Annotated in this window: 56 protein-coding genes, 4 tRNA genes and 1 other RNA gene (1 of these 61 running past the window's edge); 43 read left to right on the top strand and 18 right to left on the bottom strand. The window is 40.7% G+C overall.

Going from position 1 to position 57,671, the window contains the following annotated elements; all coding sequences use genetic code 11:
* The 6 genes from AACZ11_RS08705 to AACZ11_RS08680 form a co-directional block, all read left to right on the top strand.
* Positions 1–855, top strand: partial view of a phage integrase SAM-like domain-containing protein gene (locus AACZ11_RS08705; protein ID WP_290626878.1) — the 3' portion only. The gene continues 462 nt to the left of window position 1, outside the view; only the last 855 of its 1,317 coding nucleotides appear in the window; its start codon lies beyond the left edge, outside the window; the stop codon is at positions 853–855.
* Entirely contained in the window at positions 848–1,186 is a 339-nt protein-coding gene (locus AACZ11_RS08700) for a hypothetical protein (protein WP_290626877.1), read from the top strand. The genes AACZ11_RS08705 and AACZ11_RS08700 overlap by 8 nt, the downstream gene beginning before the upstream one ends.
* A 17-nt stretch (positions 1,187–1,203) precedes the next feature.
* Complete coding sequence (locus AACZ11_RS08695; RefSeq protein WP_290626876.1) at positions 1,204–1,830, top strand: hypothetical protein; 627 nt, start codon at positions 1,204–1,206, stop codon at positions 1,828–1,830.
* Positions 1,831–1,907: 77 nt separating this feature from the next.
* Positions 1,908–2,189 (top strand): helix-turn-helix domain-containing protein, encoded by a 282-nt coding sequence (locus AACZ11_RS08690; protein ID WP_290626875.1) that lies wholly within the window; start codon positions 1,908–1,910, stop codon positions 2,187–2,189.
* Between the two features lie 4 nt (positions 2,190–2,193).
* A complete protein-coding gene (locus tag AACZ11_RS08685) occupies positions 2,194–2,676 on the top strand; it encodes a hypothetical protein (protein WP_290626874.1) in 483 nt (160 codons plus the stop codon).
* A gap of 72 nt (positions 2,677–2,748) precedes the next feature.
* Positions 2,749–3,411, top strand: a complete 663-nt coding sequence (locus AACZ11_RS08680; RefSeq protein ID WP_290626873.1) for a helix-turn-helix domain-containing protein — start codon at positions 2,749–2,751, stop codon at positions 3,409–3,411.
* Positions 3,412–3,510: 99 nt separating this feature from the next.
* Here AACZ11_RS08680 and AACZ11_RS08675 read toward each other — a convergent pair whose 3' ends face one another.
* On the bottom strand, positions 3,511–4,623 hold the full coding sequence (locus AACZ11_RS08675; protein WP_290626872.1) for an AbiH family protein: 1,113 nt from the start codon (positions 4,621–4,623) through the stop codon (positions 3,511–3,513).
* A gap of 87 nt (positions 4,624–4,710) precedes the next feature.
* Positions 4,711–5,110, bottom strand: a transfer-messenger RNA (tmRNA) gene (gene ssrA, locus AACZ11_RS08670).
* Positions 5,111–5,308: 198 nt separating this feature from the next.
* On the opposite strand from ssrA, the gene AACZ11_RS08665 reads away from it, so the two are divergent.
* Positions 5,309–6,517, top strand: coding sequence for an NAD(P)-dependent oxidoreductase (locus AACZ11_RS08665; protein ID WP_290626879.1), 1,209 nt, complete (start codon positions 5,309–5,311; stop codon positions 6,515–6,517).
* On the opposite strand, the gene AACZ11_RS08660 is transcribed toward AACZ11_RS08665, so the two are convergent.
* The 6 genes from AACZ11_RS08660 to AACZ11_RS08635 form a co-directional block, all read right to left on the bottom strand.
* Positions 6,514–8,487: a transglutaminase domain-containing protein gene (locus tag AACZ11_RS08660; RefSeq protein WP_290626871.1), complete on the bottom strand. Its 1,974-nt coding sequence runs from the start codon at positions 8,485–8,487 to the stop codon at positions 6,514–6,516. The two genes, AACZ11_RS08665 and AACZ11_RS08660, sit on opposite strands and share 4 nt — an antisense overlap.
* Before the next feature lie 42 nt (positions 8,488–8,529).
* Positions 8,530–8,901, bottom strand: coding sequence for a DUF2809 domain-containing protein (locus AACZ11_RS08655; protein ID WP_290626870.1), 372 nt, complete (start codon positions 8,899–8,901; stop codon positions 8,530–8,532).
* A gap of 88 nt (positions 8,902–8,989) precedes the next feature.
* Positions 8,990–10,336 (bottom strand): cell envelope integrity protein CreD, encoded by a 1,347-nt coding sequence (creD, locus tag AACZ11_RS08650; RefSeq protein WP_290626869.1) that lies wholly within the window; start codon positions 10,334–10,336, stop codon positions 8,990–8,992.
* Positions 10,337–10,338: 2 nt separating this feature from the next.
* Complete coding sequence (locus AACZ11_RS08645) at positions 10,339–10,866, bottom strand: hypothetical protein (RefSeq protein WP_290626868.1); 528 nt, start codon at positions 10,864–10,866, stop codon at positions 10,339–10,341.
* A 42-nt stretch (positions 10,867–10,908) separates the two neighbouring features.
* Positions 10,909–11,199, bottom strand: a complete 291-nt coding sequence (locus AACZ11_RS08640; protein WP_290626867.1) for a transcriptional regulator — start codon at positions 11,197–11,199, stop codon at positions 10,909–10,911.
* 1 nt (position 11,200) lies between these two features.
* Complete coding sequence (locus AACZ11_RS08635) at positions 11,201–11,809, bottom strand: hypothetical protein (RefSeq protein ID WP_290626866.1); 609 nt, start codon at positions 11,807–11,809, stop codon at positions 11,201–11,203.
* A gap of 716 nt (positions 11,810–12,525) precedes the next feature.
* On the opposite strand from AACZ11_RS08635, the gene AACZ11_RS08630 reads away from it, so the two are divergent.
* The gene (locus AACZ11_RS08630) at positions 12,526–12,888 is read left to right on the top strand and encodes a DUF1801 domain-containing protein (RefSeq protein WP_290626865.1); all 363 of its coding nucleotides are present in this window, start codon (positions 12,526–12,528) and stop codon (positions 12,886–12,888) included.
* Here the strand turns inward: AACZ11_RS08630 and kdsA are convergent.
* Complete coding sequence (kdsA, locus tag AACZ11_RS08625) at positions 12,879–13,697, bottom strand: 3-deoxy-8-phosphooctulonate synthase (RefSeq protein WP_290626864.1); 819 nt, start codon at positions 13,695–13,697, stop codon at positions 12,879–12,881. The genes AACZ11_RS08630 and kdsA overlap by 10 nt on opposite strands.
* Positions 13,698–14,005: 308 nt before the next feature.
* Between kdsA and typA the strand changes: the two genes are divergently transcribed.
* The 9 genes from typA (at position 14,006) to AACZ11_RS08580 (ending at position 24,595) form a co-directional block, all read left to right on the top strand.
* A complete protein-coding gene (gene typA / locus AACZ11_RS08620; RefSeq protein WP_290626863.1) occupies positions 14,006–15,799 on the top strand; it encodes a translational GTPase TypA in 1,794 nt (597 codons plus the stop codon).
* Positions 15,800–15,892: 93 nt separating this feature from the next.
* Positions 15,893–16,096 (top strand): hypothetical protein, encoded by a 204-nt coding sequence (locus tag AACZ11_RS08615; RefSeq protein WP_290626862.1) that lies wholly within the window; start codon positions 15,893–15,895, stop codon positions 16,094–16,096.
* The gene (locus AACZ11_RS08610) at positions 16,080–17,465 is read left to right on the top strand and encodes a class I SAM-dependent methyltransferase (protein WP_290626861.1); all 1,386 of its coding nucleotides are present in this window, start codon (positions 16,080–16,082) and stop codon (positions 17,463–17,465) included. The genes AACZ11_RS08615 and AACZ11_RS08610 overlap by 17 nt, the downstream gene beginning before the upstream one ends.
* Positions 17,466–18,953: a hypothetical protein gene (locus AACZ11_RS08605; protein WP_290626860.1), complete on the top strand. Its 1,488-nt coding sequence runs from the start codon at positions 17,466–17,468 to the stop codon at positions 18,951–18,953. It abuts the gene before it with no gap.
* A gap of 102 nt (positions 18,954–19,055) precedes the next feature.
* Positions 19,056–19,928 carry a GNAT family N-acetyltransferase gene (locus AACZ11_RS08600; RefSeq protein ID WP_290626859.1) on the top strand — a complete coding sequence of 291 codons (873 nt, stop codon included), beginning with the start codon at positions 19,056–19,058 and terminating at the stop codon, positions 19,926–19,928.
* Positions 19,925–21,025 carry a DegT/DnrJ/EryC1/StrS family aminotransferase gene (locus AACZ11_RS08595; protein WP_290626858.1) on the top strand — a complete coding sequence of 367 codons (1,101 nt, stop codon included), beginning with the start codon at positions 19,925–19,927 and terminating at the stop codon, positions 21,023–21,025. The genes AACZ11_RS08600 and AACZ11_RS08595 overlap by 4 nt, the downstream gene beginning before the upstream one ends.
* 51 nt (positions 21,026–21,076) lie before the next feature.
* Positions 21,077–22,330, top strand: a complete 1,254-nt coding sequence (locus AACZ11_RS08590; RefSeq protein WP_290626857.1) for an O-antigen translocase — start codon at positions 21,077–21,079, stop codon at positions 22,328–22,330.
* Positions 22,323–23,807, top strand: coding sequence for an O-antigen translocase (locus AACZ11_RS08585; RefSeq protein WP_290626856.1), 1,485 nt, complete (start codon positions 22,323–22,325; stop codon positions 23,805–23,807). Before AACZ11_RS08590 ends, AACZ11_RS08585 begins: the two co-directional genes overlap by 8 nt.
* Before the next feature lie 89 nt (positions 23,808–23,896).
* Positions 23,897–24,595: a transferase gene (locus AACZ11_RS08580; RefSeq protein ID WP_290626855.1), complete on the top strand. Its 699-nt coding sequence runs from the start codon at positions 23,897–23,899 to the stop codon at positions 24,593–24,595.
* Here AACZ11_RS08580 and AACZ11_RS08575 read toward each other — a convergent pair.
* Together AACZ11_RS08575 and AACZ11_RS08570 are read right to left on the bottom strand one after the other, a co-directional pair.
* Positions 24,579–25,115, bottom strand: coding sequence for a DapH/DapD/GlmU-related protein (locus AACZ11_RS08575; protein ID WP_290626854.1), 537 nt, complete (start codon positions 25,113–25,115; stop codon positions 24,579–24,581). The genes AACZ11_RS08580 and AACZ11_RS08575 overlap by 17 nt on opposite strands.
* Before the next feature lie 152 nt (positions 25,116–25,267).
* On the bottom strand, positions 25,268–26,422 hold the full coding sequence (locus AACZ11_RS08570; RefSeq protein ID WP_290626853.1) for a glycosyltransferase: 1,155 nt from the start codon (positions 26,420–26,422) through the stop codon (positions 25,268–25,270).
* Between the two features lie 49 nt (positions 26,423–26,471).
* Between AACZ11_RS08570 and AACZ11_RS08565 the strand changes: the two genes are divergently transcribed.
* Complete coding sequence (locus AACZ11_RS08565) at positions 26,472–27,587, top strand: glycosyltransferase (RefSeq protein ID WP_290626852.1); 1,116 nt, start codon at positions 26,472–26,474, stop codon at positions 27,585–27,587.
* On the top strand, positions 27,577–28,008 hold the full coding sequence (locus tag AACZ11_RS08560; protein WP_290626851.1) for an FdtA/QdtA family cupin domain-containing protein: 432 nt from the start codon (positions 27,577–27,579) through the stop codon (positions 28,006–28,008). Before AACZ11_RS08565 ends, AACZ11_RS08560 begins: the two co-directional genes overlap by 11 nt.
* Here the strand turns inward: AACZ11_RS08560 and AACZ11_RS08555 are convergent.
* Positions 27,979–28,926, bottom strand: a complete 948-nt coding sequence (locus AACZ11_RS08555; protein WP_290626850.1) for a glycosyltransferase family A protein — start codon at positions 28,924–28,926, stop codon at positions 27,979–27,981. The two genes, AACZ11_RS08560 and AACZ11_RS08555, sit on opposite strands and share 30 nt — an antisense overlap.
* On the bottom strand, positions 28,919–29,809 hold the full coding sequence (locus tag AACZ11_RS08550; RefSeq protein WP_290626849.1) for a glycosyltransferase: 891 nt from the start codon (positions 29,807–29,809) through the stop codon (positions 28,919–28,921). Before AACZ11_RS08550 ends, AACZ11_RS08555 begins: the two co-directional genes overlap by 8 nt.
* A gap of 150 nt (positions 29,810–29,959) precedes the next feature.
* Here AACZ11_RS08550 and AACZ11_RS08545 point away from each other — a divergent pair, with 150 nt between their 5' ends.
* A complete protein-coding gene (locus AACZ11_RS08545; RefSeq protein ID WP_290626848.1) occupies positions 29,960–31,531 on the top strand; it encodes a S8/S53 family peptidase in 1,572 nt (523 codons plus the stop codon).
* 1 nt (position 31,532) lies between these two features.
* Here AACZ11_RS08545 and AACZ11_RS08540 read toward each other — a convergent pair whose 3' ends face one another.
* Both AACZ11_RS08540 and AACZ11_RS08535 read right to left on the bottom strand, forming a co-directional pair.
* Positions 31,533–32,216: an ATP-binding cassette domain-containing protein gene (locus tag AACZ11_RS08540; RefSeq protein WP_290626847.1), complete on the bottom strand. Its 684-nt coding sequence runs from the start codon at positions 32,214–32,216 to the stop codon at positions 31,533–31,535.
* A 34-nt stretch (positions 32,217–32,250) separates the two neighbouring features.
* Positions 32,251–32,715, bottom strand: coding sequence for a tail fiber protein (locus AACZ11_RS08535; RefSeq protein WP_290626846.1), 465 nt, complete (start codon positions 32,713–32,715; stop codon positions 32,251–32,253).
* A gap of 277 nt (positions 32,716–32,992) precedes the next feature.
* On the opposite strand from AACZ11_RS08535, the gene AACZ11_RS08530 reads away from it, so the two are divergent.
* From AACZ11_RS08530 to AACZ11_RS08520, 3 genes are all read left to right on the top strand, one after another.
* Entirely contained in the window at positions 32,993–36,013 is a 3,021-nt protein-coding gene (locus AACZ11_RS08530) for a tetratricopeptide repeat protein (protein WP_290626845.1), read from the top strand.
* 30 nt (positions 36,014–36,043) lie between these two features.
* Positions 36,044–37,777 carry a TonB-dependent receptor gene (locus AACZ11_RS08525; RefSeq protein ID WP_290626844.1) on the top strand — a complete coding sequence of 578 codons (1,734 nt, stop codon included), beginning with the start codon at positions 36,044–36,046 and terminating at the stop codon, positions 37,775–37,777.
* Positions 37,778–37,859: 82 nt separating this feature from the next.
* The gene (locus AACZ11_RS08520) at positions 37,860–39,494 is read left to right on the top strand and encodes an amidohydrolase (RefSeq protein WP_290626843.1); all 1,635 of its coding nucleotides are present in this window, start codon (positions 37,860–37,862) and stop codon (positions 39,492–39,494) included.
* 68 nt (positions 39,495–39,562) lie between these two features.
* On the opposite strand, the gene AACZ11_RS08515 is transcribed toward AACZ11_RS08520, so the two are convergent.
* Positions 39,563–40,345, bottom strand: a complete 783-nt coding sequence (locus AACZ11_RS08515) for a membrane metalloprotease (RefSeq protein ID WP_290626842.1) — start codon at positions 40,343–40,345, stop codon at positions 39,563–39,565.
* A 47-nt stretch (positions 40,346–40,392) separates the two neighbouring features.
* On the opposite strand from AACZ11_RS08515, the gene AACZ11_RS08510 reads away from it, so the two are divergent.
* Positions 40,393–40,929 (top strand): DUF2059 domain-containing protein, encoded by a 537-nt coding sequence (locus tag AACZ11_RS08510; RefSeq protein ID WP_290626841.1) that lies wholly within the window; start codon positions 40,393–40,395, stop codon positions 40,927–40,929.
* On the opposite strand, the gene AACZ11_RS08505 is transcribed toward AACZ11_RS08510, so the two are convergent.
* Complete coding sequence (locus AACZ11_RS08505) at positions 40,904–41,623, bottom strand: class I SAM-dependent methyltransferase (RefSeq protein WP_290626840.1); 720 nt, start codon at positions 41,621–41,623, stop codon at positions 40,904–40,906. The two genes, AACZ11_RS08510 and AACZ11_RS08505, sit on opposite strands and share 26 nt — an antisense overlap.
* 27 nt (positions 41,624–41,650) lie before the next feature.
* Between AACZ11_RS08505 and AACZ11_RS08500 the strand changes: the two genes are divergently transcribed.
* Positions 41,651–42,142 carry a YkgJ family cysteine cluster protein gene (locus tag AACZ11_RS08500; RefSeq protein ID WP_290626839.1) on the top strand — a complete coding sequence of 164 codons (492 nt, stop codon included), beginning with the start codon at positions 41,651–41,653 and terminating at the stop codon, positions 42,140–42,142.
* A 3-nt stretch (positions 42,143–42,145) separates the two neighbouring features.
* Here the strand turns inward: AACZ11_RS08500 and AACZ11_RS08495 are convergent, their stop codons facing one another.
* Positions 42,146–43,444, bottom strand: a complete 1,299-nt coding sequence (locus AACZ11_RS08495; RefSeq protein WP_290626838.1) for a DUF1343 domain-containing protein — start codon at positions 43,442–43,444, stop codon at positions 42,146–42,148.
* Positions 43,445–43,453: 9 nt separating this feature from the next.
* On the opposite strand from AACZ11_RS08495, the gene AACZ11_RS08490 reads away from it, so the two are divergent.
* From AACZ11_RS08490 to tuf, 18 genes are all read left to right on the top strand, one after another.
* Positions 43,454–44,689 carry an FtsX-like permease family protein gene (locus tag AACZ11_RS08490; protein WP_290626837.1) on the top strand — a complete coding sequence of 412 codons (1,236 nt, stop codon included), beginning with the start codon at positions 43,454–43,456 and terminating at the stop codon, positions 44,687–44,689.
* A 209-nt stretch (positions 44,690–44,898) separates the two neighbouring features.
* Positions 44,899–45,879 (top strand): cysteine synthase family protein, encoded by a 981-nt coding sequence (locus AACZ11_RS08485; RefSeq protein ID WP_290626836.1) that lies wholly within the window; start codon positions 44,899–44,901, stop codon positions 45,877–45,879.
* Positions 45,880–45,943: 64 nt separating this feature from the next.
* Entirely contained in the window at positions 45,944–46,303 is a 360-nt protein-coding gene (locus AACZ11_RS08480) for a DUF202 domain-containing protein (protein WP_290626834.1), read from the top strand.
* A gap of 39 nt (positions 46,304–46,342) precedes the next feature.
* The gene (locus AACZ11_RS08475) at positions 46,343–47,617 is read left to right on the top strand and encodes a DUF2851 family protein (protein ID WP_290626832.1); all 1,275 of its coding nucleotides are present in this window, start codon (positions 46,343–46,345) and stop codon (positions 47,615–47,617) included.
* Between the two features lie 31 nt (positions 47,618–47,648).
* Entirely contained in the window at positions 47,649–47,879 is a 231-nt protein-coding gene (locus AACZ11_RS08470) for a PspC domain-containing protein (RefSeq protein WP_290626830.1), read from the top strand.
* Positions 47,876–48,886 (top strand): potassium channel protein, encoded by a 1,011-nt coding sequence (locus tag AACZ11_RS08465; RefSeq protein ID WP_290626828.1) that lies wholly within the window; start codon positions 47,876–47,878, stop codon positions 48,884–48,886. The genes AACZ11_RS08470 and AACZ11_RS08465 overlap by 4 nt, the downstream gene beginning before the upstream one ends.
* Before the next feature lie 94 nt (positions 48,887–48,980).
* Positions 48,981–50,606, top strand: coding sequence for an alanine/glycine:cation symporter family protein (locus AACZ11_RS08460; RefSeq protein WP_290626826.1), 1,626 nt, complete (start codon positions 48,981–48,983; stop codon positions 50,604–50,606).
* Between the two features lie 14 nt (positions 50,607–50,620).
* Complete coding sequence (locus AACZ11_RS08455; protein ID WP_290626824.1) at positions 50,621–51,493, top strand: helix-hairpin-helix domain-containing protein; 873 nt, start codon at positions 50,621–50,623, stop codon at positions 51,491–51,493.
* Positions 51,494–51,536: 43 nt separating this feature from the next.
* Complete coding sequence (locus AACZ11_RS08450) at positions 51,537–52,703, top strand: acyl-CoA dehydrogenase family protein (protein WP_290626822.1); 1,167 nt, start codon at positions 51,537–51,539, stop codon at positions 52,701–52,703.
* Positions 52,704–52,838: 135 nt separating this feature from the next.
* Positions 52,839–54,203 (top strand): carboxypeptidase-like regulatory domain-containing protein, encoded by a 1,365-nt coding sequence (locus AACZ11_RS08445; RefSeq protein ID WP_290626820.1) that lies wholly within the window; start codon positions 52,839–52,841, stop codon positions 54,201–54,203.
* Between the two features lie 87 nt (positions 54,204–54,290).
* Positions 54,291–54,485, top strand: a complete 195-nt coding sequence (rpsU, locus tag AACZ11_RS08440; protein WP_034259098.1) for a 30S ribosomal protein S21 — start codon at positions 54,291–54,293, stop codon at positions 54,483–54,485.
* A 135-nt stretch (positions 54,486–54,620) separates the two neighbouring features.
* Positions 54,621–55,511: a tyrosine-type recombinase/integrase gene (locus AACZ11_RS08435; protein ID WP_290626818.1), complete on the top strand. Its 891-nt coding sequence runs from the start codon at positions 54,621–54,623 to the stop codon at positions 55,509–55,511.
* Positions 55,512–55,535: 24 nt separating this feature from the next.
* Entirely contained in the window at positions 55,536–55,838 is a 303-nt protein-coding gene (gene raiA, locus AACZ11_RS08430; protein WP_290626816.1) for a ribosome-associated translation inhibitor RaiA, read from the top strand.
* Between the two features lie 100 nt (positions 55,839–55,938).
* A tRNA-Thr gene (locus tag AACZ11_RS08425) sits at positions 55,939–56,015 on the top strand.
* A gap of 67 nt (positions 56,016–56,082) precedes the next feature.
* Positions 56,083–56,164, top strand: a tRNA-Tyr gene (locus AACZ11_RS08420).
* A 178-nt stretch (positions 56,165–56,342) separates the two neighbouring features.
* A tRNA-Gly gene (locus AACZ11_RS08415) sits at positions 56,343–56,415 on the top strand.
* Between the two features lie 91 nt (positions 56,416–56,506).
* Positions 56,507–56,578, top strand: a tRNA-Thr gene (locus AACZ11_RS08410).
* A gap of 54 nt (positions 56,579–56,632) precedes the next feature.
* Positions 56,633–57,671, top strand: a 1,039-nt coding sequence (gene tuf, locus AACZ11_RS08405) for an elongation factor Tu (protein WP_339832133.1), incomplete at its 3' end; no start/stop codon positions are given.

The raw sequence follows: 57,671 nt of genomic DNA, 5'->3' as shown, positions 1-57,671 counted from the left end.
AAGAAAAAACGATTAAAGGTTACAGATATTAATTTGGCTTTCCACAAAGATTTTATTTATTTCCTCCACGATAAACAGTTACTCAGTTACAATACAACCGGTCGTTATTTGAAATTTGTAAAAACAATAGTAAAAAGTGCCAAAGGTTACGGACTGAAAATTAGTGAGGATATAGATAAAAAGGAATTTAGGCAACCAAAGGAACCCACGACCTTTATAACACTTTCTGAAGGTGAAATTGAAATTATTTTTAAACACGACTTTAGTAAAACGCCCTATTTAGAAAACGCTCGGAATTGGCTAATTATTGGCGTATGGACTGGAGCGAGGGTAAGTGATCTATTGAAATTTACAGTTGAAAATATACACAATGGCTTTATAGAATACACCGCCAAGAAAACCGGACAAAAAATTGTACTCCCTTTGCACTCTCAAGTAATTGAGATTTTGAACAACCTCAACGGCCAATTTCCCCGGCCAATTTCAGACCAACGGTTTAACGATTATATAAAATTAGTCTGTAAAGAAGTTGAATTAAAAGAGCTTGTTGAAGGTGCTAAAAAGAAAAAACTGAAACCGAAAGTTTACCGGAAAGTTAAGGGGGAATATGAAAAATGGGAATTGGTAAGTAGTCATATTTGCCGGAGATCTTTTGCAACTAACCATTACGGCAAATTACCCACTCCGGTATTAATGGCTATTACAGGCCACACCACAGAAAAAATGTTTTTACAGTACATTGGCAAAACCGCAATGGATAACGCTGAGGTATTGAATAGCTATTGGCAAGACCAGGAACGTAAAAAGACCAAAACCGCAAAACTGGAATTAATTAAAACAGGAACCAATGAATGATTTAACCACTATTTTTGGCTTTACTTATACCTATTTTCTTTTATTACCTCAGTACGGAACCAAAAAGGAATGTTTTGAATACCTCAACAACGAGGTTAAAAAAATCAATGACAAAAAAATGTTTTTAAACTATTTTGATTTTAAAATAAGAACTTTTGGAAACGAACTGGACAACGTTAACAGTTTTACAAGTTCCTATTTCAATTTATTAGGCTATTTCCCCACTCAAAAAGAATGTTTTGAGTATATGCTCGGAATCACAAAAGAAACCGGTAAGAAACCGTTATTTATAAGTTATAAGGATTTTAGAAAACGGACTACGAAAGGTTAAAATTAATATTGTTCAAAATGAGTACTGGCTATACTAAACCACAATGGCACGAATTGCGAGAAGATTTAAAATTGATTGCCGAATTGCCCGAAAGGATAAATGAATATAAACGCACACGTTTATTAGAAATTCTTGTCTATATAGATCAAGAAAGAGAAAACCGTTTAATTCATATTTATCATTTATTAGACGTTCAACCGGGTAGTACTTTTGAACATTGGGCTGAAAATGTTAGTAGTGTATTTAATTTAAACCAGTTAAACGCCCTAAAGGATTTTATTATTAATCATTTGAATATTAAAAGGGCTCAACGATCTAAAGACCAAGAACACCCCGAAATTATAACACAAGTATTTAAAACTGGAGGATTTGAGGTATTTAATTATTTAGACGAACATTTTACAGCACTCAATAATATTCCTACTATTAAGTACACCGTGTTATATTTCTTTTTAGAGGGTAAACATGTTTATCCTAATAAATCTAAATTCATTGTCTTTGTTCAATCATATTGTAAGAATAGTTTAAAGGATAGAACGTTTTCTAAAATCGAATCAGATTATAATACACACCCCAATTTTAAAAATCATAAACCAAAATTAACTAGTCTTTATTATGAGTATTTAGAAACCTCCAAAAGTTAGAGTTTTATTAGAGTTAACTGGAGGTTAAAAAAGTAATTACCGGGAATACATTTGTTCAAACATTAAAATATTTTGTTATGGACAATACCACCTTAGTAACCGGAACAACCCCAGAAAAATTAACTGAAAATATACTACAAGGGGTAAGGAAAGAGATTGAAGATTTAAAACAATACTTTCAACTAAAAGAGCCGGACGACCTATTAACACGTAAAGAAACAAGTGAGCTATTAAAAATATCCTTTGTTTGTTTACACGATTGGTGTAATAAGGGAATTTTGAAACATCGAAAAATAGGTAACCGGACGTACTTCAGCCGGAAAGAGATCAACGAGGTATTGTATAATTCAAATAAATAGAGTTATGCAAACTGGCAAAAGAAGATATTTTAGAGGGATATACGCCCTAAAAAACGGAAGTTCAGAAAACCCGAAAAAGGAATTTGAGTTAATCAATACCGATATACTGAAAGACTGCAAACTCTTTACAAAGATATTGCGTATTGAAAAGGATAATGGTTACCACGACCGGAGCCGTTATTTTGAATACTGGCTATACCTAAGAAACGATACCAACTGGAAACGGTGCTATAAGTCCGGCCTTGCCAAAACTCAAAATGCTTTTGTATTTGAGGGTAATTTACCACTACCGGTAAGACTGGATCAAAAGACGGCCAAAGGCAAAGATTTTGAAAATCCTCAGCATTTTATTATTGCTCAGTCAATAAACACTTGGAATACATTTGTACTGGATATATTCCCGAACTTTTACCCAGTGCAAAAGAAACTGCAAACCGCAATACTAAAAGAACATACTTACTTATTAAGAATGAAAAAGGGAGCCTAAATAGCTCCCTAATTTGTTCAAAATGATTGTACAAACTGGCAAGTTTGATACAGTTGTAAAAATAGCTATTCAATGGATAACAGCAAAGATTATAATAAGGAATTTAAAGGTATATGGATACCAAAGGAATATTTGAATTATAAATTGAAGGATTCGGAAATATTGGTACTAAGTGTAATATGTGGACTGGATAATGAAAACGGATGCTATGCAAAAAATAAGAAAATAGCTGAAATGGTTAACAAGTCTGAGGGGCGTATATCTAAAATAATAGCATCACTTGAAACAAAGAAATTAATTACTTGTGAATATGATTATAGGAATAACAATCCTAGAACAATTTTTATCAATAGCCATAGTCATAAACGACCAACACCCATAGTCAAAAACGACAATAGCCATAGTCATAAACGACCAACACCCATAGTCATAGACGACCAATATAAAAATAGTAAAGAATATAATAAAGGAAATAATAAAAGTGAGAGAGCACTCACTCACTTCGATTTTCTAAATAGAAATTATCCTAGTCAAGTCGTAGAATTAAAACAGAAATATAAATTACCACAAGATCAATGGCGTTTTTTTATTGACTATTTCAATCAAAAAAAATTAAACAAGTCTAATATGACAATAACTACCTTTGAAAAGGTTTTAAGTAATTGGAAAAGTAATTTAAAAAAAGATATTGAGGGTGATAATTTACCTCAGCCGTACCTAAGAAAAATCTCTTAAGGTGGATACCCCCATAAAAGTTAGAAAGTTCAATAATTGATACATCGCCTGTTAATCAGTATTTTAGTATAGACAATTTTTTATAGGGGGGGTATCCTATTAAATAAATTGTGGCATTTTAAATGATTTATCTCTGGGAATTATGCGATATCTGAATTTCTGTTTATCAGAAAAATGCCTTGAGATGTTTAGAGATTTAGAAAAGTGATCATCATTGCCGGGCTCCTTCTCATGAAACAGTATTTCAATATCCATACAATTATCATTTTCAAAAATTGAATTTAATAGAGTGCGATCAGAAAGGCCACATGAATGACCCATAATAAGAACGTGGTATGGTTGAGAATTAATAAAATTGATTAATTCATGATATCGGGAAGTTTTTGAATACCATGATGTTTTCATATTGACTAATAAACTTTCAATATTCGCATTTTCTAATTTTTTGTATTCTTCACTAAAATCATCACCATATCCAAATATTGCATCCTGTAAACTCAGTTTACCATGAATATTAGTGGAGCGAATGTTTAATGAATTGACGTTTTCTAGTGCATCTTGATAAAATTGAGGTGTTGTAGTATAATTGAAGTTCACTAGCATTATATTCTCAATTTCATTCGCTGTACGAACATTTTTTGCAATATTTATATTAAAATGTTTGGAAAAGGAATTATTGTTAAGAGGTTGTTCTATAAACTGGCATATTTCTAAGAAAGGTCTTGAGTGATTATCCACGTTCAACTGTAATGAACTAAGATATTCTATCAATGCCTTTTTAATTGTCAATAAGGCTTGATTCAGTTTAGTTAGTTGTTTCGATTGCTCATCTTCATTTAATATTAGAGAAATTTTTAATAGTTCTCGATAATAAATTTCTTCTATATCAACCCACTGTCTGGAACATGCCCCTAGTAGAGAATTGGCAAAATCAATTTCCCCATAAATAGATATATTTGCTCGCTTGAGGTTTGTTAACAGGGTTTGGAGATTGTGATAGTTATCCAAGTCCTTTTGCGCAACATCACTGAATTTTTTTTCGAAATGGAACTTGAATATATCCTCTTCATTATTACCTCGCTGGGTGCCCCAATTAGCAATTAAACGTTTCTTCAAATAATCTAACATGAATTGATTATAGGAAGTTGGGAAACCATGTGCCAAATCAAAACCGTTACCAATAAGAACAACTTTATTAATACCTACATCCATAAATTAAAGAATTGTCGGGAATATGTCGGGATAAATTAAAACACCCTATTTGCAAACAGCTGTAAACAGGGCATTTTAAAGAATTAATTGTGGAGCCGGAGGGAGTCGAACCCTCGTCCAAACGTGCAATACTACTACTTTCTACATGCTTAGTTTTCATTTAGATTTTCGTGGGCTTGCCGGTCGAAAACTACCAACGCACCCCTTAGCTTCATTTTAGTTTCGCAAGCGCATCAAAGCCCTGCGCGAGCTAGGTCTACTTTTACGAAGCCACTAGATCGAACGCCGTAAACCAAGGCCTTCGAGTGACTTCCTGCTTGTCCGCCTTGCGGACCGAGGCATTATCCTACTATAATTCGGATTATGCAGCTAGGGCGTAGTTATTCTCGCCGTTTAAAAAGTGTGAAAAATGAGATTTACGAGCTATTTCCCAGCGCTCGACATGCTTATAGTACCATTAGACCCGCTGTCAAAACCAGTCGGCCCCATTTTTTTCAAAGATCATTTGGCGGGTTCCCGTTGCTGTTGCAACGCGACCGGGCTTTCGGTGTTACACGCCTGCCCGCCGAAGCGAGCTAAGGCGGGGTAACTTACCTCAATCCCTACCCGAAATGGAAGGCAAAGATACACTAAAATCACTATCTTTGCGACCCTATTTAACATGCAAAAAGTATTCCAAATGCCTATAACCTTTGCTATCATCAAAGAACGAAAGAATCCGCCTGACAGGCGTGTCGTTTTTTCACCCCAAAAGAGTCAGGAAGTCATACAGGAATTTCCAGACGCTAAACTCATTGTTGAAGCTTCAGAGGTTCGCATTTTTCCTGACGAAGCCTATCGTAAAGCCGGTTTCGAGGTCAAGGAAGATATTTCCGAAGCAGATGTCATGTTGGGCGTTAAGGAAGTCCCTGTCGATGCGCTTATTCCCAATAAAAAATACTTCTTCTTCAGCCATACCATAAAAAAACAACCCTATAATCGAAAGCTTTTAAAAGCGATACTGGATAAGAGAATTGAACTTTATGATCATGAGACCATTGTAAGAAAGACAGGTGCTCGGCTAATAGGGTTTGGGCGTTATGCCGGGCTGGTAGGAGCCTATAACGGTTTTCGGGCACTCGGATTACGGGACGGCTTGTTCTCACTTCCCAAAGTAGAAACCCTGCCCGACTTGGAAGCGGTAAAGGCGGCACTGGATACCATCCAACTTCCTAATCTAAAAATCATTCTGTCGGGAACGGGAAAGGTTGCTAAAGGAGCGAAAGAGATCTTGGATCATCTCAAAATACGTGAAGTAAGCGATGCAAAATATCTTTCAAAGTCCTTTGACGAACCCGTCTACTGCCTCATTGATGTCATGGAATATAACAAGCGATCCGACGGAACAAAAGGATCTAAAAGTGAATTCTATAAGGATCCTTCAGGTTATGAAAGTGATTTTATGCGGTATGCCAAGGTAAGTGACATGTTCATTGCCGGACATTTTTACGGCAATGGAGCTCCATATCTGTTTACACGTGAAGACGCAAGACATCCTGACTTTAAGATACGGCTCATAGCCGATATCTCCTGTGATATTGATGGTCCTGTAGCAAGTACCATTCGCGCTTCTACCATCGCAGAGCCATTCTACGGTTACGATCCACAAACCGAGAAAGAAACAACATTTAATGCAGCTGATGCGATCACCGTGATGGCGGTGGATAATTTGCCCTGTGAGCTTCCGAAAGATGCCAGTGAGGGATTTGGAGATATGTTCTTGGAACATGTCATTCCGGCTTTCTTTAATGGGGATGCTCGAGGTATTTTAGAGCGTGCTCGTATGACCACCCCGCAAGGAACACTAACCGAACGATTCGCCTACTTACAGGATTATGTAGATGCTGTGAGTTAGCGTTTGCTAAGCACGATAAAACTATTTGTTTGGAGGTTTACGACGTTCCCAAAAAACTCCTTTAAAATGGGGTATGCTTCAGTGATGAAACTTTGGTGATTAACGGCAAATGTAAAACGAAGGTACACTGTATTATCGTTTTGAGAAAAAAGCATTGTACCGTTCCCTATGTCTTCAGGGAGTTTGAAACTTTTATTCTCCGGAAGTCGTTCTATTTTAAAACCCTTTTCTATTGTGATCGCCAAGGCATAATGAATGCTTCTAGGATAGCCAAAATCAATAGGAAAGCTACGATTTTCTGCTAAAAAAGGGTTTATTTTAAACTCAGGCTGAAGAAAGAATGGGTCTATGTAAATTTGATCACCAACTATTTCGGGTTCATAGGTCACGGCATATTCTAAAGTAAGATCTTTAGTAGGATTCTTTTCGTTATTTATAGAGAGATTTCGAATTTCAATGCTTCCTAGTTGTGATTCTTTTTCGGTCACATAGTTCGCTTGTGAGCCTTTATGTAACTTTTGTTTTTCAAAGATTTCAGAGTAACCTGTATGGGTTTCGGTTACGGTGGCAACCACTTCATTTTCGGCAGAGACCAAAACCTGTGCTTTAATATACAGTAAGTTTTTTGGCTCAGGGTCGATAGATTTCCAAAAACTTCCATTCTCAAAATCCATCACCCTTCCTTTGTCATTAAGAGCTCTAAAAGGAACGATTCCAAACTTCAAGTCTTTGTCGGTGGCATCTAATATGTATTCCACTTCTCCAATTTTCACATACGCCATTACATAATTAAAATCTGTAAGTACCGGATATAAAGGATTTGGAGCCTTGGTATCCCGGGTAGCACTTAGTAGGATCTTTGCATTTAGCTGAGCCGCATTTAGCGCGTTGATTAAGGCAAGGTTAATCTCGCTATTGTTTCCTTTTTGTTCTTCGTATGCTTCTTTAACCCGAACATCGGAGTACATCCTGTATTTGTTATTCCAAGTAAAGTGATCTTGAATGTGATAATAAATAGCCTTTGCTCTTTCAAACGCATCGGGGATTCCCAATAATTGTTGGGGGAGAGCTTGCTGAAAATAATTTTCATATCGCAACTGTCTACCCATATCTTTCTCTGTCTTAAACTCATTGTCTACATCGTCCCAGGTCTTGGTGTAATAGGAAGTATCACCGTAGAAATCCGTTATTTCCTGTAATTCATATTCTAAGCGAGACCTGTAATTGTCTGAGGACAACATATAAGACTCCTCTATAAGAGCGGGGATATCCTTCATGGCATAGACAGATACTTCACAAGCAGCCGCTTGTTCTGTGCCGCGAACGTCTAGGCAATTTTTTTTAACTTTTACATCGTTCAAGGAGAGTTCTTGTGTTCCGAATAAGGAACGCTTGTAAACCAAATTTCCGGGTATTGAAGACTCAAATTCACTATAGATCTTTGGAAGGTCCTCTTGAAAATCCCATCCACCAAAACCCCAAAAAAATGGAGATTCAATTCTATAGGAATACTCAAGGATGCTACCGTCTTTTACATCGGGGAAGGTGAATTTTGTCACATTCCAATTTTCATTAAGGTCAGATTCGAATATTTTATCCTCACTTACAAAACGCTGTAGTCCTCCATTGTGAGTCATTACCTTTAACTTTCGAACCCGCTCCTTAGAGGATTTATTGGCATACCATGGTATTTCTATGGTTGCGCCATCAAACTTTTGTGCATTTAACACCTTTATTTTTCGGTACACTTCCTTGATAAGGGTGAGTCTATTGTCCACCATTTCAAATGAGTTCTTTCCACTTTCAAATAAGATAACTGCTGTTGCTTCGGGATCTTTGTCATAGGTAAGCATGGCATGCTCTTGAGCTGTGGGTTGGCCGAAAAATCCTTTTTTTCGCTCTTGTGCGGTTATAGAAAAAGTTATAATAAGTACGAAGGATAGAACAAAAGAATTTTTAAGAGGCATCATAGGATTTATCAATAATCAAACAGGGGAGACTGCAAAATACTGTTATTTCGTAAATTTCAAAAAACTTTTTTCAGAAATAACAACGATAAAAAAACCCAGTAGATAAGCCAGTATATCCCATGGATCGAAGACCGATCCAAGCATCGTTTTAAATACCGGAGATGTTATGTTTAATTTTTCTGTGAAATCGATCCATTGCAATAGTTCCACACCTATTGCGAATACAAGCGTAGTCAAAGCAATCTTGAAAGCAGAACCTTTGAGAAAGATCCGTACAAAACAATAGATAAGTAGGATCACCAAAACATCACCTAGAAAACCACGTATAAACCAATGAAAAGTGAATACAGCGATGCAGATCTCAACAGCTAAAAGGGATAAGAAAAGCACCAGATATTTTTTACTGAAGGTCATGGATCCATTAAAAGTTCAAGGTAACATTGAAAATCAAAAAATAGAAGCACGAAACTACGTTGAAAATTTCGTGCTTCCAATTTCTAGCTTAGTCGTTTCCCCAATCAATTTTTCGGGAGGCGAACATGATTATGGCTAAGATCACAAACAAGCCAATACTTCCTACCAACAACGCATAGCTTTCCAACTGTATGATCACATAAATAAACCCATACAGCGATGCCAGAGAGACGCAAATTAGCAATGGAAATTTAAAACCGCTTAGAATCGCCCGGGAATACAGGGTAATGAGTCCCAATACCGAAGCACCTGCAATGGCGTATGCCTTTAAAAAACTACTGTGTTCCGAAATGGAAATAAGCAAGGTGTAGAACATCACCAAGGCCAGCCCGATCATCACATATTGAAACGGATGAATGTAGATCTTACTTACAATTTGGATCAACAAAAAGACAAGCAGGGTGAGTCCAATAACCATAAACCCATACTTTGCGGTTCGTTCACTTTTTTGATATTCATCAACAGGAATGATAAAGTTGGTGCCAAACCCAAATTCTGAAAGGTCCGGCATACCGTTATAGAATTCCTGTTCGAATTGGCGATTGATCTGAAACACCTGCCAATCGGCATAAAACCCTGATTTCGAAATTTCTTTAGTGCCATCATCCGGCAAGTACTTACCGTCAAAACTAGGAGAATGCCAATCGGAATCCATCCTTACAGTGGTTTTTTTTCCCACGGGAATGAACTTGAGACTTTCACTTCCATTGATCTTCAGGTCGAAAGAAAAAGACACCGGTTCTGCACTTTCTACTGTAAGTGTTTTTAAAGGATCACTTTGTATAGTGTTGAGGTAGTGTTGGTCGTATCGCGGACTCATTGCTACAGTTTCTGCTCCCAGTTGTACCTCCAAACCGCTTCTAATACCGTTAAGGTTTGAACTGCGAAGGATTACTGTGATCTTCTCCCAGAGAATATCCTCCTTAGCGATATCCTGAGCCGACAGGTCAATGGCCGGGAAAGTACCGTTGGCTGAAATATTGGCTGTGTACACCACCGATTCATAGATGCCTCTCTTAAGTGGTTTAGAATCTACCGTAGAGCGTATATGTAAGAGATCGGGAAGTAGATAAGCATTTTTTACAATGACCTCGGTCTTGGTTTCGTATGTCTTTGTTTTCTCGATAAAGATTTTCTCTTCCTTATAGGTGTTGTAAGGGATTTTTAGTACCGGTCCGGAGAGCAGTACCTCATTACCCCATTTGCTATTGATCTCCCTAACTACCTCGGATTGTCTAAAGGATCGTTCGGTGATGAGCGACTTTACAAACTCCAGAGGAATAAGGAGAATAAGCAGTAAAAAACCCACAATAAGCATGCGTGCTGTGATGGAGTTTCGCAGCCAATTCCCAAATTTATTTCTTTTTTGTTCCATAATTAATGAGTGTTAGATAAATGAATGTATGTGTGCCTTTTTTGTAATAGTTCTAATTTTTGACGTTGTTCTTCTGAAAAAATCGAATTTTTAAAGTCGGTAAAGGATTGCTTCAGAAGCAATTTGTAGTCGTAGTGATGAAAAGGGTTAAGCTGTTTACCTATTCTGAAGGAGTCACGATAATAGCCGGCATATTCGGGAAGTAGGAGCGAGCCTACTATGAGAACACCAAGTAAGTAGGGCGTTCGTTTCCCGTTTCCGAAGCAAAGAAATTGCAACGCGATCTCATCTTCTACACGCGTACTATAGCCCGTAAGTACGTGATAGGCATCATGACGTTCTACTTTAGGGAGCAATTCAAAACCATTTTTAAATAAAAAGCTGCCTAAATGGTGCCCAAATGTTGTTGTGGGCAGTTGTAACAACTGTAGGGTTGTAATATTCCATGGTGCTTTCTTTTTAAAGCGGCAATAGAGCAGCTGGGTCTTTTTAAACAACCAATGGATTAATTTTTTTCTTTGTTTTTTCATAAAGTACTTTGTAATTCAAAGTAAATAAATAAATTTTTTTGATTATTTCTTGATCAATTTTTCAAGCGCTTCAATATGCTTTTTAAATTCAGCTTTTCCCAAGGGAGTTGCACGATAACGAGTATTTGGTTTTCTACCTACGAATTGTTTCTCGACCAAGATATATGCGGCTTGTTCCAACGCCTTAATATGACTTGCCAGATTCCCGTCGGTGAGATCCAATAGTTCCTTCAATCTATTAAAATCGGCATCTTCATTTACCATAAGGATGGACATGATCCCGAGACGGATTCTATGATCAAACAGTTTATTGATGTTATCGATAATTCCCACCTTATCTCTTTTTTTCTTGCAGATACATTATGCTTCCGTAGATAATGTGAAATACACCAAATCCCAATAGCCAGAACCAAAAGCCATAGCCCGGAAGTGCCGCACAAATTAGCCCAAGCACGATTTGGGCATATCCTAAATACTTTACATTTCCAATGGTGTATTTTGACGCATTCACCAAGGCGAGTCCGTAGAAGATGAGCATGAGCGCGGCAGTAAGTCCATAGTGCTGACTGTTCAATTTTATCAATATGTATATACCCCCGGTGACCAATGGTATTAGAAAGTTGAGCAAGAGTCTGCGTGTAGTGGCATCCCAAACCTTAACCTTTTCTCTTTTGGCCTTTCGCGAAGTAAGCAGGTAAGCCGTAACGATACTCAAAATAGCTACAGATGCCAGTAGTACTAGTAGTAGTTTAAAATCGATACTATGAAGATACAAGTGTTCTCCGGGTTCAGGAAAGATAAACACATAGGCGATAATGGCACCCGTAATGGCATACAGGCCGGCGAAGATACCCGATAGACCGCTAAGTGAAATAAATCGGGACGAACGGTTCATGAGATCCTTGATCTCGGAGATGTCTTTTAGATAATCCTGCTCACTCATAATAAAGTACTTTGAAAAACAAAGTAAAGTATATTGTTTGATTTGGCAAAATAAAGTTATGTTAATTTTTAGATGAGGATGTTTTTAGAAATTATTAGTGGAAAACCTGTTGAAAAATGGGGGGTTTTCCTCTTGTGTTGTCCGTGGTCAATTTGCATCTTTGTAAAGCTTAATTAATTGAGGAGTTAATAATAGCAACTATGAAAGAGGGCTGTGCTGTTAAGGCAGCCTTTTTTTATTTCACTTGCTCGTAAAAAGGAAAAATCCTTAGTAGAAAACAGGAAAAACCCTGTTGCCTCATATCTCATTTTCGTTGCATCTTTGATTTTCATTAGAGACCAATCTATCTAACCATAGTATTTGCGTAAAGAATCGTTATTGCATTAATTGGGGAGTTAATAAAATACGATTGTAAAAAGTTGCTCGTCTGAGCAACTTTTTTTTTACGATACATACTGAATAAAGGGGAAAAACCCTGTTTAAAAAGGGTCTTAACCCTCTTGTGTGCCCTTCATCTAATTCCCATCTTTGTATAGCTTAATTAATTGGGGAGTTAAAAAAAGCGATTGTAAAAAGGGCTACTCTATCTTGAGTAGCCCTTTTTTACGATGTTATTTGAATGTAGCCAAATTCAAAACATTTGAAAAGCCTGTTCATGACATTGATGGGCTTTTCATTTATTTGTATTTTAGGAGTATGAATATTTGAATTTGAGAATGAATCCAGCCGAAGCCTATATACTTTCCAAAGAAGAACCGTATCGTGCTATCATGCTTCATCTACAATTGGTAATAGAAACCACCATCCCTGAAGCAGATTTAAAATTCAAGTGGCACCTACCGTTCTACTACTTGTCCGGCAAGAATATGTTTTGCTATCTGAATCAGTCGAAAAAGTATGTGGATCTTTGTTTTACCCGGGGTGCTCATCTCACAAAACACCTCGATGTGCTCGTTTCAGAAAATCGGAAACACATGAAGTCGCTACGTTATTTCGCTTTGGAAGATATAGATGATGGAGTTTTGGTCGATCTGCTTCAAGAAGCCTACGCCTTGCGGGCGCTTCCTATCTATAAATGATTGATCGTTTTACGGATCGCAACAAGATCGGTAAGTAGCTTTTGCAGTTTGTTGAGGTCCAACATATTGGCGCCGTCACTTTTTGCATTGGCGGGATCGAAGTGTGTTTCAATGAACAGCCCGTCGACTCCGGTAGCAATACCTGCTCTGGCAATGGTGCTGATCATTTCAGGGCGTCCTCCTGTTACTCCTACGCTCTGGTTGGGCTGTTGCAAGCTGTGGGTGACATCCAATACCACAGGTGCATAGGCTTTCATAGTGGGAATTCCTCGAAAATCCACGATCATATCTTGATATCCGAACATGGTCCCACGATCGGTGATCATTACCTGTGAATTGTTGCAGTCTGTCACTTTAGTCACCGCATGCTTCATACTTTCAGGACTCATGAACTGTCCTTTCTTTAAATTTACCACCTTTCCTGTTTCGGCAGCTGCTACAACAAGATCGGTTTGACGCACCAAAAAAGCAGGGATCTGCAATACATCTACATACTGGGCGGCCATTGCAGCATCGGACACTTCATGGATATCGGTCACGGTAGGGATATCAAATTCTTTAGAGACTTTTTCCAAGATTTTAAGCGCTTTCTCATCACCAATCCCCGTAAAACTATCGATTCTGCTGCGGTTCGCTTTCTTAAAGCTCCCTTTGAACACATACGGAATTTCCAATTTGGAGGTAATGTTAACGATGGTTTCGGCGATACGCATGGCCATATCCTCTCCTTCAATGGCGCAGGGACCTGCGAGTAAGAAAAAATTATTGGATTGGGTGTGTTTTATTTTTGGGATGTGGTCAAGATTCATTTGCTGTGTATTAAGGATGCAAAGATAGTAAAATAACTTCGTGGTGAGTTGCGTTAGGGACCCGCCAAAGGCGGGCTTGTTGAGGCGGCATCCCCCCAACCGGCTTGGGGGATACAGCCGAAAGCCCGACCCTTCTTCGCCTTAGCGATGGAGGGAACGCCCAAAAAAGAATTAACGCTTTCTTACATTGTAATCGATTAAGAAACACTACTTTTGCACCGCCTTACCGAGAGGGGGTAAAAAAGCGGTTGCTTTTTTTGATAAAACACTGTATCTAAAACCATTACCCGCAACAGCGGGCACCTGCTATGAATATTAAAAATATCGCCATTATTGCACACGTTGACCATGGAAAAACGACCTTGGTAGATAAGATCATGCACCATTGTAGCCTGTTTCGTGAGAACGAAAATACCGGCGAACTTATTTTGGACAATAACGATCTGGAGCGAGAGCGCGGGATCACGATCACTTCCAAGAACGTTTCGGTCGTGTATAAGGATACCAAGATAAATATTATCGATACGCCCGGTCACGCCGACTTTGGAGGTGAGGTAGAGCGTGTATTGAACATGGCCGATGGCGTACTGTTGTTGGTGGATGCGTTCGAAGGACCTATGCCACAAACACGATTTGTACTTCAAAAAGCGATCGATCTTGGTTTGAAACCCTGTGTGGTGATCAATAAAGTGGACAAAGAGAATTGTACTCCAGATGAGGTACATGAGTCTGTGTTTGACCTCATGTTCGAATTGGGTGCTGAAGAATGGCAGCTGGATTTCCCAACGGTGTATGGTTCTGCCAAGCAGAACTGGATGAGTGACGACTGGAAGCACCAAACAGATTCTATAGAGCCTTTATTGGATATGGTTTTGGAACACATTCCTTCGCCTAAGGTCGAAGAGGGCAGTGTACAGATGCTTATTACCTCTTTAGATTATTCATCGTTTACCGGACGAATTGCGATTGGTCGGTTACAGCGCGGTGTGTTAAAAGAAAATATGCAGGTAACTCTCGTAAAACGCGATGGGTCTACTACCAAATCGAAAATTAAAGAACTTCATACGTTCGAAGGTTTGGGACGAAAGAAAGTTTCGGAAGTTCAAGCCGGTGACATTTGCGCGCTGGTAGGATTGGAAGGATTTGAAATTGGGGATACTGTGGCCGATATTGAGAATCCGGAGGCATTGAAGACCATCGCCATCGATGAGCCTACCATGAGTATGTTATTTACCATTAACGATTCTCCTTTCTTCGGAAAGGATGGAAAATTTGTGACCTCTCGTCATATTAAAGAGCGTTTGGAACGTGAACTCGAGAAGAATTTAGCCTTGCGTATGCAACCTACGGACAGTGCCGATAAATTCATGGTATTTGGTCGGGGGGTATTGCATTTGTCGGTATTGATCGAGACCATGCGTCGTGAGGGATATGAACTGCAAATTGGGCAGCCACAAGTAATTATTAAAGAGATCGACGGAGTGAAATGTGAGCCGGTGGAAGAGATGACCATTGACCTTCCGGAAACCGTTAGTGGACGTGCTATCGACATGGTAACCTTGAGAAAAGGAGAAATGTTGAGTATGGAAGCAAAAGGCGATCGTATGATATGTAAATTCACCATACCTTCACGAGGTATCATTGGATTGCGAAATCAGTTATTGACCGCCACAGCAGGGGAAGCCATCATGACTCACCGTTTTCTTGAATATCAGCCGCTTAAAGGAGGCATTCCCGAGCGTCAGAACGGAAGTTTGGTCTCTATGGAAAATGGTTCGGCGATTCCTTATTCTATTGATAAGTTACAGGACAGAGGCCGTTTCTTTGTACATCCTAACGAAGATATTTATGAAGGACAGGTAATCGGTGAGAATACACGTCAGGATGATATGACAGTGAACATCACCAAGACCAAAAAACTTTCGAACGTTCGTTCTTCGGGAGCCGATGATAAGGCGCGAATCGTTCCTGCAATCAAGTTCTCTTTGGAAGAGGCATTGGAGTACATCCAAAAAGATGAATACGTAGAGGTGACACCAAATCACTTGCGTTTGCGAAAGATCTATTTAAAGGAGACCGACAGAAAGCGAAACAAGCTGTAAATAATGTAGGGTTTTGTTCCAATAAACTGACCGTTTTTTAGTTTATTTGTAACCTCAAGGTGAGAAACCGAGCAAATTTAAGTACGAATTGATATGAATTTTCTGTATTTCGATCCGGGATTAGGAGCGATGATCGTTCAAGCCATTGTTGCTGTAGCGGCCGGAGTGATTTTATTTTCGAAGAATGTGATGTATAAGGTGAAGGCTTTTTTTGGATTGCTGAAAGAGGAAGACGATACGTACGACTCCATCGATGTTGATGAAAAAGACACCGATCTACATGACAAAAAACACTAACAATCTACATCAGGCTTCCTTTAGAGATCCTTCCGGTTATATGTTCCATGATGGAGAGCAGCTGAGAAGACATATCAACCCTATTTATTTTCCGCAGTACCGGGCATTAACCGACAGTGGGTTTTTCAATGCACTTTTCAAGAAAGCGTTGCTAATTCCGCATACCGAAACCCATGTATCTGAAGACGGAATTGTTATCACTCCGGAAACCATCCCTTTCATCACGAACCCGTATGAGTGGAGTTTCAGTATGTACAAACATGCAGCGTTGCATACACTGAAGCTTCAGAAGTATGCACTCTCTAAAGGATTTATTCTGAAGGATGCTTCAGCATATAACGTTACTTTTCACAAAGGGAAACCCATTTTTATAGACACGCTTTCGTTTGATTTTTATGAAGAGAACACGCCTTGGCGTGCCTATAAGCAATTCATAACTCATTTTTTTGGACCCTTGGTGTTGGCAAAATACTACGGCACCGAGGTTTTTAAAATGATGCAGACCCATATAGATGGTATCCCTGTGTCCCTTATCGCTTCTTTGCTTCCCGGGAAGAGTAAATTGAGCTCTACTGTTTTCACCAACATCCACCTTTTAGCAAAGATGGAACGTAAGCACAGTGAAGACTACAAAGCAGAGACCAAGATAGCTTCCCTATCCAAGAAGTCGCAGGAGAATATTTTGGAGAGTCTTTTTGACTACATCAAGAAACTGGAAGTGAAAGAAGCTTCCGAATGGGGCGATTATTATACGAAGACAAATTACGATGCCATTGCCTTCGAGGCCAAGAAACAATTGATACGGGAATGGGTACTGCCGTTACAACCACAACGCCTAATTGACGTTGGAGGGAATGACGGCACTTTTGCAAGAACCATTACAGACACGGTGCCTCAGGTGATCGTGACCGATATTGACAGCAATGCCGTGGACCACAATTACAAGCAAGTACAGCGAAACAAAGAAGAGAACATGCTGCCTTTTGTTTGTGATGTATTGCAGCCGGCACCCGGTATTGGATTCAACAATACGGAGCGCGGTTCACTGTTAGAGCGGTTGAAGGATTTTCGGCCGGATGTGACCATGGCCCTGGCACTGATACACCATATCACCCTTTCCGGGAATGTCCCTTTTGAGAAATCGGCTGAATTCTTTGCCAAGTTCTCTACACACCTTATCGTAGAATTCCCCACTCGGGAAGATTCTTGGGTGGAGTCATTGCTGGTACGGAAGCGGGAATTTATCAATCATTTCGATTTCTATAACGAAAGCAATTTTGAAGCCGGATATGCGCGATACTTTCAGCTTGAGAAAAAAGAAGCCGTAGCCGGAACAAAGCGTATCTTGTATTTGTTTAAAGCAACGTAAATGGCGACAAGAAAGAAGCAGAACTTCTTACAAAAGTTTTTGACCGACTCCAGGGAATTCCCGGTACTGGCAGCCCTTGCTGCCGGTCTATATCCCGTCTTTTTCTACTTCACCAATAACTATACGCTTATTAATACCTGGGGACATGTTGGGTATTTTACACTTTTCTTTTTATTGGTACCTATTATTGGTTTTTGGTTAGCTCATAAGCTATCGAAGCGTTTTGTGCCGCTAAAATGGCAAAAATACCTCCTTCCTTTTTTGAATGTTTTTGTTTTTCTGTTTTTACTGAAAGTTTGCATCTATGCAGGATTACAAAAAAAAATGACACTAGGCATCTTTGTGATAGCTGCCTTGTTCTCATATTTTCTGTATAGGCATCTTAAAAAAGTTATGGTATTACAGTTGCTACTTGCTATCGTTGCTACATTTACCTTGGTCCCAACAGTTATCTCGCAGCTAAACTATTCGAAAGAATGGATGGAACAACCGGATGCCATCGAAGAGGCTATATTTACCAAGCGACCTAATGTGTATTTCATTCAACCGGATGGATATGCGAATTTTTCAGAGATTGATAAGGGATATTACAACATCGACAACAGCGAATTTGAATTGTATCTCCTTTCAAACGGTTTTAAGAACTATCCAAATTTCCGAAGCAATTATCCTTCTACCTTATCTTCAAATAGTGCCACGTTTGTCATGAAGCATCACTATTTTAACAGAGGCGTGAGTTTTAGTGAAGCGGTCAATGCCCGAAATGTGATCATTTCGAACAATGCCGTGCTCAATATTTTTAAGCAAAATGAGTATAAAACGCACTTTATAGCAGAAATGCCTTATTTGCTTTTAAATAGACCCGAGATAGGATATGATTACACAAACTTCAATTATAAGGATATTTCCTATATAGGCACAGGATTAGGCGTTCGACAGGATATTCACGAGCCGTTAACTAAAGCTTTACAGACGGATCAGGAAAAGCCGAAGTTCTTTTTTATTGAGATCTTTAATCCGGGTCATATTCATGGTCGTAAAGCCGATTCTAAAGGGGTGGAAGGCGAACGCGATTTATGGGAGGAAAGCTTGAAGAACGCAAACGGGATGCTTACGAAAACCATCGATATTATTTTGGACAAGGACCCGGAGGCATTGGTGATGATCATGGCAGATCACGGAGGATTTGTAGGTATGGAATATACCAACCAGATCTATTCAAAAACACAGGACAGAGACCTTATTTATTCTATTTTTACGAGTCAGTTATCCATTCATTGGCCAAACAATGATGTGCCTAAGTTCGATTCTCAATTGAAAACTCCTGTGAACCTTTTTAGATATTTGTTTTCCTATTTAACAGACAATGAGAATTACTTGAACTATTTACAGGAGGATGAAAGCTTTGTGATTATTAACGAAGGTGCACCAAAAGGGGTATATTCGTATATTGATTCAGAAGGAACAATTGTTTTTAAAAAAATATAACCTATTTACACGGTAGAGAAATATTCGGAACAAAAGAAACAAAACTGGGACGAATTTATTCGGTCGGCTAAAAATGCCACGTTCTTGTTTGAACGCGATTTTATGGACTACCACAAAGATCGGTTCACGGATTTTTCGTTGATGGTCTATAAGAATGACTCCCTGTTTGCCGTTCTGCCGGCCAATATCGTCGGGGATGTCGTTTATTCTCATCAGGGCCTAACGTACGGTAGCTTTGTCCTTCAGGAGAATGCAAAATTATTGGATGCCTTTGAAGCATTCAAAGTGCTCTTAGGCTTTCTTTATTCTGAAGGCGTGCACTATCTGGATATGCGTGTCATCCCATCCTTCTATAATTCGATGCCTTCAGACGAACTTACGTATTTTATGTTTCGGTTGAATGCGACACTGTTAAAAAGAGATGCACTAATGGTGATCGATTACCGAAATAAAGTAAAATTTCAGAAAAACAGAAGGGAAGGGATCAATAAGGCGGTGAGAAACGGGCTTACGGTTTCGGTAGACACTAATTTTGAAGGATTCTGGAATGAGATTCTCATTCCTAACTTACATGACAAATACAACGTGACTCCTGTTCACACACTCGAAGAGATGCAATTATTGGCCAAGAGCTTTCCTCAACACATTCAGCAGGTAAATGTGTATAAAGGAGCAAAGATCGTTGCAGGAACTACGGTATTTTTAACGAAAACTACCATCCATCCCCAATACGTTTCAGCAAATACAGATAAAAATGCTTTCGGAAGTTTAGACCTCTTGTATGATTTCATAGTGAATACATTTAGGGATGATAAATGGTATTTTGATTTTAATACCTCGAGTGAAGAAAATGGAGCGCTCTTAAACAGCGGCTTGTTGTTTTGGAAAGAAAGCTGTGGAGCACGTACATTTACGGCCGATAATTACGTTTTGGATGTCACAAGCGCAAAAGATCTAACACTTCCCATACTATGATCCCATTTTTAGACCTCCATAAGATCAATGCTCGGTTTCACAAGGACTTCAACCAAAAGTTTCACGATTTCTTGGCATCGGGACACTATATTCTCGGCAAGGAACTCGAAGCTTTTGAAAAGGAATTTGCTGCATACTGCGGCGCTCAGTATTGTATTGGTGTAGGCAATGGTCTGGAAGCGCTTCGATTAATTTTGGAAGGATACAAGCAGTTGGGTGCACTAAAGAAGGGAGATGAGATATTAGTGGCTTCCAATACATACATTGCTACCATTTTGGCGATCTATCAGGCGGAATTAAAGCCGGTGTTGGTAGAAGCCGAACCACAACTGTTCAATTTTAACATGGAGCGATTGCAAGCATCTGTTTCTAACAAGACGCGAGGAATTATGCCTGTACACCTCTATGGACAGTTGGCCCCTATGCGCGAAATAAATAGTCTGGCTAAACAATACGACCTGTTGGTCATAGAAGATGCGGCGCAGGCTCATGGAGCAAAAAACAAGGAGGGAATTCTCGCCGGAAATTTGGGAGATGCCGCGGGTTTTAGCTTTTATCCTACCAAGAATTTAGGGGCACTTGGGGACGGAGGTGCCGTAACAACCAATGATGAAGCATTGGCAGTCGTACTAAAAAAGCTTCGGAATTACGGGGCGTCTTCTAAATATGTCAACGAGGTGAAGGGTTTTAATTCGCGATTGGACGAAATGCAGGCCGTGTTCCTAGGCTGCAAACTTCCTGATTTGCAACAGGATAATGAACGAAGACGCGGTATTGCGAACCGGTATCTTTCCGAAGTGAAAAATAAAAAGATTCATTTGCCGTACTATAGTGGAACAGAAGATCATATATTTCACCTTTTTGTTGTGAGGGTAGCGAATAGGGAAGATTTTATGCAGTATATGAAAGCGCAGCAGATCGGGACACTTATACATTATCCGATTCCTCCGCATCATCAAAAAGCCCTCCAAGAATTTTCGAACTGTTCCTTCCCCGTGACCGAACAGATTCATCGCGAAGTGGTAAGTATTCCTATGAGTCCTGTTTTGACTCACGACGAAGTAACCAAAGTAATTTCGGCTTTAAACTCCTATTAATTGAGAATTCCCGCCTTTATACGTGATAACCTGCTTTTGAAGATCACATCTTTGAATTCCCTGGTTATTGGAATTCGACTGGTCGTCTCTTTTTTTATCCAACGCCTCTTGGCAATTTTGGTAGGGGAGGAAGGTATCTCGAAAATAGGACAACTACGAAATTTGACGCAACTGCTAACCTCCCTTGCCTCTTTCGGTATTTTTAGCGGGGTAGTAAAATATGTGGCAGAATATAAAGAAGATAGTGAGCAGTTGCAAAAATTGTTTTCTACCTCATTATTGTTTGTCCTGATTGGGACCGTTGTGACCGCACTGCTCCTCTTTTTCGGTGCAAATCCCATAAGTGAGCGCCTTTTTACTTCAACAGACTATGCCTACCTTATTAAAATACTGGCGGTGTTAGTACCTGTAATAAGCATTCACAGGATATTTACAGGGGTTGTGAACGGATTGTCCATGTATAAGAAGTATGCTAAGATCGATCTTTTTGGCTACTTAGCTAGCGCGGTCTTAATGATCTTTTTTTTGTATGAATACAATATCGATGGTGCCCTTCTTGCCATCGCCCTTACGCCGTTAATTCAGCTAACGGTATTGCTTGTAATCTTTACAAAAACCTTAAAAGAGTACATTCAATTCTCGAAGCTTCGCATCATGACCTCCTTTGGGAAAGGCTTATTGGCATTTTCGCTCATGTCTTTCTTTTCTTCTGTTCTGTTGAATTATGTGGAGTTGGACATTCGTACTATGATTATGACAAGGATCACGGAGGCCGATGCCGGTATTTGGACCGCCATGACCTTCATTTCAAAGAACTATATGGTATTCTCAGGGGGTCTGTTTACCTTGTATGTGCTTCCCAAATTTGCCAGCATCACAACCGAAAAAGCTTTTAAGCACGAATTGATAACTATCTATAAAACACTTTTGCCGCTTTTTGGGATAGGAATGGTCGTTATCTACCTGCTTCGGGATTACATTATTCTGTTGATCTACCCGGATTTTACCGAAATGGCACCGCTATTCAAATGGCAATTACTAGGGGATTTCTTACGATTGGCATCCTTGGTGCTCCTGCATCAATTCTTAGCAAAGAAATTGGTGAGGAGCTTTATTTTTTCTGAATTGATTTCCTTGGGGCTTTTTTATGGATTATCCTACTATCTTGTGGATATTTATGGTGTGGAAGGCGTTGTTATGGCACACTTTCTTCGGTATATTGTCTACCTTATGGTAGTGTTGTTCTTAGTATTGCGCTACTTTAAGAAACAGAAACGAAATACCACAAATCCTTCAGATGCTTGATCCTAAAACATCATACCGTCAAGTGTTAAAAGCCACCTCCTTGTTCGGAGGCGTACAGGTCTTTTCCATCGTGATCGCCGTTATTCGTTCTAAGGCTATCGCGTTGCTTATTGGACCTACCGGGATGGGAATTGCCAGTTTGTTGAATTCTACATTACACTTTGTAAACGGACTCACCAATGCCGGTTTGGGGCAAAGCGCCGTAAAGGATATTTCATTTGTGGACGGCGATAATGACCTTCAGAAGACATTTAGAACCATTAGAATACTGCGAAGACTGGTTTGGTTTACGGGTGTCATAGGCGCATTGCTTATGATTATAACAGCCCCATTCCTAAGTGAGTTTGCTTTTGGAAATAGTGGATATACCTATGCTTTTGTGTGGTTGTCTCTTGCTCTTTTGTTTAATCAACTTACCACCGCCGAACTAGCAGTATTACAAGGTCTGAGAAAACTGCAACGCTTGGCCAAAGCAAATCTCATCGGTAATTTCTTGGGGTTGGTTATCACGCTGCCGCTCTATTACTATTTCAGACTAGATGCCATTGTACCGGCGATCATCATAGCTGCTTTAATAAGTTTATTGTTTACCGTCTATTTTTCACGAAAGGAAGGTGTTAAAGAAGGAAAACTCACTTCTAAAGAAGCCTTTTTAGAAGGTAAGGAGATGATACGCTTAGGAGTTATGTTGAGCCTTAGCAATATGATCACGCTTGGGGTTGCGTATCTTGTACAGGTCTATATCAATAGCGAGGGAGGTATTGATGAAGTGGGTCTTTATAATGCCGGTTATGTGATCCTTAATTCGTATGTAGGATTAATATTTACAGCCATGGCAACCGATTATTATCCGCGTTTGGCTGCAATAAGCGACAAAATTGACGCGGTACAAAAGACGGTATTTGAACAGGCCTTTATTGCGATTTTGATCATAACCCCCATCATCGTTGTTTTTCTCACACTGGCACCCTACATAATAGTGTTGTTATACTCAAAGGCATTCACCCCCATTGTGGCTTTTGTGAGTTGGGGAATTTTAGGTATGATCTTTAAAGCAGTATCGTTTTCTATGGGTTATGTGATCATTGCCAAAGGTGACTCGAAACTATTTATCAAGACAAGCGTAGCTTTTAATACATTTTTACTCTTGGGGAATATACTGGGATACTATTACGGAGGATTGGAAGGTTTGGGTATAAGCTTTTTAATTTACTATATATTTCATTTTGTACTTGTAAGAGTCATTATAAAGTACAGATACAATTTTTATTTTGATAGGAGCTTTTACCCTATATTTATCGTATGCATTGCGTTATGTATAGCTGCTTTCTTTTTAACATTTATAGAATATCCCTTAATAAAATATGCTCTAATGTCGTTAGTCATTGTACTAGCAACAGTGTTTTCTTATATTCAGTTAGATAAAAAACTGGACATTAAAGAACTGTTTTCTAAATTTCTGAAACGAAAAAAATGATAGGATCGATAAGGAAAATATATAAGAAGTATAAAAAAAGGCTACACCTGTATTGGTCTATAAACTGGTATAAAACCTTATACTTCAATATGAAGATGTTTCCTTGGAAAACCGCAAAAAAGCTACCGGTTATCTTCTACGGGCCCATAAAATTTACCAACCTAAAAGGTGTAGTAAGAATTGATGCGCCTATTGAAAGAGGAATGATAGGATTCGGGCAATCCTTTGAATTTCCTACAACGCGCAAAGGCACTGCAGAACTTTCTTTACAAGGTACGTGGGTGTTCAAGGGGCATGCGCATTTTGGCAAGGATTGCACGGTATTGATACGGGAAGGAGCCTATTGCGAATTTGGTCATATGGGGTGTCTGGCGACGAATGTAAAAATGATGTGTACAGAAAAAATCGTTCTTGGTGATTGGGCAGGAATTGGATTTGAATCTCAAATTATGGATACTACTGCACATCCAATGATGAATACCGAGACGGGTGAATACTATCCCATGAGCGGCCCGATTACGATTGGGAATTATAATTCCTTTTCTAACAGGATCACGATAATGCCTCATACAAAAACGCCGGACCACTGTGTCATCGCGTCTAACTCTTTGTGCAACAAAGATTACACATCATTGGGCAACTATATTTTATTGGGGGGAATTCCGGCCAAACTTATTAAAACCAATTATGCGCGTGATTGGGAGGGAGAAAAAGAAACGCTGCTCGATATAAAGATGCTTTGGAGAAAAAAAAGCAGATCAAACGAGCACGCTAACGAAGCTTTCTAATGGGAGTACCGGCATAGACTCCTTTCTCGTCAACATTTTTATTTACAAAACTCAAGGCGCCAACGGTGAGATCACTTCCAATGATAATACCACCCGCTATTTTGGTGCCTGCACCTATGTATGTGTTATTGCCAATGATCGTCCCGTGCACTGTTACACGTTTATGTGTAGAACCCAATGTAATCACGTTAGGACCCAAAAAACAATTTTCTTTTAAAAGTACATTGGAGGTAAGTATGGTGCCGTATTTAATGGTAACGTTATCCTCTACTAAACAACCGCTTCCCATGCGTATCCTGCCTTGTACCGTTACATGTCTTCGTATGTCACAACCGGCATCAATTTCGCAGTAACTACCAATAACTGTATTATCTCCAATCTTAACACCTTTGTGCAAAATAGTATAATTCGCGATCGAAACATTATTTCCAACTTCCACGCCTTCTTCAATGACGCAAAAGTGACCTATCTTAAAATTTTCACCATTTTTGAAATCTGATGAAATAATATTTGTATTCATACTAAAATCCGAATTTAAAGAGTCTCAGGCTTCTTTCGATCTCCAATTGGGAATTCTTACCCTCAGCAAATCTACATAGAGTTAAAGGATTTGTTATTTTATTTTTTGTCTTTTTTAAAGTATATGATGTTCTTTAAAAAGAGAAATGTACGCTATCCTTTAGGTGTGACTTCATTTTTCCAAATGGCAACAAACCTTTTGGAAATAGTTTTATAATCATGTTCTCTCTCAATAAACAAACGAGCATTGTTGCCAATTTCCTTGATCTTGTTCTTGTTATTTAATAAATAGATTACTTTACTTACAATGGCTTCTGCATCAGGCAACGCATTGATGCAAACCTCATCTTCCTGAAGATTATATTTGGTTAAGAATTCATCTTCTGCCCCGGTAAACACCACTTTCCCCTTAGCCATGGCTTCCAGGGCATTGTATCCTTGATCCATACTCAGTACTTGGTCAAAGACAATATGGGCTTTATTGTAAGTGTTTATATAAACATTGTAAGGTAAATTCTCGGCGATGGAAATTTGAATCTCATCCCCATAGTTCTGTTCAAGAATTGCTATTGCTTCTTCGAAATATTTAATTCCTTTGGTGTGATAATTCTTTCGATTGATCCCTAAAAAGATAATGATTTTTTCATGGATTTCCGGTTCAATCGGGGTGATAGTATCTGTATTGATAGGGTTGGGAATAAGCCCTAAATAATTGGGATGGTCCTTCAGCGGGATGTGGTAATCCAGATCGGAAGCGATCACGCCTTCTATATGTTTAAACACACATTCGTGAAGCTGTTGAAAGGATGGTGTCACATATTTCAAGACATATTCATATACTTGCGCCGGAACTTCGTTTGAAAGATACTCCTTTAGAATCGAATACTTGTTTGTGTTTTTCAAAAGATACTGTACCTGAAGGTAATCGTTTCCGCAGGAGAGTAAAAAAAGTGAATTATTATGCGCTTTCAAGAAGCGAATCATCACTATTTCGTGGCGTGGCATCGCATCGAACGGACTCTCATTGATAAGCTGTACAACGTCAAAACCTTTTAGTCTTTCTTTATTTTTGAAGAACTGGTATTTTACACTCAACGAGGTAATATCGGTCCCGAAAATACGGTAGATTCCTATCTTCATCTTTCGCAGTAACCCGGTGTTGAACGGGCGCTTTAATAGAATGTCTGATGGGTATCCCTTAAAATGATCTCCTGTAGAAATAAGGGTTACCTCGTGACCTAACGCAAGCAAACCTTCCTTTAATGAATTATGAAGGCGACTGTATTCACCTACTAAGAGTATCTTCATTTTTAGGTATATTTGATCTTATTAACCGCATCAAAAATACCATTTCTTAATGACGCAGCACCCCCCTCAACGCAAATTTAAAGTGTGTCTCGTTTCCATATCCTTGGCGGGAGGGGGTGCAGAACGATCTTGTGCCATGCTTTCTGAAATGCTTTCTGAATATGGACACGACGTTCACATTGCGATCTTGAACAATGCAATAGACTATCCGTACAACGGAAAGCTTTTCAATTTAGGCCTCTTTAAGAATACGAAGGAGACTACGCTTAGAAGATTTTTACGTATACGAAGATTACGGCGTTACCTGCGTAAAGAGCGTTTCGACCTAATTATAGATCACAGGGGAAAGAACGATTACCGTAGGGAGGTCTTTTATACTAAATATGTGTATAAAGGTGAAAGACTGTGCTATGTAGTACATAGTGCCAATCCCAATTTGTACCTTACCGAATACCCGGGAAAAGCGGCAGAGATTTACAATCGTAATTTGTTGACCGTCGGTGTTTCTTCGACCATTTGCAAACATATTACTAAAGTTTATAACATCCGAAATTGTAAGGTTATCCACAATGCATTCGATCCCGATTGGAATGCTGCTCTTGACAAACTTCCGACTATCCTTCAAGACAAGAAATACCTGCTTAGCTATGGACGTATTGAAGATTCGGTGAAGGATTTCTCGCTTTTAATAGAGGCATTTTCCCTTTCTGAAGCATACAAAAAGGACTGGTATTTAGTGATTATGGGTGATGGTCGGGATAAAGAAATGCTACAACAAAAGGCAGTGGAAATGAAGGGGGGTTCACACATAGTATTCTTACCATTTACCAAAGTTCCTTTTACGTTTATTAAGCATGCCCATGCGGTTACCCTTACTAGTAAATTTGAGGGTTTTCCAATGGTTTTGGTAGAATCACTTAGTGTTGGTGTTCCGGTAATTGCTCTGGATATTATGTCCGGCCCTTCAGAAATTGTGCGCCATGAAGAAAACGGTTTGCTCGTGCCAAAAAGAGAGACGGCTTTATTTGCACAGGCAATTTCTCGAATGTGCTTCGATGAATCATTATATTTGCATTGTAAATCCCGGGCAAAGGAAACGGTTCAAGCTTTTTCAAAAGACCAAATTGCGGCTAAATGGGACCAACTATTACAAGATGAATTATAAAAGCGTCCATGACATCACTTTACTAAATATACCCAAGATCATCGATCCGGAAGGCCGTGGAAATCTATCGGTCATCGAAAAGGACGTGCTTCCCTATGCTATTAAACGAGTATACTATCTGTACGACGTTCCCAGCGGTTCGACCCGTGGCGGACATGCGCACAAGGAGCAATTGGAGTTTTTGATTCCTATTAGTGGCAGTTTTGACGTGATCTTGGATGACGGGTCCCATAAAAAAACATTTACGCTTAACCAGCCTTATAAGGGGCTTCTTATTCCAAAAGGTATATGGCGGGAATTACAAAACTTCTCCTCTGGAGCTATTTGCCTGGTAATCTCTTCTGGTGAATTTTTAGAATCAGACTATATTCGTTCGTACGATTCTTTTCAGCTATTTAAAGGAAGTCAATCGAAGTCCTAGACCTTCTGCAAAAGCTTTACTCTTTATCAGCAAACGCAACATGGTTTTAGGCTGTTTCAGTAAATAGCGCTGACGTGCCGTAAGGTTATTACTGTTTAATCCTTCAACATATTTTTTAAAGGACAACTCGTCACCGGCCAATCTGTGCTGGATGGCAAAACTGTATCTGTTCAAGTCGAGATACCTTTTCAGATAGGGATCTTGTGCTGCTTTATCTTCATAGACAGCCGGATCCATATAATTTCTAGTGCGTGTGGGAAGATTCGAAATACGGTTGCTCCCGTCCAAATTATGACGCGCCGTAATTTTTGTTGAAAAGACCAAAGGCGATCGTAAAGCTGCCCGTATCCATAAATCGGTATCTTCGCCGGCACCGTGTGTGATTGTTGGGTCGAATCCATTCAGTTCCTCAAAAAAGGTTTTTTTGAAGCAAACAGCAGAAGTCCATGCCAACGCGTCTATTAAACTGTATTTGAAATAATTGTCAACAGGCCCTTGCCATTTTAGAGAAGGGTCCAAGATAGGAGAGATCATAGGGGTGATCAAAGTGCGATTGTGTTTTTTCTCATAAGCGGTGGCATACCAAAGCGCCTGAGGAAAATCTTCTATCAAACTGTTTAAGTTCTCGAGATGATTGGGATGCCAATAGTCGTCGGCATCCAGAAAAGCGATATGTGCCGCGCTGGCTTTTTCAACACCAAAGTTGCGGGTGCGTGCAACTCCTTCGTTGGCTTTACTGAAATATCGAATCCGCGAATCTTTATAGCCGGTAACAATGGCCTCACTGCCATCGGTAGATCCGTCGTTTACAAGTAGCAGTTCAAAATCTGGTTCACTTTGTAAAAAAACACTCCGAAGCGTTTTTTCTATATCACGCTCTTTATTATATAATGGTATGATGACTGAGAACTTAGGCACGATATCTCGATTTTAGATCAATATAATGGTGTAGTCGATAAAGGTCGAACCAAAACAGGTTAGGGTTGACCGAATTGAAATTGGCAACCATTTTTTCTGAAAAAAAAGAAATACTCTTCTGAAATACGGACACCAACCCCCATCTCTTTAGGGTAAGATAGCTTTTTTGAAGGGCTCGATTGTTATTTTTTAATGATCCTTTTTCTTCCAACGATACAGTGGTTTCTAAAGCTTGCAGCGCTTTTGTTAAAAAGACACTATTCACTTCCAAGCCAAGATGATATACCGGATTGTCAATATGAGTTACAGGGATATCATGCTCTTTTAACAATTGTTTGAAAAGAAGATCCATACCATACGATTGCTCTTGCAGTAGTCTATTCACTGAAATAAATACATCTTTCGCAACCAAAAAGCACCCCGAATTTACTGTTTCGTATGGGTTTTCTTTACGCGCCTTAACCGAAAGGCTTTCGCGTGCATGTCCATATTTCCAGCGAAGCATTTTTTGGGGTTCCGGTGCTTCTTCGGTATATGCAATTCCGCCAAAAACTATCCCATGGGCAGGCGTATGCTCAAGATAGGTATTTATAAAATCAGGTCGTTGCGGCATCACATCGGCATCCAAGAATAGGAGCGTATCATACTTGGCTTTTTCTGCCAATAATTGGCGTACGGCTGTACGCCCAAGATTGGATTCAAGTACTATGTATTTTGAGAAAGGTAACGAGGCGATTTCCTTATTTTGAATGCTAGGAAAGGGAGAAGCATCGTCCATAACGAGTATCTCATAAGATACCTCGGTGTCTGCCACTTGTGAGCCCAGCATGGACACCAAAGGATAACAATTGTAATTATATGTAGGGATTACTATAGAAATCATATGCGATCGCGCTAATTTACAATTTATAGACTAACAGTATATAGTTTTTGAAAATTAAGTACCTTGGACTCTAATAATCTATTTGATAAAAAAATGTCGTGTAACCGCTTATTATTCATAGTATGCATTCTGTTCTGTACTGCGAAAACAATGGAGGCACAAGAAACTTCATGGTTTTACATAGTTGCCAAGGATTCACTTACTTCGCCGGAGATGGTCAAGCAAAAGGACGAATTGCGATATAAGGGTAACGATGCTAAATTATCTGGAATCTTTAATGAATTCACTATTTCAACCTTTAAAAAAACTGCCAGGAACGCAAATTCTTTGAATAGAAATCGCACATTCTTTGTAATCGCTGAACCGGAAGGATTGTTAGATAGTCTACTGCTGCATGCTTCTCACCTGTTCGAGGATGGTAAAAGTATTCCAATTGAAGATCGTAAGATCTTTGAGCCAAATGATTACGGACTTACGAGCACTATAGCCCAGAATAAGGGGTTGCCGGTGCTCTTGGACTATTTAGATTTTTTGGGACTGCCACAAGCGTGGTACTATACAACAGGCTCTCGAAAAACAGTCATTGGAATTTCAGACGCTACTGTCGATACGACCAACGCAGAATTCAAAGGGAAGGTAAAAGTCTTTCGGACTTCCATGCCTGTTAACGGACATGGTACCGGAGTGTCTTCCATAGCAGCAGGACAAGGGGATAATGCCTATGGTGTCCCTGGGGTTTGTTACGACTGTAGTATCTACGCTACCAATTATGGGGACTTCAGAAATTTTGGAGAATTAGAAGAACTTTCAAATGCAGGAGCACGTGTCATTAATTGCAGTTGGGCGGGTTCTTATTATTCTGAAAACGGAGAGCAAACAATTAAGCGCATGTTCGAAAATGGAACAATTATCGTTGCAGGTGCAGGTAACAGGGATTTTTCCAAGACGAAAGGTGTGAAATTGTATTACCCTGCCTCGTATGAGCATGTAATATCGGTTTCTTCCGTTATGTATAAACATGCAACTCCAAAAGATAATATTAAGTATGAAAAAAATGGCAACCCTTATGCCGAGAATATTCGGGGGTACCTTGGTCGCACCTTAGGGTTTAAAAATAAACAGCAATTTGAAGACCCAATTATTTATGATCTTGGTGTTGCAACCTTAAATGCCGAAGTAGACCTCTTAGCACCAACCATGGGGGTATTCCGACTACCAAAGTATGCCTATGAAGGTGTCATAGAATACGTTGGTTCTGAAGCGACTTCAACAGCAACGCCATTTGTCTCGGGCACTATTGGATTGATGTTGTCTTTAAATCCTTGTTTGCCCGTTGAAGAAATTGAACCTATTTTGAAATTATCATCCACCAATATTGATCATATTGAAGCCAACAAGCGATTTAAGGGATTGTATGGAGCCGGGATCCTTAACACGGGTAAAGCGATAAAATTACTGTACGATCTCTATACTGAAGATGCTATTGCCGTGATCAGCGACCAGCATTTCTCACGATGGAAATTTCAGGTAAGGGCGTTCTCAGAAGCCGTACACATCCAAAAACAGTCCTTCACCGAAAGTGCGCAGCTTAGACTTACAGCAAAGAATAGGATAGTAGTTGGAACAAATACAGTCTTACGACCCAATAAGGAAGGGAATATCCAATTAAAGATCGACCATTCACTTGAAAAAGAATGCGATCTTGAGCTTCGGGAAGACTAGGCTATACTGTCTTTTGAACCACTTCGAAGATCTGACTTTCGTCGCATTTTAAGGTTTTTGAGGGATACTTTAATAGCAATGCGTAGTCGTGTGTCGCCATTAAGATCGTATTGCCGTTCTTGTTGATCTCCTGTAACACTTCCATGACCTCCACACTGGTCTGTGGGTCTAAATTTCCGGTAGGTTCGTCTGCCAAAATTAGCTCCGGGTCGTTCAATAAGGCTCTTGCAATAGCCACCCTTTGTTGTTCACCGCCCGATAATTGATATGGAAATTTGAACGCTTTTGTTTTCATTCCTACTTTGTCCAAAACGTCATTGATCCTAGTCTCCATGGCTACCTTGTCCTTCCAACCTGTAGCCGTTAGTACGAACCATAGATTGTCCCGTACAGTGCGATCGTTCAGGAGCTTGAAATCTTGAAAAACAACGCCCAACTTTCTTCTTAAAAAAGGAATGTCCTTTTCCTTTAAGCTGGGTAAATCGTATCCCACAATGGCACCTTCTCCTTTTTGTAAAGGAAGATCGCCATAGAGGGTTTTCATAAAGCTACTTTTTCCCGTTCCTGTTTTACCAATAAGGTATACAAATTCTCCTTTTTCAACGGTTACATTTACATCAGAAAGTATAAGATTCTCTCTTTGGAAGATCGAGGCGTCCTTTAAGAACAATACAGGTTGCGACATAGCGGAATTTTTTAGCAAAAATATCTAAATAAATTTAGTTACGAATGCTGGAAAGTTTTTCTTTTAATTCGTCGATTTCTTTTTGTTGTTCCAAGGTGTAAAGTGTAAGCTCTTCTAGTTTCTGAAGCAACAATAGATTCATTTCCTTCAGCGACATTCCGTTTTTTTCCATCTCTTCGGCACTGGGCACTCCCGGAAGATGGTGATTTACTTCTATGTATTTGGCAATTTCCTGCAAGGAAGGAAAAGTATAGTCGGGAGCCAACAGAGAAATTCCGTTAAAATAGGCTTCAAAAACATAATCAGGCGCAACAGCGCCATCAAGATCTACCAGTACTTCTTGAGTGTGGATCTTTCCTTTTACCGTGAGAAGTTCATCCGGTGTCTCAGTCCCTATACCAATTTTCCCGTTTTTTTCGGTAAGGTTATTAAACGGATTGCGTTGTGCAAATAGTACTGTGCTCAAAAGTAGAAGGCCGATAAGTAGTATATTTTTCATGAAGTGAACTTTTGAAAGATCGATAGTGGTTTAAAAGTACTGCTTTTTTAGGAAAGTGAGATCTCCTTCTTATAAAACATACTTATCACAAAATTGTTGCGTTATTAACACAATTGTAAGGTGCCCAAGAAGTCTCTGTGAAAAAATAAATGGTGCAACGATACTCATTTTTTTTCTTTGGCTCTATTGTTGATTTAAATGTTAAAAACTTGAACAGACCTTCTTTGCTGCAAAGTGCGAAGATGTATCTTTACAGAAGCAAAAAAAACATACTAATATGCTGAAAAACCTCATAATCCCAACACTTTTCCTACTTACGACCTTAACTTTTCAAGCACAACAAACCGCGGTTTTCACCAACGAGTTGGTCGATTTCAACAAGGCGGTAGAACTGTACAATAACAATCAGTTTTTAGCTGCGCAAAGCCTCTTTTCTAAGGTGAAGGCTTCGGCACAGGACGAAACTATTGAAGGCGACTGTGCTTACTATATTGCCAATTGTGCCGTACGGCTCAATCAACAAGATGCAGATGCATTAATGGAGGAGTTTGTGGAGGAATATCCAACCAGTATTAAACGTAACGATGCCTATATCAATGTGGCCAATTATTATTTTGAGAACGGAAAATACTCGTATGCCCGAAAATGGTACGATAAAGTAGACGAAGCCGGCGTTCCCAGAAGCGAACGCGATAAGTTCTACTTTAATAATGGCTATGCATACTTTCAGAATAAAAGGTACAGCGAAGCCAAGAAATATTTCAACAGAGTAAGCACTTCCGAAAAATACGGAGCACAGGCCAAATACTATTTGGGTTTTATTGCCTACGAAGGGGACGATTACGAAGAGGCAAATGAACTTTTTGAAGAGGTTAAGGATGAAGAGCGCTATGCCGAGGGCTTATCGTATTATCAAGCCGATATGAACTTTAAACTCGGGAAGTTTCAAAAGGCTATTGACATGGGCAAGGAACAATACGATAATTCAAATCCGCAGGAGAAGAGTGAGCTTTCTAAGATCATTGGGGAGAGTTATTTCAATCTCGAACAGTATGCAGAGGCGATTCCATACTTAAAAGAATACAAAGGGAAACGCGGCAAGTGGAATAATACAGATTACTACCAGTTAGGCTACGCCTATTATAAACAAGGAGACTATCAAAATGCCATTAACGAATTCAACAAGATCATTGATGGGAAGAATGCGGTAGCTCAGAACGCATATTACCACTTGGCGGAAAGTTATTTGAAGCTTGGTCAGAAACAGCAGGCTCTCAATGCATTTAAAAATGCTTCAGAGATGGACTATTCTGAAGAGATCCGTGAAGATGCTTGGCTCAATTACGCGAAATTGAGCTATGAAATAGGAAATAGTTATAAAAGTGCCCCACAAGTGCTTCTTTCCTTTATAGAGACATATCCCAACAATAAGAACAACGAAGAACTCAAGGACCTGCTTATCAATTCTTACATTACATCAAGAAACTACAAGGCCGCCATGGAACTGCTGGAGAACAATAAGTCGTTCGAAAATAAAGTAGCCTATCAAAAGGTGGCGTTCTTCCGTGGTACTGAGTTGTACAACGAAGGGAACTATACCGAAGCTAAAAATTTCTTTAACCTCTCATTAAATGAACCTCGCGATCCCATATATACTGCGAAAGCTACGTTTTGGAATGCCGAGAGCGACTACCAACTTACTAATTTTGAAGAAGCGCTCATAGGTTATAAACAATTTATGCAATTACCAAGTGCGTCCCGTACTTCAGAAATGCAGCACAGCAAATACAACCTTGCGTATGCCAATTTCAAACTCAAACAGTATCCCGAAGCGATCACCAATTTTAAAGACTATGTTGCATCGTCTACCGCCGAAGGTGCCCGGAAGAAGGATGCTTTCCTGCGTTTGGGGGATAGCTACTTTGTGACAAGCCAGTACTGGCCGGCGATGGAGAATTACAATGAAGCGATTCGTTTGGGGACCGCAGACGAGGACTATGCGGCCTTTCAAAAGGCGATTAGTTTTGGTTTTGTGGATCGCACCCAAAGCAAGATCGACGGACTTCAGGAATTTGTTGTCAAGTACCCTCGCTCGGTGTATCGGGATGATGCTTTGTACGAGTTGGGTAATACCTATGTGGCACAGGAAAATACTAACGATGCCATCGCTGCATACGACAAACTTATTCAGGAGCTGCCAAAGAGTAGTTTTGTGGCACGCGCACTGCTTAAAAAAGCATTGATATTCGACAATACGGGGAAGAGTAATGAGGCGCTGGCCTTATTTAAACGAGTTGCAAAGGAGTATCCTTCCACGCCCGAAGCACTGCAGGCTGTTGCCTCTGCGAAAATTATTTATATCGATCAAGGGAAGGTGGACGCTTATGCGGCGTGGGTAAGCACCTTAGACTTTGTGGAGATCGAAGATGCCGAGGTCGACGACGCTACCTATCTGGCAGCAGAACAACCATACCTGGAGAACAAACCCAAAGTGGCTATAACACGATTTGAAGGGTATTTGGATCAGTTCCCCAATGGCCGACATGCTCTGCAGGCTCATTTTTATCTGGGTCAGTTGTATTTTGCTGAAAATGCTTCGGAAAAGGCGATCTCACATTACGCCTTTGTCGTTGGGAAGGAGCGAAGCGAATTTACAGAACAGGCGTTGGCACGTATTTCTGAAGCCTATCTCGCGAAGAAGGACTATGAAAATGCCATAACGTATCTCAAGCGTTTAGAGGTGGAAGCAGATTTTCCGCAGAATATCATCTTTGCTCAAACCAATAGCATGAAGGCCAGCTACGAACTGAAACAATACGCCGAAGCGGTGACGTATGCTGAAAAAGTGCTTCAGAATGCAAAGATCGATAACGCCATTAAAAGTGATGCACAAGTTATTATTGCCCGTGCAGCCATGAAGACCAATAACGAAGCCAAAGCACGTGCTGCCTATGCCGAAGTGGCTAAGATCGCTACCGGCCAATTGGCGGCCGAAGCGCTGTACCACGATGCTTATTTTAAGAATAAGGATGGAATGTTCGAGGCTTCAAATACGGCAGTTCAAAAACTTGCCAAAGAATATAGCGGTTACAAGTATTTTGGTGCAAAGGGGCTCGTGCTTATGGCCAAGAACTTCTACGCATTGGACGATGCATATCAGGCGACTTATATTTTGGAGAGCGTCATCAAGAATTTTGCAGAATTTACCGACGTGGTCGAGGAGGCCAAAGCCGAGTTGACCGTGATAAAAGCGGCCGAGGCCAAGACCAACGCATCGGTTGAAACCAACGGAAACTAAGCCCATTTCACTAACAACATACCTATTCACATGTCAAAGAAACGCATAGCCTCACATCTTTTATTGCTACTTATAATCTTCCCGGTCCTGTTATTCGCACAAGAGGACAATTTGGGAACCGAAGTAGTGAACATCGTAAAACCTTATACGCCCACAATTTCAGATGCTTTCAAAGTAAAGGAGACCCCCGTTCTAAACGACTCTGTTACAACACAGAAGAAGGAAGTCGTCTACACGATTTTTTCCGTTCCGGTAGCATCTACCTTTACACCGGCTAAAGGGAAGGCTACAACGGTTGAAAAAGCAAAGCCCATCAAATTATATGATAATTATGCCACTTTGGGATTTGGTAACTACACCAGCATCCTTGGTGAATTGTACAGTAATTTTGAAATAAGCAGGACCGATAACGCCGGCTTCTTTTTCAGACATAATTCTTCACAAGGCGATATCGATGGCGTTCGTTTGGAGAACAAATACTACGACACCCGTTTGGATGGCCATTATACCAGCAGACAACGTGATGCTTCTTATACGTTGGAAGCCGGATTGCAACATCAGCTCTTCAATTGGTACGGACTCCCGGAAAGTTTTGATACCGCTCCCGACGAATTCATTGCCGCATTCGATCCACAACAGACGTATTTTAATGGCTATGTTGGTGGAAACATAAGTTTAGATGAATCTATGTTTGAAGGACTTTCTGCTAAAATCCGATATTTGGGTGATGCCTATGGTTCTTCTGAATTCAATCTAAGAGCGCAACCGGAATTTTCTTTTCCCCTCACCGATTTCACTCTTACTGTTGAGGGTGATGTGGATTACCTATCGGGTAGCTTCGAACGTAATTATTTTGCTGAAATGCCAATTAAATACAGTTTCCTCAATGCGGGAATAGCGCCTTCTTTGGTGTATGTTGATACCGATCTTACGCTATCATTAGGTGTTGCAGCCTATGCAAGCTTGGATACCGAGAACAGTGATACTAACTTTTCCATTGCTCCTAGAATCAATGTATCCTACAGATTGGTCGATGAATTGCTTATTGCGTATGGAGGGGCCGAAGGTGGTTTGCAACAAAACAGCTACTACTTGTTTAAAGAACAAAACCCGTTTGTCTCTCCAACCTTGCAAGTGATGCCTACACAGCAACTTTACAATGCTTTTGGAGGATTAAAAGGGAAATTATCCAATTCGGTGGGATACAATCTGCGAGCTGCGTATGGTAAGGAAGATGATAAAGCCCTGTTTGTTATGAATCCTTTAAATGATGTGGCGCCCACAGAAGCATATCAATACGGAAATTCTTTTCAGGTGGTCTACGACGATGTGAATACATTATCGATTTTCGGAGAATTAAAAGTAGAAATGTCCGATGTGTTTACGTTGGGGATTAGTGGTGAATACTTAAGTTATACGACGACCAACGAAGCCCAACCTTGGAATTTACCCGACCTAAAAGCGACCCTCTTTTCCAATTTCAATATCACCGAAGAAATTTACGGTGGGGCCTCCCTGTTCTATATAGGAGAACGTATGGACCGTATCATTGCCTACAGCCCTTTGGTCGATCCTTTCCCAACCGAGGTCACCCTAGAAGGCTATCTGGATGCCAATGTTCATGTAGGGTATCGCGTGAACGAACGTTTGGCCATTTTTGTTAAAGGGAGCAATCTGCTTAGCGATAATTATGAGAAGTGGTATAACTATCCCGTACAGGGTATCCAAGGCTTGTTGGGAGCAACTTATAAATTCGACTGGTAGAGAGGCATCCAAATAATTTATTTATTAAAAGCATCCGGTTTTATCTGGATGCTTTTTTTATTTTTACTGAAAACCCAACCCAATGAAACATTTTCTCTATTTCAGCTTCCTGCTTGTATGTATTTCTTGTGCTCCTGAAAAAATGACTGCCGATTTACTGGTAAAGAATGCCAACATATATACTGTGAACAATGGTTTTGAAAAGGCTGCGGCATTTGTGGTAAAGGATGGAAAGATCCTCGAAATTGGATTAAAACCCGAATTGGAACTGAAGTATAATTTTAAAGAATCCTTTGATGCTAAAGGTAAGACCATCGTTCCGGGATTGATCGATGCACATGCGCATCTCTTCGGTCTGGGACTGAATCTTCAGGATGTGGATTTAGTGGATACAAAAAGTTTCGACGAAGTAGTGGAGCGGGTGGTGGCTTTTCAGAAGAAACACAACAAAGCCTATATAATCGGGCGAGGTTGGGATCAAAACGATTGGGACATTAAGGAGTTTCCTACGCGAGAAAAGTTGGATTCTTTGTTTCCAAACACGCCTGTGTCCCTAAGACGTATCGACGGTCACGCCATGTTGGTAAACAAAAAAGCATTGGAACTTGCCGGGATCACAGCGACAACTAAGGTCCCGGGGGGTGAAGTGATCGTTAAAGATGGTGAACCTACCGGCGTATTGATCGATGGCGCGATGCAACTCGTGAGTGCTACGTTTCCGAAGCTTACAAAACAAGATATCGCCGAAGCCTTACTGGACGCACAACAATTGTGTTTGGAAATGGGGCTTACTACGGTTAACGATGCCGGTTTGTCAAGGGAGGTCATTGAAACGATCGACAGCCTACAGAAAGCCGGTACCATGCAGTTGCGTGTGTATGCGATGGTGAGTGCAGGTACCCCTTCCATGGATCATTATTTGTCTGCCGGAAAATTTAAAACCGACCGATTGAACGTACGCTCTGTTAAAGTTTATGGCGATGGCGCTTTAGGTTCACGTGGTGCAGCCATGCGTGAGCCCTATAGTGATCAGCCGGGACATTACGGATTGGTGATCACTAATGAAGCACAGTTGCGCACTTTAGCCGATCGAATCGCGGCTGCAGGTTTTCAAATGAATACACATGCGATCGGCGATTCGGCAAATGTTTCGGTGTTACGTGTCTATACTGAAGCACTCAAAGACCAAAAGGATCCTCGCTGGAAGGTAGAACATGCACAGATCGTCACCCCTTCCGACTATGCTTATTTTTCTGAAAAGATCATTCCCTCCATACAGCCCACCCACGCTACAAGCGATATGTATTGGGCCGAAGACAGGGTAGGGCCGGAGCGTATAAAAGGAGCGTATGCATATAAATCGCTCTTAGAGCAATCGGGTACCATTGCCTTAGGTACCGATTTTCCGGTAGAAAGAGTGAACCCGATGTATACGTTCTATGCGGCCGTTGCGCGAAAGGACCTGAAGCATTTTCCCGAGAATGGCTATCGCATGGAAGAAGCCCTAACCCGCGAGCAGACCTTAAAAGGAATGACTCTTTGGGCTGCCTATTCCAACTTTGAAGAATCCGAAAAAGGGAGTATTGAACTTGGGAAATATGCAGATTTTACCGTATTGGATGCAGATATCATGACCATCCCGGCAGACAGCATCCCAAAAGTAAAAGTGAATGCAACATTCATCAACGGTAAAAAAGTGTATGAAAGCCAGATGTAAAATAGATATAAAAAAATATATTTTAAACCTTAAACCTTAAACCTTAAACCTTAAACCTTAAACCCCTTTCACTTCCCGCCTTTGGCTTGGAGGTCTGCGATACATAGCGGGTCCAAAGCGGGAACACTGTTGCGTTGGTTAAAACGAGCGACGATCGCGCGACCGTTATTGCTTTCAAAATACATAAGACATTCTTCAACAACACAGTGCTTAGAATTGGAAGGGTCTTCATGATCGGTATGGATATCGTCATTTTGAAGGTTTACCAGACCGAGTATATGTCCAAGTTCGTGTTGAATGGTAGTAGACTCTAAGGTAGCTAGATCGATGGTAGGGTTATTGAACACCAGGTCTCGTAAGGTCTTTTCGTAGATAACAATAGACGTGTTTTGATACGCGGTTCCCAAGGTAACGGTCGTTTGCGTATCGTTGGATGATGATCCGTTCGCAAAAAAAATATAGACTGCCATGGTATCCCCTTCCGTATAGATCGTTCTGTTCTCATCCTCAATATCCCTAATCTCTTGAATTGTAAAAGGAGCTCCTTCAGCTAGGTCGACGTTTGTTTGCACGATGGAAATACCCCCGGGTTTATTCAAACGGGCTTCCAAAAAGTCTTGAAGTTCAGCGATAGCGGTATTGCTGGGGCGATAAATTTCATTAAAGACCAGCTCTATCTTGAGTGTTCCGTATATATCGTCACTAAGCAGGTCCTCTGCCGAAACTCCTAGTGGTTTTCTATTTTCTGCTTTGAAATCTTCAATTTGAGGCGCCTCATCATCACTCTTACAACTAAGGAGTCCAAGCGCTAAGAACACATAAAGCAAAGGGGTATAGGGGGTAAAACGCATATCTATTTTTTTGTACTTTTAGCAAACATAATCTATTAGAGAATCCTATGAAAATCCACTCTTTGTTTTTAACGCTTTTTTGTGTGATTTGTTTTTCAGCAAACGCACAAGTGGATACTTTTCAAAAGGACATTGTCGAATTACTGAACAATAATGGTACCAATCTTCAACGTGAAGAATCGTATGACACGATGTTCAATTCGTTGCAGCAGCAATTTAGCACAGCCAATGTTCCGGACGCTTTTTGGGAACAACTTCAAGAGGATAAGTCGGAAGCGATTCAAGCGTTGGTCACTTTTTCTACCTTCGCCTATCGGAAGCATTTCACCCAACAGGAAATTCAGCAAATGATTGCTTTTTATGGTACAGAAGCCGCACAGAAACGGTTTGTCCAAAAGGTCCCACTTTCAGAAAAGGAAGCAGAAATAATCACGCAATTTTTTCAAACCGACCTTTGGATAAAACTCGAGGCCCGACAGCAGCTACTTTCAAAAGATCTTTTAGAAATTCGCAAACACTGGAGCCGTGATCTCTTTGCTAAAAAGATGAGTGCGCTTGTCAAGGCCGGCTATGTTCCACAGTAGTAAGGCGGGCCAAATAATCGTAGTGTTCTCCTCTTGCAACGATCTCGAAGTGTAGACCGTTCGAAATACAGGCCTCTTCAAAAAGTTCTTCATCCAGATACAACCAATCAAACCATTCACTGGTTTCGCCTTTATAGCGCATGGTAAATTCCAGTTCGCCGTAATAATGAGTGCCGGGAACCCAGATCCCGCCATCCTCACCTGCGTCGTACATATATTGAAGGTCGCTGGAATCGATAAGGATCTGTCCGCCGGGAGCCAAGAGTGATTTTAAATGCTGAAGGTATTGCGAAACATGAAATAAGGTGCCGAAAATACCGCTACCATTCATTAGCAGCAACAGCGTATCAAAAGTAGGTCCTTCAAACTGAAGCAGGGAAGTGTGCACCACATGGTGAACTCCTCGCAAGCGACTTACGGTAACGGCTCCTTCGGAAACGTCTATGGCCGTCACTTTATGGTTTTGTTGCTGTAAGTAAAGTGAATGGCTTCCGGAACCACACCCAATATCCAAGACCCTGCCCTTGGCAGCCTTTAAAGCTGTTTGTTCAATAAGGGGCATTTCAGAAAAAGAACGAAAGAGATATGGCAGCGGCAAGACATCTTCCTCACTTATATTTGTTTCGGTGATGATATCTTCACTGTAGTTTCCGTGGTAATAATCTAATAAGGCAGTGCCTAGAACATCTTTCATGTTAGATTGTTGTATTTTTGAACCGCTATGGAAGATATCCTAAAACAACTCCCGCAACGCGCCAAAGATACGCATAACGAGAACAAAAAATTCTTCACTAAACTGAAGAAAAAACCGCCCAAAAAGTTGGATGAGCTTATGGTTTCACTTCACGAAGCCGAATTTGAACGCACCGATTGTTTGCAGTGTGCAAATTGTTGTAAGACCACGGGACCGCTGTTCACTCCTAAGGATATTGAGCGTATCGCCAAACACTTCCGAATGAAACCACAACACTTCATTGAAACCTATCTGCGGGTGGATGAAGAGGACGATTATGTATTGCAACAAGTTCCCTGCACCTTCTTAGGAGCAGATAATTATTGTAGTATTTATGAGGTGCGTCCCAAGGCTTGTAGAGAGTTTCCTCATACCGACCGGAAGAAATTTCAGCAAATATCCAATCTTACCTTGAAAAATGTAGCGATTTGTCCTGCAGCTTTTAATATCGTTGAGGAAATGAAAAAACGACTTCCTTAGGGATCAAGGATAGCGCATGTATTTTTGTCGCATTTTGTCATAAGCTGCTAAAGGGTCCAGCCAAGTTGCGCGAATTTCAGAATACGTATATCCTTGTTCGATCTGTCGCTGAAGTTTTTTAGTTCCCGCTAGTTTGGTGAAAAAATCTGTAAAAAATTCTTTTTTGTTTCCATAGGCAGCATATGCCTCTATCAACCATTCTAAATTGAGTTTGTCGACTCTTGGATGCTTCCGAAGGTCAACTCCGTTGCAAACCTGTCCTTCGAATTTAGGATGTTTCGCTCCCTCATTGGGTTGTGGCGTGAACTGAAACGGAAAATACGTACTTGGAAGCTCGGGGGCTCCAAATACTTGAAATTGCATACTAGTTCCTCTGCCTGCACTTAAAGGCGTTCCTTCAAAGAAACATAGACTGGGATACAGGTTAATGGCTGTGTCGTTAGGCAGGTTTGGAGAAGGTTTTACAGGTAGTGAATACGCGGTTTCATGGGTATAATTGCGCATCGGAATGACCGTTATCCTACATTGTAAATTATTAGACAGCCAGCCTTCTCCGTTGATCATTTGCGCATATTCACCTATGGTCATGCCGTGCACCACCGGTACCGGGTGCATGCCCACAAAGCTTGCATGTTCTTTCTCAAGAATGGGACCGTCGATATAATGACCATTAGGATTGGGTCTGTCGAGAACTATCAAGGGAATATTGGCTTCGGCACAGGCTTCCATTACGTAATGAAGTGTCGAAATATAGGTATAAAAACGTGCACCTACATCTTGGATATCAAACACCATAAGCTCAATCCCCTCTAGCTGCTTTTGTGATGGTTTTTTATTTGCACCATATAAGGAAATGATGGGAATTCCGGTGCGCTGGTCGACACCATCCTTTACCAATTCCCCGGCATCCGCAGTTCCGCGAAACCCATGCTCGGGCGCAAATACCTTTTGTATATCGATCTTATGGTAGGTTAAAAAATCTACCAAATGGAGCCCTTTGTCAGGATCGGGTAGATTTTTAAGTGATGAATGTGTATAGAGGTTAGAGGTTTGGTTCGCGACGATGCCTATTTTTTTACCCGATAAAAGCGTAAGATAAGCTTCCGGGTTATCGGCGCCCACGATCACTGTATTGGCAGAAAAATCAGATACTTTTACCGTATCGTGGATTATAATGTCTTCTTTCCCGTTTTGGACCGGGTCGCCCGAAGCATTCGGCTTTTCTTCGGTATTCTGACTTCCGCAGGAAAAAGAAACCAGAAGCCATAAGAAAAATGTATTTTTGAAAAAAGTTAATCGCATAGTATTCCTGTGAATTTCGAATTCTTTATCGCTCGGCGCATCATTGCAGCCAAAGACTATAAAAGTAGTATTTCGGCACCAATAATAAAAATTGCTATTACGGCGATCGCATTAGGAATTGTAATGATGTTGATTTCCATTGCCACGGGTGTCGGACTTCAAAAAAAGATCCGTGAAAAGGTGTCTGCTTTCAATGGTGATATCATCATAACCAACTTCGACACCAACATGTCCAACGATTCGCAGATTCCTATCTCGAAGAATCAAGATTTCTACCCTAATTTCACCGGCGTCGAAGGGATTGACCATATTCAGGTGACAGCATCCAAAGGCGGTGTGATCCGCACCGAAACCGATTTCGAAGGCGTGGTGGTTAAAGGGGTGGGGCCCGACTATAATTGGAAATACTTTACAGATTTTTTGCAGGAGGGAAGACTGCCAAATTATTCGAATGGATTGAACGCCGAAGTAATGATCTCGGAATACTTGGCAAATCGACTTCAATTACAGTTAGGAGATAAGATCGTTACTTTTTTCCTCAACGACGACACCTCCAAGGCACCTCGTAGCAGAGGGTTCGATATCGTGGGGATCTACAACAGTGGATTTCAGCAATTCGACGAACAATTCGTCATGGCAGATATACGCCACATACAACGCCTTAATAAATGGGAAGATGACCAGATAGGGGCATTTGAGGTATTTGTTGAGGACTTTGATAACATAATTCCTGTTGGAAACGCCGTATACAATCAAACGTCCAGTACGTTGGACACCCAGACCATACGTGATAAGTACGGTTCTATCTTTGAGTGGCTCGACCTGTTCGATTTTAACATCGCTCTCATTATAGGGATTATGATCCTGGTGGCGGGGATCAATATGATCACGGCCTTGCTGGTCTTAATTCTGGAACGAACACAAATGATAGGTATCTTGAAAGCGCTGGGCAGCAGTGATTGGAGCATCCGCAAGGTCTTTATCTATAACGCTATGTACCTCATTGGCGTAGGACTTTTTTGGGGGAACTTGATTGGCTTAGGATTGTTGTTCACCCAACAACAGTTCAAACTATTCCCCTTAGATCCTGACACCTATTACGTTACCGAAGCTCCGGTTTATTTGGATCTGGGATACATACTTGCGCTAAACGCCGGGACCTTTGTATTGTGTTTGTTTATGCTCCTTATCCCGTCCTACATTATCGCAAAGATTTCGCCGGTAAAGGCGATCCGTTTTGAATAGTGGGGCGTTGCCTCATTCGCATGTCGCACAACGCCATGCTCAAGGCCCGGGCTTTCCGCTGTATCTCTCAGTGCACTGCCGCCGGCAGACACCTCGAGGATGACGCTTCAATCCCTAACGCAAATGCTTGCAGCGTTACTGCCTAAATCATACCTTTGCAGCCGCAATCTCCAAAAGGAGTAAAAAGTGGCTCTTATCAAGAAAATAAAATGGAATACGCAAAGAATATATTAGAGACCATTGGGAATACCCCCTTGGTAAAGATCAACAAACTTGCCGAGGAGATCCCGGCTCTGGTGCTGGCCAAATACGAGACCTTCAACCCGGGCAATTCGGTCAAGGATCGCATGGCTGTGAAGATGATCGAGGACGCTGAAGCCGACGGCCGACTCAAACCCGGAGGGACCATCATTGAGGGCACCAGCGGGAATACAGGCATGGGACTAGCTTTGGCTGCTATTGTAAAAGGCTATAAAATGGTTTGCGTGATGAGCGATAAACAAAGCAAGGAAAAGATGGATATCCTGCGTGCCGTAGGTAGCGAAGTTATAGTTTGCCCTACCGATGTGGCACCTACAGATCCCCGCTCTTATTATTCTACTTCCAAACGACTTGCTGATGAAACGCCCAACAGCTGGTACGTGAATCAGTATGACAATCTTAGCAATACCAAAGCCCATTACGAAAGTACCGGACCGGAGATCTGGCGACAAACTAACGGAAAGATCACACATTTTGTAGTTGGGGTAGGTACCGGAGGTACCATTAGCGGAGTAGGAAAATATCTAAAAGAACAAAATCCAAACATTAAAGTGTGGGGAATCGATACCTACGGTAGTGTCTTTAAGAAATACCACGAGACAGGAATCTTCGACGAGAATGAGATCTACCCGTATGTCACAGAAGGCATCGGGGAAGACATCCTACCAAAGAATGTGAATTTTGACATTATCGATGGGTTTACGAAGGTAACCGATAAGGATGCAGCGGTCTATACTCAAAAACTGGCGCGTGAAGAAGGGATGTTCTTAGGAAATTCGGCCGGAGCGGCGATGAAGGGTGTGTTGCAATTGAAAGAACATTTTACCAAGAACGATGTGGTAGTTGTGCTTTTTCACGACCACGGGAGCAGGTATGTGGGAAAGATGTTCAACAATGATTGGATGAAAAAGATGGGATACCTCGAGTAAGCATTCATGAATTTTATAAAACAGAATCCTGCTTTTCTAAGCAGGATTTTTTATTTTTAGGGGAATGAAAACACAAGCACAGCGATTGTTTCGGTTTTTGCGTACCAAACCGGTACCGGTAAATACCCGGGAAATTCTTGCGCTTGAGCGAACAAAACTTGCTAACGAACGTACCTTATTGGCATATATAAGAGCATCGTTGTACCTGTTGTTGGGTGGATTGGCGCTCTTGCAATTAAAAGATTTTGAGAGCATCCACTGGTTGGGTTATGTTGCGCTTGTTGTGTGTGTGGTTTTCTTGACTATTGGGATCGTTCGTTTTATCATTTTGAAACGCAGATTGTACAAATGGAATCGAATCCTCTTTTCCGATACGATCTCTGAAGATTCACAGACATCTTCGGCTCCTACCGAAGAAAAATAATATACTCTTACTTCAACTCCCCACCTTAATTCCGGATTCATGAAAGAAGAATTCCTGCATTATGTGTGGCAGTTTCAGAAATTTGACAACCACAATTTGAAGACCGCCCAAGGTCAGTCGTTACAAATTATAGCACCGGGGAGCCATAACCACGATTCGGGTCCCGATTTTTTCAATGCGCAGATCGTGATCGAGGGTCAGTTGTGGGCAGGGAATGTGGAGCTTCATATAGCGTCATCACAATGGTATTTGCATCAACACCATACAGACACAGCTTACGATTCGGTGATCCTCCATGTTGTATGGGAACACACTTCCGAAGTATTGCGAAAAGACACTACCTGCATTCCCACACTGGAATTAAAGAACCGCATTCCAAAGCAGATACTGAGGACTTACGAAAAACTTTTTTCGGCCGAGACAAAATGGATTCCTTGCGAACAGTCGATGCCTCCCATCGACACCTTTACCTATGCGCATTGGTTGGAACGTCTTTATGTTGAGCGCTTGGAGAAAAAGGCGCGCTTTTTAGCAACGCGGGCCTCACAATTGAACAACCATTGGGAAGCTCTGTTATTTGAAATGTTGTGCAAGAACTTTGGATTGAAAGTAAATGGTCCCGCTTTTTTGAGTATTGCACAGTCCGTCTCGTTCTCTTTAGTTCAAAAATGCAGCGATCACTTAGTATCGCTGGAAGCTTTGTTGCTGGGTCAGGCCGGTTTGCTCGATATCGTTGCTGAGGCCCCTTATTTTAAAGAGCTACAAGGTACACACCGGTACATTAAACATAAATATCATCTGTCGGGTGATGGGATCATTCCTCCTAAATTCTTCAGATTACGACCTTCTAATTTTCCAACCATTCGTTTGGCACAGGTAGCCGCTTTGTACGTAACCCACAGCCACTTGTTTTCGAAAGTAATCACGGTTCGAGAGATGCCCGATCTATACCGACTGTTTACTGTTGAAACAAGCGAATTCTGGAAAACACATTATACATTTACCTCGCGTTCCAAAGAGCGGAATACACAGCTAACCGGAAAATTTATTGACCTTTTAGTCCTGAATACGGTGCTTCCTATGCGGTTTGCTTACTTTCGATCTTTAGGGAATCACGCTTCCGAAGAAACCCTACAATGGGCCTTGGCACTCCCTCCTGAAGCAAACTCCACGATAAAAAAATTTCAAGAACTGGGCGTGACTGCTACTTCTGCATTTGAGAGTCAGGCGCTGCTTCAGCTTAAGGAATTCTATTGCGATACGCGTCGTTGTTTGAACTGCGAAATAGGCAACGCAATGTTAAAAAGAACCTAATAGTATTCGGTAAAAATTGTAATTTGCATACATGTTACAACTGGTGTACAGAATTAGACATTATTTTGAAAAGCGAGGGTTCTATGTATGTTCCCGACTAGCCGACCGCTTGGGAATGCGTGCTAAAAGTGTGCGGCTCTTCTTTATCTATGTTTCTTTTGCCACCATGGGAGTAGGGTTTGCCATCTACCTTACCATTGCGTTCTTACTGAAACTGAAAGATTTGTTATTTACCAAACGAACATCGGTGTTTGATCTATGATAAAGTTATTTCAATCTAAGATAGCGGGGGCATTGGTACTGCTCATCACGGTGGTGTTTGCGGGGATCTTTGGCTTTCGGTTCTTCTTCAATTACGAATGGATCGATGCCATGTATATGACCATCATCACCATTACTACGGTAGGGTTTGGTGAATTACACCCCCTAAGTCCGGCCGAAAAGATTTTTACTTCAGCCCTTATAATTTCAAGTATCTTTATTGTTGGTTATGCGATTACGGTTATTTCTGAATACATTCTCAGTAAGAACAACATTGGTAATTTAAGACAGAAAAAAGTGGAGAAACAAATTAAAGCATTACGTGATCACGTGATCATTTGTGGTTTTGGAAGAAACGGAAAACAGGCTGCGCAAAAATTATTAGCCTATGATCAACAGTTTGTTGTTATAGAGTGGGATGAAGGTATCGTCGAACGGCACAGAGATGAGGAATACTTGTTTGTAAATGGCAATGCTATTGAAGACGAGGTCTTGATCCGTGCCGGTGTCGAACGGGCCAAAACGCTTATCTGTGCGCTTCCCGGTGATGCCGATAATCTTTTTATTGTCTTGTCTGCGCGCCAAATGAATCACAGACTAAAGATCATAAGTCGTGCGACTGAAGAAACAAGCTACAAGAAATTGAAATTGGCGGGAGCCGATAACATCATTATGCCCGATCGCATTGGAGGCGATCACATGGCATCCTTAGTAGTTGTACCGGATTTAATCGAGTTTCTCGATAACTTATCTGTTTCAGGAGAACAAGACAGTATGAATGTTGAGCAAATCCCCTTCGAAAAAATGTGCCCCGACGGGGTGGAACAATCCATTAGCGAACTGGATGTACGCAAAAAAACAGGCTGCTCGATAATAGGGTACAAATCGCCCCAAGGGGAATATATAGTGAACCCGGAACCCTCACTCATCATTAAAAAGAATTCCAAGCTCATCCTCATTGGTAGGCCCAACCAAATAGATAATTTAAAACAATTATATAACGTTTAAGATTTCGTTAACAATTATCCACCCAAAAATTTGAATTCGTGTTTTTTTTTAGCATCTTGCTTAGCTTAAAAATAGTCTCACTAAAAAACCCATTATGAAGAAACTTCTTCTTTCCCTTTTTACAATACTAACCCCACTTTTATCCTTTGCTCAAGAACCAAGTACCTCCGAAAAGATAGATGCTACTTTTCGAGATTATACAGGTTGGTTCGTACAAGGGATTTTCTACGAAATACCTTTTTCTGAAGAATTCAAGATTCCATGGGTGCTTATTGTACTTATTGGGGGTGCGGTCTATTTTACTATCTATTTCAAACTGATCAATTTTACCGGATTTGGTACGGCGATCAAAGTTGTTCGAGGAAAATACGAGGACATCGAAAAACACGGTGTAGATACGCTCTATGGCGATGTGACCGAAAATGAAGGAGAGAATATCATTGAAACCATTCGCGACGATAGTGCCGACGGTGAGGTTTCCCACTTTCAGGCCTTGACAGCAGCCCTATCTGCAACGGTAGGACTTGGTAATATTGCCGGAGTTGCTGTGGCTTTATCAATTGGAGGACCCGGAGCAACCTTTTGGATGATTCTCGCAGGTTTACTGGGGATGGCTTCTAAGTTTGCCGAATGTACCCTAGGGGTAAAATACCGTGATGTAGGACCGGACGGAACGGTTTATGGAGGGCCTATGTATTACCTAACAAAAGGCCTTCGTGAGAAAGGAGCCGGAATGTTAGGTAAAATTCTCGCAATCCTGTTTGCTATCTTCGTGATTGGTGGATCGTTTGGAGGAGGGAACATGTTTCAAGCCAATCAGGCAGCGGCACAGTTCATCAAATTGTTCGAAATAGAGAATGCCAATGGCGGGATGTATTTTGGAATTGTTATGGCAATTCTGGTAGCTGTTGTAATCATAGGCGGTATCAAACGAATCGCAAAAGTAACCGAAAAGGTTGTTCCTTTCATGGCCGGGATCTACGTATTGGCAGCCCTCATTATTTTGGGTGCTAATTTTACACTTATCGATGATGCGTTTAGCCTGATCTTCACGGGAGCCTTTTCCGGGCTCGGAATTGCAGGGGGTCTAATTGGGGTGATGATTCAGGGGATACGTCGTGGTGCGTTCTCTAACGAGGCCGGGGTTGGATCGGCTGCGATTGCGCACTCTGCGGTAAGAACAAAATATCCTGCCAGTGAAGGTATTGTGGCGTTGTTAGAGCCGTTTGTAGACACGGTTGTGATTTGTACCATGACAGCGTTGGTCATCATTATCACCAACTTTGACGGGGGCTTTATGGAATATGGAACGCCTATCAATGAGGGTGTGGAAATAACTGCTGTTGCCTTTGACAGTGTTATACCGCATTTCTCGATCATACTTACCGTCGCGGTAATATTATTCGCGTTCTCGACTATGATCTCATGGTCGTATTATGGCATGCAGGGCTGGAAGTATCTCTTCGGAAGAGGGCGTGTTACCGACCTTGTGTATAAAGTTTTGTTCTTGTTCTTTGTGGTGGTTGGTGCCTCTATTAGTTTGGGAGCCGTGATCGACTTTTCAGATGCGATGATCTTTGCCATGGTAGTGCCAAACATCATTGGGGTTGTCTTGTTAACTCCGGTAGTTCGAAAAGAACTGAACCGCTATATGAATGCTATTCGTAAGAAAGCAGAAGCGATAGACGATGGTGCTGAAGATTTGAGAAAACATATGTAATCATACAAAATAATATGAAGTTAAGATCCCACTTTACGTTTTCAAAACAGGAGCGAAGTGGGATTTTGCTTTTGGTGAGCTTGATCGTTGGAGTGATGGCCGCTTATTATTTTTTGGAAACTTCGGAAAAGACACACTTGGATGTTTCTTCTGCTGAAATACTGCAACTGCAAAAGGAACTGGATTCCTTGCGAACCGTCGAACTGGAACGTAGAAAGCCGAAACTGTATCCCTTCAATCCAAATTTTATAACCGATCATAAGGCATACTTATTGGGAATGACGCCTCAAGAATTCGATCGACTTAAATTGTTTCGGGAGAAGGATCAATGGATCAATTCTGCAACCGATTTTCAGCGGGTGACGAAGGTATCAGATTCGTTATTGGACGTCATACAACCCTATTTTAAATTCCCGGATTGGGTGACCAATCCAAAATCTGCCTCTAAAAAAAAAGCAGCCTACAACACACCAAAACCCTTTGCGCAAAAGGTCGATTTAAATGAGGCTTCCGCCGCCCAATTGCAAGAAGTATATGGTATTGGAGAAGCCCTATCCAAACGCATCATATCTTACAGAGAGAAGCTTGGAGGTTTCGCAGATGATATAGAACTGCATAATGTGTATGGTCTCGATAGCATGGTGATCAAGAGGGTGTTGGATCAATTCACCGTGAAATCGCCCAGGTTGGTTACGAAGATGGATCTCAATACGGCTTCAGCTTCAGATATAGCAACGATTCCGGGCATTTCTTTCGAATTGGCAAAACGCATCTGGGAATATCGAAAATTGCGAGAACGCATTTCAGATTTTTCAGAATTGGAGAAAATAGAAGGACTATCAGTCCACAAGTTACAGCTAATTCAGTTATATTTGTCCGTTGACTAAAGCGGACCTACACGTCCTTATCCCTAAACCCAAAACAGCTTATATGAGTAAGATGTACTTCACAGAAGAGCACGATTTTTTCAGAAAAAGTTTTCAGGATTTTTTACAAAAAGAGGTAGTACCCCATATTGAAAAGTGGGAAAAAACAGGGCATATAGAACGCTTCATTTGGGAAAAGTTTGGAGCCATGGGTTATTTTGGCATCAACTACCCCGAAGCGTATGGAGGCATGAATCTCGACCTGTTCTACACGGTAATTTTTTTAGAAGAACTGCAAAAGATCAATAGCGGTGGATTTGCTGCTGCCATGTGGGCTCATGCCTACTTGGCCATGACGCATTTGAACAAGGAAGGAAGTCATGAACAGAAAGAAAAGTATCTAGCGCCCAGCATTACCGGCGAGAAGATAGGCTGTCTTTGTATCACAGAGCCTTTTGGCGGAAGCGATGTTTCCGGTATGCGAAGTACTGCGGTAAAGAAGGGTGATTATTACCTCTTGAACGGATCTAAAACATTCATTACCAACGGAGTGTACAGCGACTATTTGATCGTAGCGGCTAAGACCAAACCCGAACTTGGTAATAAGGGGATTAGTATTTTTGTTGTGGATAGGGATGTGGATGGAATTTCTGCCACCAAATTGGATAAATTAGGATGGCGCGCCAGTGATACAGGTGAGATTGCATTTGACAATGTGAAGATTCCTGCTGAAAATTTGATGGGAGAAGAGAACCAAGGTTTTCCATATATCATGCAGCATTTTGCGCTGGAACGATTGATCATGGGAATCAACGCCCATGCCAGAAGCGAGTTTGCATTGGAATACACAATTCAATACATGAAGGATCGTATGGCCTTTGGAAAGAGTATTTCTAAATTTCAGGCCTTACGTCATCGGGTCGCACAACTCACTACCGAAGTGGAAGTGTGTAAGACCTTTAATTATGTTACAACCAAACGTTTAAATGATGGAGAATACGTGGTCAAAGAGGCTACCATGTCAAAATTGATTTCCACCAAGGTTTCTGATGAGGTCATGTACGAATGCCTTCAATTCTTAGGGGGATATGGATATATGGAAGAGTATCCGCTGGCCAGACTTTTTCGAGACAGTAGGTTGGGACCCATTGGAGGAGGAACTTCAGAGATATTGAAAGAGATCATCGCAAAGATGGTGATCGACGGTAAAGCATATAAGAAAGCCACTTAAGCTATAACAATGAGTGATCTTGCACTCCTTGTGTCAGGTTGTGGTATGTTATAATCTTTGGAGAACTATAGAATGAGAAATTCCTTTTTTAAACACATTAGCGCTATACTTATTTTTTGCGTATCCACAAGTGTCATGGCGCAAATTGATATTGAAAGCAAAGTTGTTGATTTTGCTACCTATCTGCCTATCGAAAATGCGAGTATATATATTAAGAATACGACCATTGGGACCGTAAGTAATGTGGATGGGAAATTTCTTTTGGTAGTTCCGCAAGAACATGTGCAGGACACCTTGGTGGTCTCGTCCATTGGTTACAAGAGCTATGAAACGGTGATCAATGCATTTGATCCAAGTATGGATATATTCCTCACAGAAGATGTGGCTTCTTTGGACGAAGTGATTCTCGTGGCAGATCCAAGGCCCACGACCGGTAATGGCGTGGTGCAAAAGGCTATCGAAAGATTATCGCGAAACCTACCGAGTACTCCCTATATACAAAAAGGGTTTCTGCGACATAAAGAGCGTAATAAAAAGGAATACAAATGGCTTATAGAGAGCGCCATTACAATGTACGATTCGGGATATGCTTCGAGGGCGGAAGAGCATCTTAAGATCAATGTAGATGAAATTAGAAAGAGTTATGACCTTAGGGAGGTCGACAGTCTGTATACCTATACGTCTTACCTCAAAAACCACCCACCCTACATCGACCTTAAATCAAAGCAGCTTCGGCGTGATACCATCGAAACGGCATCCCTAATAGAAGCTATTAAGTGGAACGACAGACGTGTGAATGGACTGGATAATCTTTTTCAAGGACGCCTTAATTTCTTACGGAATGCTACAGTAAGAAATGCGCTTTTTGGAGATAATCTATTAGAAATGCATCAATTTGAGGTGGATACCATCTTGGTAGATGATGGTAGAAAATTGTATAAGATCAAGATCTCCAAGGGAAAGGAGTATGTAGGGCTCAACACACGAAACATCTACAATGAAGGATACGAACCCAAAGGATGGTTGTACATATATTGGGATAATTATGCCTTTAAGAAAATAGAATACGAACTCGTAGCGGCTTCGCCTGCTCAAAAAGCACGGAGCAAAAGCCTTTTTGACACACAAACAAATCATAAATTGGTGATGACCTATCTGGAGTACAACGATAAAATGTATGCTAGCTATGTATATTACGAAACACCAAAATTAGTGAATGTAGGGGATCGATCTTCCGATCAGGAAAAAAATCTGGAAGAATCCGGAAAGAGCAAGGATGAGCAATATTATTATACAATTCAGGAAATTGTCTTCACAAAGATCATACAAGATCCCGAATTTGTTTTTGAGGCACTTCAAAGAGATTGGTCGCAGGACATCTTTACCTCCCGACCCTATAACAAGGAGTTCTGGAAAAACTATAATGTGCTATTGGAAAGCGAAGAAGAGCAGAAGCTAATTCAGGACCTAAGCAAAAGAGCAACCTTGTTCAAGCAATAATTTTATTAAAAATTCAATACAATATAGGTTGTAACTAAAAAAATATGTTTAATTTTGCCCCTCCAAAAGAGAGGAGGTGATGACACTATGTTAATAATACCAGTAAAAGACGGAGAAAATATCGATAGAGCGCTAAAGAGATTTAAGCGTAAATTTGACCGTACAGGGACGATGCGCCAATTGCGTAAGCGTCAAGCGTTCACAAAACCCTCAGTAGAGCGTAGAGCGCAAATTCAAAAAGCACAATATATTCAAGGACTAAGAGACGCGGAGGAGATCTAGACTCATTCCGTTCCTTTCATAAAAGTAAGATCCGTTAGCAACCTAACGGATCTTTTTTTTTGCAGTACGGTATGTATTCAAATTTGTATCTTACAAAAATTATGAACTATCCATAACCAATAGCGAGTCATCAAAATGCCGTTTTCAGATTTTATCGATTACTTGACCTTAGAAAAAAAGTATGCCGCCAATACGGTAGTGGCTTATAAGAACGATCTTGAGTGTTTTTTGGCGTTTGCTGAAAAAGAATTTAGCTACACAACTATTAAGGATGTGAATTATGCTGTGATTCGTAGTTGGATCGTATCCTTGGTCGATGCAGGCATCTCAAACCGAAGTGTAAACAGAAAGGTTTCCTCTTTGAGAACGTACTATAAATTTTTACTGAAGACCAAGCAGATTGATATCAATCCTCTTCTGAAACATCGTGCATTAAAAACAAGTAAGAAGCTACAGGTGCCCTTTTCAGAAAAAGAAGTGACACAGGTTCTGGATAACTTAGAAGGCGCTAATGATTTTGAAGGGGTTCGAAATAAGCTTATGGTCGAATTGTTCTATTCAACCGGCATGCGTCGAACCGAATTGGTGCACCTCAAACTAAAAAATATATCTCAAAGCGAAAAAACCCTTAAAGTTTTGGGTAAGAGGAACAAAGAACGCATCATACCGTTATTGCCTTCGGTATGTTTAACGCTGTCAAAATACCTTGAGTATCGAGAGCAATTAGAACACATTGTAGATCCGGAATATCTTTTCCTATCTGCCAAAGGCGTTAAAATATATGAAACGCTTGTTTACAGAATTATAAATAGTTACTTTAGTATGGCTTCAGAAAAAGTAAAAAAGAGTCCTCATATATTGCGGCATTCTTTTGCGACACATCTTTTAAATGAAGGAGCAGATTTAAACGCAGTCAAAGAACTGCTTGGGCATTCGAGTTTAGCCGCTACACAAGTTTACACACATAACAGTATTGCGACACTCAAAGAAGTGTATAAAAACTCGCATCCCCGAAATTCAAATTAAGTACGAATTTTAATTCTATCGCGTATGAAGGTAAATGTGCAAACTCCCAATTTCGTAGCCGATGTAAAATTGATCCATTTTATAGAACGGAAGCTAAACAAGCTGGAGCAGTTCTATGACAAGATTGTATTCGCAGATGTATTTTTAAAAGTTCAGAAGACCAGTGAAAAGCAAAACAAAATCGTTGAGATTTTGCTCAGTGTTCCCGGTGACGATCTTATCGTTAAAAAGGAAGCGAGAACCTTTGAAGTAGGTGCCGACGAATGCATTCATTCGTTGGAGCGTCAGCTTAAAAAACGCAAGCATAAACAAAGAGCGTATTTATAAGATTATTTTTTAAAAAAAGTTTTGTAGAAAAAATAAATTCTATACATTTGCAGTCCGTTAGAAATAGCGGACTTTTTTATGGCTAAAAAGTCGTTCAAAAGCCGATGTAGCTCAGCTGGCTAGAGCAGCTGATTTGTAATCAGCAGGTCGTGGGTTCGAGTCCCTCCATCGGCTCCAAAATTTCCTCGAAAGTGGAAGTTTTTGAAATATTGAAATTTGGGTTTTTGTTTTAAAAAATCCAGTTGGGGAGATACTCAAGCGGCCAACGAGGGCAGACTGTAAATCTGCTGACTATGTCTTCGCAGGTTCGAATCCTGCTCTCCCCACAAAAATTTCTGCGAAAGCGGGAAAAATTAGTTTCAGATAATGAACCGAGGGATTAGATAATTGGTTTAAAATTTGAAATATTGTTCCTTAAAATACTGGATACTTTTGAATGAGTTCTATGTAAAACTTTAAATTCTTTTTGGATTTGGTTTTTTGGGGGTTTATTCAAAATAAATTGCGGGAGTAGCTCAGTTGGTAGAGCGTCAGCCTTCCAAGCTGAATGTCGCCGGTTCGAACCCGGTCTCCCGCTCTATAATTTACGAGTTACGGTATGCGGTTTACGAATCGTAAACCTGCTTGCCGGAAGGCAGGTCATAAATCGGCAATCGTAAATCATTTTTGCCGGTGTAGCTCAGGGGTAGAGCGTTTCCTTGGTAAGGAAGAGGTCATGAGTTCAAATCTCATCATTGGCTCAACGTAGTACAAAATTGAACACTATTATATAACTAAGATTAAATTAATACAAAATGGCAAAAGCAACATACGATCGGTCCAAACCCCACTTAAACGTAGGGACTATTGGACACGTAGATCACGGTAAAACAACCTTAACTGCTGCGATTACAAAAGTAATGGCAGATGCTGGTTATTCAGAAGCTCGATCTTTTGATCAAATTGATAACGCTCCTGAAGAAAAAGAAAGAGGTATTACAATTAACTCTTCACACGTAGAGTATCAAACAGCAAATCGTCACTACGCACACGTTGACTGTCCTGGTCACGCGGATTACGTAAAGAACATGGTTACCGGTGCTGCTCAAATGGACGGAGCTATCTTGGTAGTTGCTGCTACCGATGGTCCTATGCCGCAAACACGTGAGCACATCCTTTTAGGACGTCAGGTTGGTATTCCTCGTATCGTTGTATTCATGAACAAAGTGGATATGGTAGACGATGAGGAGCTTTTGGAATTAGTTGAGATGGAGATTAGAGATCTACTTTCTTTCTACGAGTATGATGGAGACAATGGTCCTGTGATCGCTGGTTCTGCATTAGGTGCTTTGAACGGAGAGCAAAAGTGGGTTGATACAGTATTACAGTTGATGGAAGCTGTTGATACTTGGATCGAAGAGCCAACGCGTGAGATCGACAAGCCATTCTTGATGCCTATAGAAGATGTATTCTCTATTACAGGTCGTGGTACTGTTGCTACTGGACGTATTGAAACAGGAGTAGCAAACACCGGAGATCCTGTAGAGATCATCGGTATGGGTGCTGAAAAGTTAACTTCTACCATCACTGGAATTGAAATGTTCCGTCAAATCCTTGACAGAGGTGAGGCTGGAGATAATGCGGGTATCCTTTTACGAGGTATTGAGAAAAGCCAAATCTCTAGAGGTATGGTAATCTGTAAGCCTGGATCTGTAACTCCACACGCTAAATTTAAAGCCGAGGTTTACGTACTTAAGAAAGAAGAAGGTGGACGTCACACTCCATTCCACAATAACTACCGTCCACAGTTCTATGTAAGAACTACAGATGTTACGGGTACTATTAATCTTCCTA

The organism is uncultured Altibacter sp., from assembly GCF_963972995.1.
Taxonomy (GTDB): domain Bacteria; phylum Bacteroidota; class Bacteroidia; order Flavobacteriales; family Flavobacteriaceae; genus Altibacter.
The sequence above is the reverse complement of the archived record's forward strand: the minus strand, read 5'-3'. Positions and strand labels throughout refer to the sequence as shown.

Coding starts and splice junctions, on each gene's coding strand:
- AACZ11_RS08700 (WP_290626877.1), top strand. CDS start 848: ATGAATGATTTAACCACTATTTTTGGCTTTACTTATACCTATTTTCTT.
- AACZ11_RS08695 (WP_290626876.1), top strand. CDS start 1,204: ATGAGTACTGGCTATACTAAACCACAATGGCACGAATTGCGAGAAGAT.
- AACZ11_RS08690 (WP_290626875.1), top strand. CDS start 1,908: ATGGACAATACCACCTTAGTAACCGGAACAACCCCAGAAAAATTAACT.
- AACZ11_RS08685 (WP_290626874.1), top strand. CDS start 2,194: ATGCAAACTGGCAAAAGAAGATATTTTAGAGGGATATACGCCCTAAAA.
- AACZ11_RS08680 (WP_290626873.1), top strand. CDS start 2,749: ATGGATAACAGCAAAGATTATAATAAGGAATTTAAAGGTATATGGATA.
- AACZ11_RS08675 (WP_290626872.1), bottom strand. CDS start 4,623: ATGGATGTAGGTATTAATAAAGTTGTTCTTATTGGTAACGGTTTTGAT.
- AACZ11_RS08660 (WP_290626871.1), bottom strand. CDS start 8,487: ATGATGCCTCTTAAAAATTCTTTTGTTCTATCCTTCGTACTTATTATA.
- AACZ11_RS08655 (WP_290626870.1), bottom strand. CDS start 8,901: ATGACCTTCAGTAAAAAATATCTGGTGCTTTTCTTATCCCTTTTAGCT.
- creD (WP_290626869.1), bottom strand. CDS start 10,336: ATGGAACAAAAAAGAAATAAATTTGGGAATTGGCTGCGAAACTCCATC.
- AACZ11_RS08645 (WP_290626868.1), bottom strand. CDS start 10,866: ATGAAAAAACAAAGAAAAAAATTAATCCATTGGTTGTTTAAAAAGACC.
- AACZ11_RS08635 (WP_290626866.1), bottom strand. CDS start 11,809: ATGAGTGAGCAGGATTATCTAAAAGACATCTCCGAGATCAAGGATCTC.
- AACZ11_RS08630 (WP_290626865.1), top strand. CDS start 12,526: ATGAATCCAGCCGAAGCCTATATACTTTCCAAAGAAGAACCGTATCGT.
- kdsA (WP_290626864.1), bottom strand. CDS start 13,697: ATGAATCTTGACCACATCCCAAAAATAAAACACACCCAATCCAATAAT.
- typA (WP_290626863.1), top strand. CDS start 14,006: ATGAATATTAAAAATATCGCCATTATTGCACACGTTGACCATGGAAAA.
- AACZ11_RS08615 (WP_290626862.1), top strand. CDS start 15,893: ATGAATTTTCTGTATTTCGATCCGGGATTAGGAGCGATGATCGTTCAA.
- AACZ11_RS08610 (WP_290626861.1), top strand. CDS start 16,080: ATGACAAAAAACACTAACAATCTACATCAGGCTTCCTTTAGAGATCCT.
- AACZ11_RS08605 (WP_290626860.1), top strand. CDS start 17,466: ATGGCGACAAGAAAGAAGCAGAACTTCTTACAAAAGTTTTTGACCGAC.
- AACZ11_RS08600 (WP_290626859.1), top strand. CDS start 19,056: ATGGACTACCACAAAGATCGGTTCACGGATTTTTCGTTGATGGTCTAT.
- AACZ11_RS08595 (WP_290626858.1), top strand. CDS start 19,925: ATGATCCCATTTTTAGACCTCCATAAGATCAATGCTCGGTTTCACAAG.
- AACZ11_RS08585 (WP_290626856.1), top strand. CDS start 22,323: ATGCTTGATCCTAAAACATCATACCGTCAAGTGTTAAAAGCCACCTCC.
- AACZ11_RS08580 (WP_290626855.1), top strand. CDS start 23,897: ATGAAGATGTTTCCTTGGAAAACCGCAAAAAAGCTACCGGTTATCTTC.
- AACZ11_RS08575 (WP_290626854.1), bottom strand. CDS start 25,115: ATGAATACAAATATTATTTCATCAGATTTCAAAAATGGTGAAAATTTT.
- AACZ11_RS08570 (WP_290626853.1), bottom strand. CDS start 26,422: ATGAAGATACTCTTAGTAGGTGAATACAGTCGCCTTCATAATTCATTA.
- AACZ11_RS08565 (WP_290626852.1), top strand. CDS start 26,472: ATGACGCAGCACCCCCCTCAACGCAAATTTAAAGTGTGTCTCGTTTCC.
- AACZ11_RS08560 (WP_290626851.1), top strand. CDS start 27,577: ATGAATTATAAAAGCGTCCATGACATCACTTTACTAAATATACCCAAG.
- AACZ11_RS08550 (WP_290626849.1), bottom strand. CDS start 29,809: ATGATTTCTATAGTAATCCCTACATATAATTACAATTGTTATCCTTTG.
- AACZ11_RS08545 (WP_290626848.1), top strand. CDS start 29,960: ATGGAGGCACAAGAAACTTCATGGTTTTACATAGTTGCCAAGGATTCA.
- AACZ11_RS08540 (WP_290626847.1), bottom strand. CDS start 32,216: ATGTCGCAACCTGTATTGTTCTTAAAGGACGCCTCGATCTTCCAAAGA.
- AACZ11_RS08535 (WP_290626846.1), bottom strand. CDS start 32,715: ATGAAAAATATACTACTTATCGGCCTTCTACTTTTGAGCACAGTACTA.
- AACZ11_RS08530 (WP_290626845.1), top strand. CDS start 32,993: ATGCTGAAAAACCTCATAATCCCAACACTTTTCCTACTTACGACCTTA.
- AACZ11_RS08525 (WP_290626844.1), top strand. CDS start 36,044: ATGTCAAAGAAACGCATAGCCTCACATCTTTTATTGCTACTTATAATC.
- AACZ11_RS08520 (WP_290626843.1), top strand. CDS start 37,860: ATGAAACATTTTCTCTATTTCAGCTTCCTGCTTGTATGTATTTCTTGT.
- AACZ11_RS08515 (WP_290626842.1), bottom strand. CDS start 40,345: ATGCGTTTTACCCCCTATACCCCTTTGCTTTATGTGTTCTTAGCGCTT.
- AACZ11_RS08510 (WP_290626841.1), top strand. CDS start 40,393: ATGAAAATCCACTCTTTGTTTTTAACGCTTTTTTGTGTGATTTGTTTT.
- AACZ11_RS08505 (WP_290626840.1), bottom strand. CDS start 41,623: ATGAAAGATGTTCTAGGCACTGCCTTATTAGATTATTACCACGGAAAC.
- AACZ11_RS08500 (WP_290626839.1), top strand. CDS start 41,651: ATGGAAGATATCCTAAAACAACTCCCGCAACGCGCCAAAGATACGCAT.
- AACZ11_RS08495 (WP_290626838.1), bottom strand. CDS start 43,444: ATGCGATTAACTTTTTTCAAAAATACATTTTTCTTATGGCTTCTGGTT.
- AACZ11_RS08485 (WP_290626836.1), top strand. CDS start 44,899: ATGGAATACGCAAAGAATATATTAGAGACCATTGGGAATACCCCCTTG.
- AACZ11_RS08480 (WP_290626834.1), top strand. CDS start 45,944: ATGAAAACACAAGCACAGCGATTGTTTCGGTTTTTGCGTACCAAACCG.
- AACZ11_RS08475 (WP_290626832.1), top strand. CDS start 46,343: ATGAAAGAAGAATTCCTGCATTATGTGTGGCAGTTTCAGAAATTTGAC.
- AACZ11_RS08470 (WP_290626830.1), top strand. CDS start 47,649: ATGTTACAACTGGTGTACAGAATTAGACATTATTTTGAAAAGCGAGGG.
- AACZ11_RS08465 (WP_290626828.1), top strand. CDS start 47,876: ATGATAAAGTTATTTCAATCTAAGATAGCGGGGGCATTGGTACTGCTC.
- AACZ11_RS08460 (WP_290626826.1), top strand. CDS start 48,981: ATGAAGAAACTTCTTCTTTCCCTTTTTACAATACTAACCCCACTTTTA.
- AACZ11_RS08455 (WP_290626824.1), top strand. CDS start 50,621: ATGAAGTTAAGATCCCACTTTACGTTTTCAAAACAGGAGCGAAGTGGG.
- AACZ11_RS08450 (WP_290626822.1), top strand. CDS start 51,537: ATGAGTAAGATGTACTTCACAGAAGAGCACGATTTTTTCAGAAAAAGT.
- AACZ11_RS08445 (WP_290626820.1), top strand. CDS start 52,839: ATGGCGCAAATTGATATTGAAAGCAAAGTTGTTGATTTTGCTACCTAT.
- rpsU (WP_034259098.1), top strand. CDS start 54,291: ATGTTAATAATACCAGTAAAAGACGGAGAAAATATCGATAGAGCGCTA.
- AACZ11_RS08435 (WP_290626818.1), top strand. CDS start 54,621: ATGCCGTTTTCAGATTTTATCGATTACTTGACCTTAGAAAAAAAGTAT.
- raiA (WP_290626816.1), top strand. CDS start 55,536: ATGAAGGTAAATGTGCAAACTCCCAATTTCGTAGCCGATGTAAAATTG.